The 55,878-nt window shown below is 75.5% G+C and carries 47 protein-coding genes (2 of these 47 running past the window's edge); 18 read left to right on the top strand and 29 right to left on the bottom strand.

Annotation, left to right across the window (positions count from 1 at the left end):
* Positions 1-1,463 carry the 5' portion of a TROVE domain-containing protein gene (locus ACFVVA_RS08760; protein WP_387687158.1) on the bottom strand. It extends 304 nt beyond the left edge of the window, so 1,463 of the gene's 1,767 nt are visible here — the first part of the coding sequence; its start codon is at positions 1,461-1,463; its stop codon lies off the left edge, out of view.
* A 374-nt stretch (positions 1,464-1,837) separates the two neighbouring features.
* Between ACFVVA_RS08760 and ACFVVA_RS08755 the strand changes: the two genes are divergently transcribed.
* From ACFVVA_RS08755 to ACFVVA_RS08745, 3 genes are read left to right on the top strand one after another with little or no spacing between them, the layout of a single operon-like run.
* Positions 1,838-1,999 carry a hypothetical protein gene (locus ACFVVA_RS08755; RefSeq protein ID WP_359900935.1) on the top strand — a complete coding sequence of 54 codons (162 nt, stop codon included), beginning with the start codon at positions 1,838-1,840 and terminating at the stop codon, positions 1,997-1,999.
* Positions 1,996-4,233, top strand: coding sequence for a heavy metal translocating P-type ATPase (locus ACFVVA_RS08750; protein WP_387687155.1), 2,238 nt, complete (start codon positions 1,996-1,998; stop codon positions 4,231-4,233). Before ACFVVA_RS08755 ends, ACFVVA_RS08750 begins: the two co-directional genes overlap by 4 nt.
* A gap of 50 nt (positions 4,234-4,283) precedes the next feature.
* A complete protein-coding gene (locus tag ACFVVA_RS08745; RefSeq protein WP_387687153.1) occupies positions 4,284-4,796 on the top strand; it encodes a copper chaperone PCu(A)C in 513 nt (170 codons plus the stop codon).
* A 103-nt stretch (positions 4,797-4,899) separates the two neighbouring features.
* Here ACFVVA_RS08745 and ACFVVA_RS08740 read toward each other — a convergent pair whose 3' ends face one another.
* The 3 genes from ACFVVA_RS08740 to ACFVVA_RS08730 all read right to left on the bottom strand — a co-directional run bounded on the left by ACFVVA_RS08740 (position 4,900) and on the right by ACFVVA_RS08730 (position 8,496).
* Positions 4,900-5,907, bottom strand: a complete 1,008-nt coding sequence (locus ACFVVA_RS08740; protein ID WP_387687151.1) for an Acg family FMN-binding oxidoreductase — start codon at positions 5,905-5,907, stop codon at positions 4,900-4,902.
* A gap of 237 nt (positions 5,908-6,144) precedes the next feature.
* Positions 6,145-6,996 (bottom strand): universal stress protein, encoded by an 852-nt coding sequence (locus ACFVVA_RS08735; RefSeq protein ID WP_387687148.1) that lies wholly within the window; start codon positions 6,994-6,996, stop codon positions 6,145-6,147.
* Positions 6,997-7,284: 288 nt separating this feature from the next.
* Positions 7,285-8,496, bottom strand: a complete 1,212-nt coding sequence (locus ACFVVA_RS08730; protein WP_387687145.1) for an RNA-guided endonuclease InsQ/TnpB family protein — start codon at positions 8,494-8,496, stop codon at positions 7,285-7,287.
* 308 nt (positions 8,497-8,804) lie between these two features.
* Here ACFVVA_RS08730 and ACFVVA_RS08725 point away from each other — a divergent pair, with 308 nt between their 5' ends.
* On the top strand, positions 8,805-10,502 hold the full coding sequence (locus ACFVVA_RS08725; protein ID WP_387687399.1) for a GAF domain-containing protein: 1,698 nt from the start codon (positions 8,805-8,807) through the stop codon (positions 10,500-10,502).
* A 62-nt stretch (positions 10,503-10,564) separates the two neighbouring features.
* On the opposite strand, the gene ACFVVA_RS08720 is transcribed toward ACFVVA_RS08725, so the two are convergent.
* Positions 10,565-11,422, bottom strand: coding sequence for an alpha/beta fold hydrolase (locus ACFVVA_RS08720; protein WP_387687143.1), 858 nt, complete (start codon positions 11,420-11,422; stop codon positions 10,565-10,567).
* 38 nt (positions 11,423-11,460) lie between these two features.
* On the opposite strand from ACFVVA_RS08720, the gene ACFVVA_RS08715 reads away from it, so the two are divergent.
* Both ACFVVA_RS08715 and ACFVVA_RS08710 read left to right on the top strand, forming a co-directional pair.
* Entirely contained in the window at positions 11,461-12,609 is a 1,149-nt protein-coding gene (locus ACFVVA_RS08715) for a saccharopine dehydrogenase (RefSeq protein WP_387687141.1), read from the top strand.
* Positions 12,606-13,187, top strand: coding sequence for a TetR/AcrR family transcriptional regulator (locus ACFVVA_RS08710; RefSeq protein ID WP_387687139.1), 582 nt, complete (start codon positions 12,606-12,608; stop codon positions 13,185-13,187). Before ACFVVA_RS08715 ends, ACFVVA_RS08710 begins: the two co-directional genes overlap by 4 nt.
* Positions 13,188-13,208: 21 nt before the next feature.
* Here ACFVVA_RS08710 and ACFVVA_RS08705 read toward each other — a convergent pair whose 3' ends face one another.
* From ACFVVA_RS08705 to ctaD, 4 genes are all read right to left on the bottom strand, one after another.
* Positions 13,209-13,718, bottom strand: a complete 510-nt coding sequence (locus ACFVVA_RS08705; protein WP_387687137.1) for a pyridoxamine 5'-phosphate oxidase family protein — start codon at positions 13,716-13,718, stop codon at positions 13,209-13,211.
* A gap of 193 nt (positions 13,719-13,911) precedes the next feature.
* Positions 13,912-14,631, bottom strand: a complete 720-nt coding sequence (locus ACFVVA_RS08700) for a response regulator (protein ID WP_387687134.1) — start codon at positions 14,629-14,631, stop codon at positions 13,912-13,914.
* Between the two features lie 218 nt (positions 14,632-14,849).
* Positions 14,850-15,383 carry a hypothetical protein gene (locus ACFVVA_RS08695; protein WP_387687131.1) on the bottom strand — a complete coding sequence of 178 codons (534 nt, stop codon included), beginning with the start codon at positions 15,381-15,383 and terminating at the stop codon, positions 14,850-14,852.
* Positions 15,384-15,498: 115 nt separating this feature from the next.
* The gene (gene ctaD, locus ACFVVA_RS08690) at positions 15,499-17,334 is read right to left on the bottom strand and encodes a cytochrome c oxidase subunit I (RefSeq protein ID WP_387687129.1); all 1,836 of its coding nucleotides are present in this window, start codon (positions 17,332-17,334) and stop codon (positions 15,499-15,501) included.
* 679 nt (positions 17,335-18,013) lie between these two features.
* Between ctaD and ACFVVA_RS08685 the strand changes: the two genes are divergently transcribed.
* Entirely contained in the window at positions 18,014-19,924 is a 1,911-nt protein-coding gene (locus ACFVVA_RS08685) for a BTAD domain-containing putative transcriptional regulator (protein ID WP_387687127.1), read from the top strand.
* Positions 19,925-19,940: 16 nt separating this feature from the next.
* Here the strand turns inward: ACFVVA_RS08685 and lanKC are convergent, their stop codons facing one another.
* The 3 genes from lanKC to ACFVVA_RS08670 form a co-directional block, all read right to left on the bottom strand.
* Entirely contained in the window at positions 19,941-22,499 is a 2,559-nt protein-coding gene (lanKC, locus tag ACFVVA_RS08680; protein ID WP_387687124.1) for a class III lanthionine synthetase LanKC, read from the bottom strand.
* Positions 22,500-22,539: 40 nt separating this feature from the next.
* Positions 22,540-23,760 (bottom strand): MFS transporter, encoded by a 1,221-nt coding sequence (locus ACFVVA_RS08675; RefSeq protein WP_387687121.1) that lies wholly within the window; start codon positions 23,758-23,760, stop codon positions 22,540-22,542.
* A 146-nt stretch (positions 23,761-23,906) separates the two neighbouring features.
* Positions 23,907-24,083: a hypothetical protein gene (locus ACFVVA_RS08670; protein WP_380636940.1), complete on the bottom strand. Its 177-nt coding sequence runs from the start codon at positions 24,081-24,083 to the stop codon at positions 23,907-23,909.
* A gap of 335 nt (positions 24,084-24,418) precedes the next feature.
* Between ACFVVA_RS08670 and ACFVVA_RS08665 the strand changes: the two genes are divergently transcribed.
* Genes ACFVVA_RS08665 through ACFVVA_RS08655 form a run of 3 tightly spaced genes read left to right on the top strand, consistent with a single transcriptional unit; the run spans position 24,419 to position 28,936 of the window.
* The gene (locus tag ACFVVA_RS08665) at positions 24,419-27,535 is read left to right on the top strand and encodes an adenylate/guanylate cyclase domain-containing protein (RefSeq protein WP_387687117.1); all 3,117 of its coding nucleotides are present in this window, start codon (positions 24,419-24,421) and stop codon (positions 27,533-27,535) included.
* Positions 27,532-28,392 carry a S8 family serine peptidase gene (locus ACFVVA_RS08660; RefSeq protein WP_387687113.1) on the top strand — a complete coding sequence of 287 codons (861 nt, stop codon included), beginning with the start codon at positions 27,532-27,534 and terminating at the stop codon, positions 28,390-28,392. Before ACFVVA_RS08665 ends, ACFVVA_RS08660 begins: the two co-directional genes overlap by 4 nt.
* The gene (locus tag ACFVVA_RS08655) at positions 28,376-28,936 is read left to right on the top strand and encodes a GAF domain-containing protein (RefSeq protein ID WP_387687111.1); all 561 of its coding nucleotides are present in this window, start codon (positions 28,376-28,378) and stop codon (positions 28,934-28,936) included. The genes ACFVVA_RS08660 and ACFVVA_RS08655 overlap by 17 nt, the downstream gene beginning before the upstream one ends.
* Here the strand turns inward: ACFVVA_RS08655 and ACFVVA_RS08650 are convergent.
* The 7 genes from ACFVVA_RS08650 to ACFVVA_RS08620 form a co-directional block, all read right to left on the bottom strand.
* The gene (locus ACFVVA_RS08650; protein ID WP_387687108.1) at positions 28,927-29,835 is read right to left on the bottom strand and encodes a virginiamycin B lyase; all 909 of its coding nucleotides are present in this window, start codon (positions 29,833-29,835) and stop codon (positions 28,927-28,929) included. The genes ACFVVA_RS08655 and ACFVVA_RS08650 overlap by 10 nt on opposite strands.
* Before the next feature lie 107 nt (positions 29,836-29,942).
* Complete coding sequence (locus ACFVVA_RS08645) at positions 29,943-31,043, bottom strand: AI-2E family transporter (RefSeq protein ID WP_387687106.1); 1,101 nt, start codon at positions 31,041-31,043, stop codon at positions 29,943-29,945.
* 98 nt (positions 31,044-31,141) lie between these two features.
* Positions 31,142-32,239, bottom strand: a complete 1,098-nt coding sequence (locus ACFVVA_RS08640) for a winged helix DNA-binding domain-containing protein (protein ID WP_387687103.1) — start codon at positions 32,237-32,239, stop codon at positions 31,142-31,144.
* Entirely contained in the window at positions 32,236-32,931 is a 696-nt protein-coding gene (locus ACFVVA_RS08635) for a glycerophosphodiester phosphodiesterase (protein ID WP_387687101.1), read from the bottom strand. The genes ACFVVA_RS08640 and ACFVVA_RS08635 overlap by 4 nt, the downstream gene beginning before the upstream one ends.
* Before the next feature lie 5 nt (positions 32,932-32,936).
* On the bottom strand, positions 32,937-33,392 hold the full coding sequence (locus tag ACFVVA_RS08630) for a hypothetical protein (protein ID WP_387687099.1): 456 nt from the start codon (positions 33,390-33,392) through the stop codon (positions 32,937-32,939).
* An 86-nt stretch (positions 33,393-33,478) separates the two neighbouring features.
* Complete coding sequence (locus ACFVVA_RS08625; RefSeq protein ID WP_359913640.1) at positions 33,479-33,895, bottom strand: TOBE domain-containing protein; 417 nt, start codon at positions 33,893-33,895, stop codon at positions 33,479-33,481.
* Positions 33,896-33,986: 91 nt separating this feature from the next.
* Complete coding sequence (locus ACFVVA_RS08620) at positions 33,987-35,171, bottom strand: ROK family transcriptional regulator (protein WP_387687095.1); 1,185 nt, start codon at positions 35,169-35,171, stop codon at positions 33,987-33,989.
* A 109-nt stretch (positions 35,172-35,280) separates the two neighbouring features.
* Here ACFVVA_RS08620 and ACFVVA_RS08615 point away from each other — a divergent pair, with 109 nt between their 5' ends.
* The 7 genes from ACFVVA_RS08615 (at position 35,281) to ACFVVA_RS08585 (ending at position 41,805) form a co-directional block, all read left to right on the top strand.
* Positions 35,281-36,525 (top strand): MFS transporter, encoded by a 1,245-nt coding sequence (locus ACFVVA_RS08615; RefSeq protein ID WP_387687093.1) that lies wholly within the window; start codon positions 35,281-35,283, stop codon positions 36,523-36,525.
* 95 nt (positions 36,526-36,620) lie between these two features.
* Entirely contained in the window at positions 36,621-37,391 is a 771-nt protein-coding gene (locus ACFVVA_RS08610; protein ID WP_387687091.1) for a dienelactone hydrolase family protein, read from the top strand.
* Between the two features lie 69 nt (positions 37,392-37,460).
* Entirely contained in the window at positions 37,461-38,177 is a 717-nt protein-coding gene (locus ACFVVA_RS08605; protein WP_387687089.1) for a TVP38/TMEM64 family protein, read from the top strand.
* 79 nt (positions 38,178-38,256) lie between these two features.
* Positions 38,257-38,769: a DinB family protein gene (locus ACFVVA_RS08600; RefSeq protein ID WP_387687087.1), complete on the top strand. Its 513-nt coding sequence runs from the start codon at positions 38,257-38,259 to the stop codon at positions 38,767-38,769.
* Positions 38,770-39,051: 282 nt separating this feature from the next.
* Positions 39,052-39,444 (top strand): cell division protein SepF, encoded by a 393-nt coding sequence (locus tag ACFVVA_RS08595; RefSeq protein ID WP_387687085.1) that lies wholly within the window; start codon positions 39,052-39,054, stop codon positions 39,442-39,444.
* A 145-nt stretch (positions 39,445-39,589) separates the two neighbouring features.
* Positions 39,590-40,237, top strand: coding sequence for a TetR/AcrR family transcriptional regulator (locus ACFVVA_RS08590; RefSeq protein WP_387687083.1), 648 nt, complete (start codon positions 39,590-39,592; stop codon positions 40,235-40,237).
* Positions 40,234-41,805, top strand: coding sequence for an MFS transporter (locus tag ACFVVA_RS08585; protein WP_387687081.1), 1,572 nt, complete (start codon positions 40,234-40,236; stop codon positions 41,803-41,805). The genes ACFVVA_RS08590 and ACFVVA_RS08585 overlap by 4 nt, the downstream gene beginning before the upstream one ends.
* Before the next feature lie 76 nt (positions 41,806-41,881).
* Here the strand turns inward: ACFVVA_RS08585 and ACFVVA_RS08580 are convergent, their stop codons facing one another.
* From ACFVVA_RS08580 to ACFVVA_RS08540, 9 genes are all read right to left on the bottom strand, one after another.
* On the bottom strand, positions 41,882-44,359 hold the full coding sequence (locus tag ACFVVA_RS08580; RefSeq protein ID WP_387687078.1) for a SpoIIE family protein phosphatase: 2,478 nt from the start codon (positions 44,357-44,359) through the stop codon (positions 41,882-41,884).
* Positions 44,360-44,505: 146 nt separating this feature from the next.
* Positions 44,506-45,126: a TetR/AcrR family transcriptional regulator gene (locus ACFVVA_RS08575; RefSeq protein ID WP_359913666.1), complete on the bottom strand. Its 621-nt coding sequence runs from the start codon at positions 45,124-45,126 to the stop codon at positions 44,506-44,508.
* A gap of 113 nt (positions 45,127-45,239) precedes the next feature.
* Positions 45,240-46,838, bottom strand: a complete 1,599-nt coding sequence (locus tag ACFVVA_RS08570; protein WP_387687076.1) for a 4-coumarate--CoA ligase family protein — start codon at positions 46,836-46,838, stop codon at positions 45,240-45,242.
* 345 nt (positions 46,839-47,183) lie between these two features.
* Positions 47,184-48,356 (bottom strand): acyl-CoA dehydrogenase family protein, encoded by a 1,173-nt coding sequence (locus ACFVVA_RS08565; protein WP_387687074.1) that lies wholly within the window; start codon positions 48,354-48,356, stop codon positions 47,184-47,186.
* A 12-nt stretch (positions 48,357-48,368) separates the two neighbouring features.
* On the bottom strand, positions 48,369-50,363 hold the full coding sequence (locus ACFVVA_RS08560) for an acetyl/propionyl/methylcrotonyl-CoA carboxylase subunit alpha (RefSeq protein WP_387687072.1): 1,995 nt from the start codon (positions 50,361-50,363) through the stop codon (positions 48,369-48,371).
* Positions 50,364-50,378: 15 nt separating this feature from the next.
* A complete protein-coding gene (locus ACFVVA_RS08555) occupies positions 50,379-51,977 on the bottom strand; it encodes an acyl-CoA carboxylase subunit beta (protein WP_387687070.1) in 1,599 nt (532 codons plus the stop codon).
* Entirely contained in the window at positions 51,974-53,650 is a 1,677-nt protein-coding gene (locus ACFVVA_RS08550) for an acyclic terpene utilization AtuA family protein (RefSeq protein ID WP_387687397.1), read from the bottom strand. The genes ACFVVA_RS08555 and ACFVVA_RS08550 overlap by 4 nt, the downstream gene beginning before the upstream one ends.
* Positions 53,651-53,972: 322 nt before the next feature.
* Positions 53,973-54,308 (bottom strand): branched-chain amino acid transporter permease, encoded by a 336-nt coding sequence (locus ACFVVA_RS08545; protein WP_387687068.1) that lies wholly within the window; start codon positions 54,306-54,308, stop codon positions 53,973-53,975.
* Entirely contained in the window at positions 54,301-54,990 is a 690-nt protein-coding gene (locus ACFVVA_RS08540; protein ID WP_387687394.1) for an AzlC family ABC transporter permease, read from the bottom strand. The genes ACFVVA_RS08545 and ACFVVA_RS08540 overlap by 8 nt, the downstream gene beginning before the upstream one ends.
* 218 nt (positions 54,991-55,208) lie before the next feature.
* Between ACFVVA_RS08540 and ACFVVA_RS08535 the strand changes: the two genes are divergently transcribed.
* Positions 55,209-55,652: an Lrp/AsnC family transcriptional regulator gene (locus ACFVVA_RS08535; protein WP_387687066.1), complete on the top strand. Its 444-nt coding sequence runs from the start codon at positions 55,209-55,211 to the stop codon at positions 55,650-55,652.
* Between the two features lie 68 nt (positions 55,653-55,720).
* Here the strand turns inward: ACFVVA_RS08535 and ACFVVA_RS08530 are convergent, their stop codons facing one another.
* Positions 55,721-55,878 carry the 3' end of a helix-turn-helix transcriptional regulator gene (locus tag ACFVVA_RS08530; protein WP_387687064.1) on the bottom strand. The gene runs 799 nt beyond the window's last position, so only the last 158 of its 957 coding nucleotides appear in the window; its start codon lies off the right edge, out of view; it ends in the stop codon at positions 55,721-55,723.

The following is a 55,878-nucleotide window of genomic DNA, read 5'->3' as shown; positions in this document are numbered from 1 at the left end:
TGCCGGCGGACCGCGCCCGCCGTGTCGGTGCCGCCCAGGTTGCGGAAGAGCCCCAGGGTCCGCAGCACCGAGGGTTCCGGTTCGACCGCCCGGCTGCCGGTGCCGAACTGGACCAGGTCGGCCCGCTCGGCCCGCAGGGCCAGCGCGGTGCCGAAGACGGCGGCGGTGTCCGCCCGGTTCAGCCGGGTCCGGGCCGACGGCAGGTCGAACATCGAGGACGAGCGGTCCACCAGCACCAGGGTGCGGCCGGGCAGCGCGGGCACCCCGGCCAGCGAGTGCCCGAGGGCGGTCTCCAGGGGCTCGGACCAGCGTGACGAGCCGGTGGCGCGGTGGGCGGCGAGGAAGCGGAACGGGAACTGCCGGGAGCGCCGGACCTCCTCCGGGTCGGCGATCCGGTCGGCCGCCCGCGCCGCCGGCTCGTCGCCGACCCCGGCCTGGTCGAAGTTGCGGAGGTTGCGCACCAGCGCCATCGGGCCCATCGAGGGGATGACGGCCTCCCAGGCGGCGGCGTCCAGCGGGCCCTGCAGCCAGCCGGCCAGGGCCTCCCAGGTCATCCCGGCCTCGACGAGGCGCTGCGCGCCGCCGGGCTCGGTGACCAGCGCCCTGCGGTCGGCCGGCGGGACGCCGAGCAGCGCGTGGTGGGCGCTCAGCAGCCGCTGGTCGGCGGGCGGCAGGGCGCGGTCCGGGCGGTGGCGGCGGTCCAGGGCGTACCGGAACAGCGCGCCCTGCCAGGGCTTGTCCGGGTCGGGCGCGGGGTGGGTGAGCTCCAGGACGTCACCGAAGCGGAAGGCGCGCGAAGGCGTGTCGTACTTCAGCAGCGCGGGGCCGGTGTAGAGCCGGCGGACCGCGTCGCCGATGCCGCGGCGCAGCGGCTGGGGCAGCCGACGGCCGTACCGGCCGGTCCAGCGCGCCAGCAACTCGCCCGGCTCGTCGGGGCGTTGGAGCACCGCGTCGACGGCCTGCCGGGAGTACCCGGCGGCGCCGGCCGCCGACCGGGCGTGGACGAACTCGACGGCCCCGACCAGGGCGGCCGTCCGGACGCGGAACCCGGTGCGCAGCCAGCGCAGCAGCCCGAGGGTCCACTCGGGGTCGCTCACGGCGTGCTCGCGGATCAGCCGCACGTACCGCTCGTCGCGTTCGACGGCCGACTCGTAGAAGCTCTCCTGGCCGAACAGGTGGGAGACCGCGAGGAGGAACAGCTCCTCCTTCGGCTCCCGGAGGTAGCCGGTGCCGCCCTGGTGGTTGGTGACGGCCGTCCCCGGGGCGGCCGTCCCTCCCGGGGTGGCCGCGGTGCGCCGGACGACCGGCGGCGGCGCCGAGCGCAGGTGCCGGACCTCCGGGATCGGCCACTGGCCGTGGGTGGAGAGCGGGGAGGGCACCCCCCGTGCGGTGAGTCCCGGTAGTTCTCGCTGGATCTCGGCCCTGGTGGCGGCCTTGGTCCGTTGGCGGTTGAACCGGGTCATGCAGAGGTCCCCCTGGTGGGTGGTCGGGCCGGAGCGGGAGGGAAGGACGAGGCGGGAGGGGAAGGGCGAGACGGGGCACGCGGGGACGGGCGCGGGCCGAAACCGGCGCGTACCGGCACGGGCACGGGCACACCGAGCGCGGGCCGGGACGGGCGCCTCCCGGGATCAGAATCGGCACCGGTGTCACTTGATGGTTTTCGAAAAGGAAGTAACCGGGGCCAGGCGCATCGGGAGGCGCCGTCCCGGACGCTACCCGGTCGGGCCGCGGCTCGTCATCCGATTATTCGCGCCTCTGTTTCGGACCGTACGGGAACCGTTCCGCGGTCGTGTCCGACTGCTGGGAGGTGAGTGCGAAGTCGCCGGGTGTCCGGCCGTTGAGTGTGCTGGCGGGGTTCCTCCTGCTGCTGGTGGTGGTGTTCGTGGTGGCCTACGGGGTGGGCCGGCAGGTGGGGCCGGTGGCGCCCGGGCTGCGGCCGAGCGGCGGGGGCGGGGCGTCGCCCGGAATGGGCGGGCACGACATGGGCGGGATGCGGTGAGCGCCGTCGCCGAGCCCGTGGTCGCCACCGATCTGGCGGTCGGCGGGATGACCTGCGCCGCCTGCGTGGGCCGGGTGGAGAAGCGGCTGGCCCGGATCGACGGGGTGACGGCCGGGGTGAACCTGGCGACCGGGCGGGCCCGGGTGCTGCACCCGGCCGGGATCCCGGTCGCGGAACTGGTGGCGGCGGTCGAACGGGCGGGCTACACCGCCGAGCCGCTGCCCGCGGGGGCTCCGGTCGGGATGGCGGCCGAGGAGCCGGACGAGCGGTGGCGGCTGCTGGTCACCGCCCTGCTGGCCGTCCCGGTGCTGGTGCTGTCGATGGTGCCGTCGGCGCAGTTCACCGCCTGGCAGTGGGTCTGCTTCGCGCTCGCCGTCCCGGTGGTGACCTGGGGGTCGGCCGGTTTCCACGGCCGGGCGCTGCGGGGGCTGCGGCACGCGGCGGCGACCATGGACACCCTGGTCAGTCTGGGTGTGGTGGCCTCCTTCGGCTGGTCGGCGTACGCGCTGTTCCTCGGCGGGGCCGGCGATCCGGACATGCGGATGCCGTTCTCGCTGACCGCCGACGGCGGCGGCACCGCGCACGTGTACCTGGAGGCGGCGGTCGGCGTACCGCTGTTCGTGCTGGCCGGGCGACTGCTGGAGGGCCGGGTGCGCCGGCGCAGCGGGTCCGCGCTGCGGGCGCTGGCCGAGCTGGGCGCCAAGCAGGTGTGCCTGCGCGGGGCGGACGGCGAGGAGCGCCTGGTGCCGATCGAACTGCTGCTGCCCGGGCAGGAGTTCGTGGTGCGGCCGGGCGAGCGGGTGGCCACCGACGGGGTGGTGGTCGAAGGGGGTTCGGCGCTCGACCTGAGCCTGCTGACCGGGGAGAGCGTGCCGGTCGAGGTCGGCCCGGGCGCCGTGGTGGCGGGTGCGACGGTCAACGTGGGCGGCGCCCTGGTGGTCCGGGCCACGGCCGTCGGCGCGGACACCCAACTGGCCCGGATCACCGCGCTGGTGGCGCAGGCCCAGGCCGGCAAGGCGCGGGCGCAGCGGCTGGCGGACGCGGTGGCCGGGGTGTTCGTGCCCTGCGTGCTGGCGATCGCGGCGAGCGTGCTGGGCTTCTGGCTGGGCGCGGGCGCGGCCCCGCAGGCGGCGGTGACGGCGGCGGTCGCGGTGCTCGTGGTGGCCTGCCCGTGCGCGCTCGGGCTGGCCACGCCGACGGCGCTGCTGGCGGCGACCGGGCGGGGCGCGGAACTGGGCGTGCTGGTGCGCGGCCCGGAGGTGCTGGAGAGCCTGCGCCGGGTGGACACCGTGGTGATGGACAAGACCGGGACACTGACCACCGGACGGATGGAGCTGGCGGCCGTCACCACCGCCGACGGCCTCGCCCAGGACGAGGCCCTGCGGCTGGCCGGCGCGGTCGAGCACCGCTCCGAGCACCCGATCGGCCGGGCCGTCGCGGCGGCGGCCCGGGAGCGCTGCGGGCCGCCGGCGGCCGTGGACGGCTTCGCGGCCACCACCGGGCTCGGGGTGTCCGGGACGGTCGAGGGCCGGGCCGTGCGGGTGGTGCGGCCGGACGACTCCGTCCTGCCGCCGGCCCTGGCCGAGGCGGCCGCGCAGGCTGCGGAGGAGGGCCGTACGGCCGTCGCGGTCGAGCTGGACGGGCGGCCGGCGGCCGTCCTGGTGGTCGGCGACACCCTGCGATCGGGCAGCTGGCGGGCGCTCCACCGGCTGCGCGGGCTGGGCCTGGAGACCGTCCTGCTGACCGGGGACGGCCCGGGCGCCGCGCGGGCGGTGGCGGCAGAGCTGGGCATCGAGCGGGTGCACGCCTCGGCCTCCCCCGAGCGCAAGGCCGAGGTGGTGGCCGAACTGCGCGCCGCCGGACGGACGGTGGCGGTGGTCGGCGACGGCGTCAACGACGCGGTGGCCCTGGCCTCGGCGGACCTCGGGGTGGCGCTGGCCTCCGGCAGCGACGCCGCGATCGGCGCGGCCGGGCTGACCCTGGTGCGCGGCGACATCGAGGCGGTGGTGGACGCCGTACGGCTGGCGCGGCAGACCCTGGCGACCATCCGGGCCAACCTGCTCTGGGCCTTCGGCTACAACCTGGTGCTGATCCCGCTGGCGGCGGTCGGGCTGCTCAACCCGATGCTGGCGGCGGTCGCGATGTCGCTCAGCTCGCTGCTCGTGGTGGGCAACAGCCTGCGGCTGCGCACCTGGGAGCCGGGGCGGGGACAGCGCCGGGGAGGACGGCGGTGAGGGGCGCGAAGAACAGAACGGGTGCGAAGGGCGTGACAGGTATGACAGGTGTGACAGGTGCGAGGGGGAGGACGGCGGCGAGGGCCGCCGGGCGTCTCGCGGTGGCCGGCCCGCCGGTCGGCGCGGCGGCCCTGGCCCTGGTCCTGCTCACCGGGTGGACGGCGGTCGGCGGGGCCGGCCGCGCCCTCCCGGTGACGGCCGAACCGGGCTGGGTGCTGCTGCCCGCGGCGGGTGCGGCCTCCGCCACGGCGGCCTTCTTCACGGTCCGCAATCCGGGCGATGTTCCCGACGAACTGACCGGCGCCTCCTGGGAGTTCGGCGGCCGGATCACGTTGAAGCGGCACCTGCACCAGGGCGCGGCGGGCCGCTGGGAGCCGGCCTCGGCGCTGCCGGTGCCGGGCCGCGGCGAACTGCGGATGACCCCGGAGGACGCGGACCTGATGATCGCCGAGCCGCCGCCGCTGCGGGCCGGCCAGTGGGTGGAGTTCACCCTCACCTTCCGGCACAGTCCGTCGCTGCGGCTCGCCGCCCAGGTGCTGCCCGCGGCCGAACGGCCGCGCTGACCGTCCCCGAAGGCCCCTGGGCCTCGAAGCCCGACGGCTTCGAGCCCCAGGGGCCGGGGGAGACACTCCGGGAAGGACGCTCGGCTCAGGCAGGACGCTCGGCTCAGGCGGGACGCTCCCCGAGCGTCTCCTCCACCGTCCGCCGCGGGGTCGCCGCCCCGGGCGGACCGTAGCCGGCCCGCAGCACCAGCTGGACGTGGCCCGGCCCGGCGGCCGGGTCGCGCAGCGCCCAGCGAATGTCCGGCCACTCGATCGCCTGGTGCCAAATGGTGAGCCGGACGCCGTGCACCGTGGCCAGCAGCCAGACCCGCTCCAGCGCCTGCCCGGTGCGCAGCCAGTCCAGCGGGCCGTCGCCGGGGGTGGTGAGGGTGCACAGCTGGGGCAGCGCCTCGAACCGCCGGGAGGGCTGCGCGGGCGCCTCCGGCGGGCGGCCGGCGAACTCGCGCATCGGCACCCGGGCGTCGTGGTCCTGCGGGCCGAGCGCGGCCTGCGGGATGCCGTCCTCGGCGGTGCCGTCGTCGGACCGCAGCCAGGAGCGGGACTCGGCGACGCGGGCCGGGTCGGCGGCGATGCGGCGCTCGGCCTCGGCGGTCAGCGCCTGCACCCGCCGTACGCCGTCCTCCTCCAGTGCGGCGAGTGCGACGCCCTCCTCGCGGGCGGCGGCCATCAGCTCGCCGATCACCGCCTCGGGGACGTCGCGCTGGGTGAAGGGCTCGCGGCTGGAGTGCCGGGCGGCGATCGCGGGGTAGAGGTCGCGGCCGAAGGGCGCCTCCTCGACGGCCGGCCGGGAGAGGTCGAGCACGGCGAGCAGGCCGGGCTCGGCGGCCTCCGGCAGCAGCCGGACCTGCGGTTCCCGGTCCAGCCGGCCGGCCGCCACCCGCAGGTTGAACACGGCCGCGCCGACCGCGATGTGCACCGCGGCGCCGACCGGGTCGGCCAGCGGTACGGAACGCCCGGTGTCGGCGTGCACGGCGAGCCCGCGCCCGTCCGGGGTCGGCGCGAAGCGCCAGGGCTGGCTGTTGTGCAGCGAGGGCGCCGCGCCGCCGGCCGCCGCGAGCAGGCGCAGGTCGGCCGTACTGAGCATCTGGGTGAGAGCCGGGTCGAGCGTCATGGCGATCCACTCCTTCAACCGCGAGGCTTCGGCTTCAACCGCGGGGTTCGGCTGCACGGGGCCCGCGGGTCCCGCTGCTTTCGAGCGTGCGCGCCCCGACCGGTCCGGGGACAGGGCCCTTGGGCCCGTCCTCGCGGCCGCCGGGCCGGGGCCTCCCGCTCGGGAGGCCCGGGCGGGAGGCGGTCGGGCCCGTCCGGTGGATCGGGACGGGGGCGGATCCACCGGACGGGCCGTCCATCACCCGTGCGGGACGACCGCGACGGGGGCCTCGGCGTGGTGCAGGACGGCGTGCGCGACCCGGCCGAGCCGGGGCCCGAACTCGACCGGGCGGCGGCCCCGGCCGACCACGACCAGCGCGGCGCCGGCGGAGACCTCGACCAGGGCGCGGGCGGCGCCGATCTGCACGTCCTCGACCACCTCCACCTCCGGGTGCTGCTCGCGCGGACCGGCCAGGGCGAGCGAGAGCAGCTTGGCCTCCAGCGCCTCCAGCTGGGCGAGCTCGGCCGCCGGGACGGCGCCGCCCGCGTAGCCGAACACCGGCGGCAGCTCCCAGCCGTGCACCGCCCGGACCCGGGCGCCGCGCAGGGCCGCCTCGCGGAAGGCGAAGTCGAGCACCTCGGTCTCGGGGGTGTGGGCGTCGACGCCGACCACCACCTCGCCCGCGCCGGCCTCGCCCTCCTCGCGCACCACGACCAGCGGCACGGTGCTGCGCCCGGCCACCGACATGCTGACCGAGCCCAGCAGCAGGCCGGTGAAGCCGCCGCGGCCGCGCGAGCCGAGCACCAGCAGCTCCGCCTCCGCGGCGGCGGCCAGCAGGCCGTCCACCGGTGCGTCCAGGACGGCGTCGGTCTCCACGGCCAGGTCGGGGTGCAGGCCGCGGATGTCCTCGGCGGCCCCGGCGAGGGTGCGGCGGACGGCCTCAGGCAGGTCGTCCTCCTCGGCGAAGGAGGACACGCCGTCGGTCAGCCACGGCCAGGCGTGCACCAGGCGCAGCGAGGCGCCCCGGCGCACCGCCTCGGCGGCGGCCCAGTGGGCGGCCGCGGCGCTCTGCGGCGATCCGTCGACCCCGGCCAGCACGGTTGACGTCATGACTGTTCCTCCACACTGTCGACAGGTCGTCGACGCTCGGCGGTTCGGTGCGGGCCGCGGTGCGCTCTGACGCCCCGTCCGCTCCTCCCCCACCCTGGCAGCTACGCGCGGCCCGGCGGCAGAGGCCGCAGGACCCTGCGCGGCGGGACGAAAGGCCCGCCCGACGGAGCCTACGGCCGACCCCGCCGTCCCCACCACCGACACCGGGGCACTACCTTGACCGCTCCCCTCCCTGGTGACGGAGCCGTCGTCGGGCAGGGGATTCCTGACTCGTGCCGCGCGGCTGTCCTACGGACCGCCGCGTCCTACGCATTCAACGCCAGCCGGGTCCAGACCTGCCCGGTTCAGCATCACGCGGGCGGAGTTCTTGTCCCTCGCACAAGAGAAACCGCACGCCGTACAAGTGAAGGTGCGTAGGGACAGCGGCAAGCGGTGCTTGGCTCTCGCCCCGCAGTACCCGCAGTCCATCGTGGTGTACGCCGGGTTGACCAGGTACACCGTCCGGCCGTGCTTCCGGGCCATCTCGACCAACGCCGCCTTGGCGCTACCGATCGCGGCGTCGGCCGCCTTGCTCGCCATGGTCGTCTCGGCCAGGAACCGCGGTCGGAAATCCTCCACCGCAATCCGGTCGTGATCCCGAACGACGTTCTTCGCCCACTTCCGGCCGGTGTCCTGACGCTGCCGAGCGACCTTCTTGTGCGCCTTGGCACGCAGACGCACGGCTTCGCGGTAACCCTTCGATCCGGGCTGGCCCTTCTTCGGCCTGCGCCTGGCCATCATCCGGTCGTAGCGGGACATCGTCTTCTGCGCCCGCTTGCCGTGCTCGGCGTGGGGGAGGTCATGAGCTTCGCTCGTGGTCGTGGCCGTGACCGTCACACCCCAGTCGATGCCGATCGCCGATCCTACCGGGGGAAGCCTCTCGACACTGGCGGGGACGACGAAACTCGCGTACCAGTGCCCGAGCGCGTCCTGGTAGACACGCACCGACGACGGATCGGCAGGAAGCTCTCGGGACCACACCACCGCCAGCACAATGCCGCCGGCGAGGTGCAATCGCCCCTCCCTGATCCGGAAACCCCGACGGGTGTAGTTCAAGGATGGACGGCTGTCCTTGAGCTTCTTGTGCTTCGGCATTCCCGCCCGCCGCCGCGCGGGTACCCGCTCGCGCAGGTCCTTCTGCGCCTTTGTCCGGGACTTCCCGAAGTCCCGGACAGTCTGCTGCTGCGGAACACTGGCTCCCGCACGCAGCCACGGGTTGACGGCACGGGCCCCGGTCAGCATCCGGTCCAATTGCGCCGGGCCGCAGGTCAACCGTCCGCCCTCCGGACGGTCACGGTTACGGTCGTGGACCTGCTTGGATTTCGCGACGCACTCGTTCCACACCCACCGGCATCTGCCCCACTCGGCGTGGAGGTGAGCCAGCGCACCGGACGACACGCGCAGCCGGTAGGTGAAACGGGCGAGTCCCGCGCTCTCCATGGCTTCCTGCCCCGTCGTCATCACCTCACCGTGGCTCCGTTCCGTCCTGTCATCAACGGAAGCCTTGCACACGCCACTGACACCGCAGCCCCTCCGGAGCGGTCACCGAACCCCTCCCCGGCCCGGAGCGGGACAGAGCGGGCGGTCTATCGTGTCATCCGGACAATCCCGCTGGTCGGACGGCACCCGAGTCGGGTCGGGCGGTGGGGGCGGCCGTCCGCGGGGCGGACGGGGCGCGTCCGGACGGTGGACGGGCCGGTCAGGGCAGCACGACGAGGAGGACAGCGGTGGGCGGAGCGGACGGCAGCGCGGCGGGTGGCGGCGCGCGGATGCCACGGCTGCGCCTGGACGAGCTGCTGGAGGAGCTCCAGTGGCGGATCGACGCGGCGCGCGGCACCCAGAACCGGGTGCACAGCCTGTTGGAGGCGGTGCTGGCGGTCGGGCGGGAGCTGGACCTGGCGCAGGCGCTGCACCGGATCGTGGAGGCCGCCGCCGATCTGGTGGACGCCCGGTACGGGGCGCTCGGGGTGATCGGGCCGGACGGGCACACGCTGTCGCAGTTCCTGACGGTGGGCCTGACGGAGGAGGAGATCGCCGAGATCGGCCCGCCGCCGTCGGGACGGGGCATCCTGGGCGAGCTGATCCGCGAGCCGCGGCCGCTGCGCTGCCCGGTGCTGTCCGACCACCCGGCCTCGGTGGGCTTCCCGTCGAACCATCCGCCGATGCACACCTTCCTGGGGGTGCCGGTGCGGGTGCACGGCGAGGTGTTCGGCAACCTCTACCTGACGGACAAGCGCGGCGGGCTGGACTTCGACGAGGACGACGAGGCGGTGATCTCCACCCTGGCGGTCGCGGCCGGTGTGGCGATCGACAACGCCCGGCTGTACGAGGAGGCGCAGCTGCGTCAGCGCTGGCTGCGGGCGAGCACCGAGATCACCCGCAGTCTGCTGTCGGGGGCGCCGCGGCTGGAGGTGGTCGAGCTGATCGCCCGTCGGGCGCGGGAGATCTCGGGCGCCGAGCTGGCGGACGTCTCGGTGGCGCTGGCCGGTCCGGAGGAGCGGGCCGAGGAGTTGACGGTGGAGGTCGCGCTGGGTGGCACACCGTCGGCGCGGCTGGGGGTGACGGTGCCGGTGGACGGCACGCTGTCGGGCGCCGCGTACGCCTCCGGCTCGCCGGCCACCAGTGACGAGCTGGCCTGCGACACCCGTTTCCCGGCCGGTCCGGCGGGCCGCTTCGACGGGCTGGGCGCGGCGGTGGCGGTGCCGCTGGGTACGGGTGCCGGGTACGGGCGGGGCGTGCTGCTGCTGGCCCGGGCGCAGGGTCAGCCGGCGTTCGGGCCGGAGGAGACGGGCCCGCTGCTGGGCTTCGCCGACCAGGCGGCGCTGGCCCTGGAGCTGGCCGAACGGCGGCGTGACGCCGAGCAGTTGAACCTGCTGGAGGACCGCGACCGGATCGCCCGGGACCTGCACGACCTGGCGATCCAGCGGCTGTTCGCGACCGGGATGACGCTGCAGAGCGCGGGCCGGCTGATCGAGAGCCGGGCCGCGGCGGACCGGGTGGCCCGGGCGGTGGCCGACCTGGACGAGACCATCAAGATCATTCGCTCGACCATCTTCGGTCTGCGCGCCCACAGCGAGCCCGACCGCGGCCTGCGCGCCCGCGCCACCCGGGTGGTCACCGACGCCCAGGGCACGCTCGGCTTCCCGCCCCGGCTGAGCATGGAGGGCCTGCTGGACACCGACGTGCCGCAGGAGCTGGCCGGGCACGTGGTCGCGGTCCTCGCCGAGGCGCTCAGCAACGCCGCCCGGCACGCCAAGGCATCCCGGGTCGAGGTGACTCTGCGCGCCCTGGCCGGGCGGGTGGCGCTGAGCGTGACGGACGACGGCGTCGGCGTGCCCGAGGGCGGGCGGCGCAGCGGGCTGCGCAACCTGGCCGAGCGCGCCGACCGGGCCGGCGGCTCCTTCACCGTCGACCCGGCCGAGGGCGGCGGCACCCGGCTGGTCTGGGAGGCCCCGATCGGGTCCTGAGGCCCTCCCGCCTCCCGCCACCTCCCGCCTCCCGTCAGCCGTCAGCCGTCAGCCGTCAGCCGTCAGCCGCGCAGGGTAGGCAGGGCAGGCAGGGTGCGCAGGAAGCCGAGGAGGTGGCTGTTGAACTCCTCCGGCCGTTCCATGTTGGGGTAGTGCCCGGTGCCCTCGACGATCACCGCGCGGCCTTCGACGACGGTGCGCACGACCCGTTCGGCCAGGTTGATGTGGTCCACGGAGTCGATGCCGCCGTTGATCGCCAGCAGCGGGACGGTGATCCCGGTGAGCCGCTTCCAGGTGTCGGTCACCGGCACCAGGTACTGGGGCTCGTCGGGGGTGTGCTTGGCGACGGTGCTCCGGGTCATCTCCTTGAGCCGGCGCACCACCTCCGGGTCGACCTCGTCCAGGCGGCGGTGCGGCCCGGACGCGAGGCTGGTGAAGGAGTCGAGCCAGGCCTCGGCGTCGCCCTCGGCGAGCGCGGCGGTCTGGTGGGCGGCGAGTTCGCCGAGCCACGGGTCGGTGAACTCGGATTCGCTGGTGCCGTTGCCGCTGATCACCAGTGCGCGGACCAGCTCGGGGTGTTCGAGGGCGAGGTCGAGGGCGATCGTCCCGCCCATGGAGAGCCCGATCACGGTCACCGGGCCCAGGCCGAGGTGGCGCAGCAGGTCCGCCAGGTCGTCGGCGGGGCGGAAGGGCCGGCCGGCGTTGTCGGAGGCGCCGTGGCCGCGGGTGTCCGGGGCGATCACCCGGTATTCGGGCAGCAGGGCGGGGAGTTGGTCGGCCCAGCTCCGGCGGTCCAGCAGGCCGCCGTGCAGCAGCACCAGGGGTTCGCCCGTACCGGCGTCGAGGTAGGCGAGGCGGCCGTGGCCGCTGTCGAAGGAACGCAGGTCAAAGGTCTGTTCGGAGGAATCGGAGTACGTCATGACGAAAATTTTAGGTCGGCTGACCTATATTTGTCTCCATGAGCCCCACATCCGTCACAGATCTCTCCGCACACCCCACCTTCCCCTCGGACCGCCTCAGCCACAACCCCGACGGCCCCGTCCTGCTGGTCGGCGGCTACGGCACCGTCGGCGCCGAACTCGCCCGACTCGCCTCCCCCACCTGGCCGTTGCTGCTCACCGGCCGTTCCGAGCAGCGCGGCGCCGCCCTCGCCGCCGAACTGGACGACACCACCGTCCGCCGCTGGGACCTCGCCGACCCCGAGCCGTTCACCGCCGCCGTCCGGGCCGTGGTCGGGGTGGTCAACGACCCGGACGACCGGGTGCTGCGGGCCGCCGTCCGCGCGGGCGTCCCGTACGTGGACGTCACCCGCTGGACCGCCCGGCTCCAGCGTGCGGCCACGCTCGCCGCCCTGCTGCGCCCGACCGCCCCGGTGCTGCTCTCCTCGGCCTGGATGGGCGGGGTGACCAGCCTGGTCGCCGCCGCCCTGGCGGACCGGCTGGGCGGGGCCGAGCGGATCGAGACCGCCATCCGCTGGGACCTCGCGGACCGGGCCGGCGCCGACTCGGTGGAGTTCATGGACCGCCTGGGACTCGACTACGAGGTGATCCAGGACGGCCGACGCCGCTCCGTCGCCCCGCTCAGCCGCCCGCGGACCGTCCGCATCGGCGACACCCCGACCCTGGTCGCCGGGATCGACACCCCCGAGCAGTTCACCCTCCCGCTCACGCTGGGCACCACCACCGCCGCCACCCGGATCGGCTTCAGCTCCCGCTCCTCCACCACCGCCCTGCTCGCGGCCCGGCACGCCGGCTTCTTCCGCTGGGGCCGCGGCGACCGCTGGGAGCCGGCCCGCCGCGCCCTGCTCCACTCCCCCGGCGAGGGCGGCACCGCCCTGCTGCGCACCGACGTCGCCTCCGGCGGACGCGCCCTCACCGCCACCGTCGAGGACCGGGGCGGCCAGGCCCGGCTCACCGCCGTCGGCGCCCTGCTGGCGCTGCGCCGGGCGCTCGGCACGGACGGCGCCCCGCCGCCCGCCGGGGTGGCCTTCCCCGAGCAGACCCCGCGCCCCGGGCAGGTCCTGGAGGACCTGGCGGCCCTGGGCGTCACCGTCACCGTCACGGCCACCGCGGCCGACCAGCGGCGCGGCACGGCGGCGGCGGCATGAGCAGCGTCCGGGGCCTGAGCGGCAAGGGCGCCCAGCGGCGGGAGGAACTGCTGGACACCGCGGAGGAGTTGCTCGTCACCGCGGGCGGCACCGAACTGTCCATGCGGGCGGTGGCCGCCGCCGCGGGCGTCCGCCTCGGCCACCTCCAGCACTACTTCCCGACCCACGCCGAGCTGGTGGCCGCCGTGCTGGAGCGCGTCCTCGCCCGCTCGGTGGAACGGCTCGCGCCGCTGCTCGACCCGGGCCGCGACGAGGACGCCCTGCTCCGCGAACTGCTCGCCGAGCAGCAGGACGTGCGCCTGGTCCGCCTGTTCGCCGAGCTGTGGGCGCTGGCCGCCCGCGACCCCTCGGTGGCCGCCACCGTCCGGGCCTTCTACGACCGCTACCGGGAGCTGGTCGCCTGCTTCCTCGCCGAACGCCAACCGGCCCTGACCGAGGAGGAACGGCACGCCCGCGCCCAGGTGTTCGTCATGCTGATCGAGGGCGCCTCGCTCTTCCGCTCCGGCCTGGCCGGCACCGCGGACGCCGCGGCGGACGCCGAACTCCTGCGCACCGCCCTGGCGTTGCTGGGGCCGTGAGGACGCCTCGGGGCCGCCGGCTCAGGCCAGGCACCGGCCGATGACCAGTTCCGGGCGGATGCGGATGCGGACCGTGCCGCCCGGATCGGCCGCCCTGATCGCCGGGCGGACCTGCGCGCGGCCGAGGACGGTGACGAACCAGCCGGAGCCGTCCCGGCCGTCCACCTCGTCGGCCTCGAAGGCGATCACCGCGCCGTCCACCGCCCGGGCCAGTTCGGAGCCGGCCGGTGCCGAGAGCAGCACACCGCCGGGGGCCAGCCGGAACGGCACCGGCAGGACGGCCGGGAGGGCGTCGACCGTGTAGACCACCCGGCCGACCTCGGCCCGGGCCAGCAGCTCCAGCGACCGCTTCCGGTCGAGTTCGCGCAGTTCCGGCAGGTCGGGCCGGTCCTGCGGAACAGGGCGGCCGGACGGACCGGGCCGATCGAACGGAGCGGGGCCGTCGTACGCGACGGCCGGAGCGGGCGGGGCGTACGGGACGGGCGGGTCGTACGGAACGGGCCGGGGGGACGGGACGTGGTCGCGGTTCATGCGAGCGATGCTCGCCCGGGCCCGGGCCGGGCCGCGAGGGCCGATGGTCCCGGCCGGGCCCGGCGAGAGCCCCGCCCGGCGGGCCGTCGGCCCCGGGTCCCAGGCCCGGGGGCGAAGGGCCGTTCGGCCCCGAACGGCACCGAATCGCACCGAACGGCCGCAACCGGTGCCGAACGGCCGCGAACGGCCGGGCTCAGCCCCGGCCGGTGCGCAGCACGGAGGGCTGCGCGGCCGCGGAGGCCTGGCGCAGCTCGGTGGCGATCAGGGCGGCCTGCACCCGCCGCTCGACGCCGAGCTTGGCGAGCAGCCGCGACACATGGTTCTTGACGGTCTTCTCGGCGAGGTAGAGCCGCTCGCCGATCTGCCGGTTGGTCAGGCCCTCGCCGATGAGTTCGAGGACCTCCTGCTCGCGCGCGGTCAGGCCCGGTCCGGTGGTGACCGGCTGGGCGGGCTCGGCGTCGCTGCGCAGGCGGTTCAGGAGGCGGGTCGCGGCGCCGGGGTCGAGCATCGAGCGGCCGGAGGCGACGGTGCGGACGGCGGCGACCAGGTCGGTCCCGCTGATCTGCTTGAGCACGTACCCGGCGGCGCCCGCCATCACGGCGTCCAGCAGCGCCTCCTCGTCGTCGAAGGAGGTCAGCATCAGGCAGGCCAGCCCGGGCATCCGCGAGCGCAGCTCACGGCAGACCGAGACACCGTCACCGTCGCCCAGCCGGACGTCCAGCACGGCCACGTCGGGCCGCAGCGCGGGCACCCGGACGAGCGCCTGCTCGGCCGTCGCCGCCTCCCCGACCACTTCCAGGTCCGGCTCGCAGTCCAGCAGGTCGTGCACCCCGCGGCGCACCACCTCGTGGTCGTCCAGCAGGAACACCCGGACCGGTGCCGGGGCCCCGGTACCCTCCGTCTTGGTCGCCATCACGCGGCTCCACCTTCGTCGCACCCCCGCACACTCCCAGCGGGGCCCAGGGCATCATCCCCCGGACCCGGCCGCGGGCCCAGGGCCCAACGGCCCCATTCCGGCCGGGCCACACGGCCCGGGCCGGGCCGGGGCCGGTCCTGCGGTTCTCTTCAGGTCTCATCAGGTCTCTTCAGGGTCCGCCGGGCCGCTCGGGAGGCGCGCCGGCCCAAGCGTCCTCAGCGCCCCTGCCGCCGTACGTTCCCGAGCCCCATCAGCAGGAAGGCGAGCGCGATGCCCGCGCCGCTGACCGCCGCGAGCACCACCCGGGGCACGACCTCGCCGCCGCCGGACACCAGGATGGCGACCGCCCCGAGCGAGGCGACGGCCGCGCCGACCACCAGCCACCCGGCCAGGGCCAGAGCCGGCGGCCGGTGGGAGCGCGGGGCGGGCCCGGCGTCCAGGGCGGCCCAGCGGGCCGCAGTCTCCTTCACCTCCCGGCGGCGGTCCCACAGGGCCCGCAGCCGCAGCGCCGTGCCGCCGACCAGTCCGGCGAGCGCGATCTGTGCGGCGGGCCGCCAGTCCGGCACGACGAGCAGCAGCCCGCCCGCGAGCGCGAGCCCGGCCCACCACAGCACGCAGGCCGCGGCGGCCGTACGGGTGGAGCGGGGCCGGTCGGCGCCGGCCTGGAGGTCGGCGATGGCGGGCAGGTACCAGACACAGCCGCTCGCGGTGAGGGCGGCGGTGCCGATGGCGAGAACGGTGTGGTTCACGACCCGGCCTTCCTGGTCACGAAGGGGAGGGGAGAAGGGGAGAAGGGGAGAAGGGGGCCGTCCCCGCCCGCCCGGGGGCAGCGACGCGGGCGGGGACGGCGTTCGAGGGGCGGGCTCAGCCGCCCGAGGAGGGTGACTCGGTGGACGCGGCGGCCTCGGAGGGCGGGGCCTTGACCGCGACGGCGGCGGCCGCCCGGTCCGCCCGGCTCAGCGGCCGGTCGTACTTCGTCGGCTCCACGTCGCCCAGGTGCGTGGCGGGCTTGCCGCTGTGCGCCAGGACGTCCATGGCCGCGATGTCCGGGTGGTGGAGGTCGAAGGCCGGGGATTCGGAGCGGATCCGCGGCAGCTTGACGAAGTTGTGCCGCGGCGGCGGGCAGGAGGTGGCCCACTCCAGCGAGCGGCCCCAGCCCCACGGGTCGTCCTCGGTGACCTTCTCGCCGTACTTGGCGGTCTTCCAGACGTTGTAGAGGAACGGCAGGATCGACAGGCCGAGCAGGAACGAACCGATGGTGGAGAAGGTGTTCAGGGTGGTGAAGCCGTCCGAGGCCAGGTAGTCCGCGTACCGGCGCGGCATGCCCTCGGCACCCAGCCAGTGCTGGACCAGGAAGGTCGCGTGGAAGCCGACCGTCAGGGTCCAGAAGGTGATCCGGCCGAGCCGCTCGTCGAGCTTCTTGCCGGTCATCTTCGGCCACCAGAAGTGGAAGCCGGCGAACATCGCGTAGACCACGGTGCCGAACAGCGTGTAGTGGAAGTGGGCGACCACGAAGTACGAGTCGGAGACGTGGAAGTCGATCGGCGGGGCCGCGAGCAGCACGCCGGTCAGGCCGCCGAACAGGAAGGTGACCAGGAAGCCGACCGTCCAGAGCATCGGTGTCTCGAAGCTCAGCGAGCCCCGCCACATGGTGCCGACCCAGTTGAAGAACTTCACCCCGGTCGGGACGGCGATCAGGAAGGTCATGAAGGAGAAGAACGGCAGCAGCACCTGCCCTGTGACGTACATGTGGTGCGCCCACACCGTCACCGACAGGCCCGCGATGGCCACCGTCGCGGCGATCAGGCCGGAGTAGCCGAACATCGGCTTTCGGCTGAACACCGGGATGACCTCGGAGACGATCCCGAAGAACGGCAGCGCCAGGATGTACACCTCGGGATGCCCGAAGAACCAGAACAGGTGTTGCCAGAGCATCGCCCCGCCGTTGGCCGGGTCGAAGACGTGGGAGCCGAACTTGCGGTCGCACTCCAGCGCCAGCAGCGCGGCGGCCAGCACCGGGAAGACCAGCAGCACCAGCACCGAGGTGAGCAGCACGTTCCAGCAGAAGATGGACATCCGGAACATGGTCATGCCCGGAGCGCGCATGCAGATGATGGTGGTGATGAAGTTGACGGCGCCGAAGATGCTGCCGAAGCCGGACAGCGTCACGCCCATGATCCACATGTCGGCGCCGACGCCGGGCGAGTGGATCGCGTCGGACAGCGGCGCGTAGAGGAACCAGCCGAAGTCGGCGGCGCCCCCCGGGGTCGCGAAGCCGGCCGCGGCGATCAGCGAGCCGAACATGAACAGCCAGTAGGACAGCATGTTCAGGCGTGGGAAGGCGACGTCCGGCGCGCCGATCTGGAGCGGCATGATCCAGTTGGCGAAGCCGGTGAACAGCGGCATGGCGAACAGCAGCAGCATCACCGAGCCGTGCATGGTGAAGGCCTGGTTGAACTGCTCGTTGGAGAGGATCTGCGTTCCGGGCCGGGCGAGTTCGGCGCGCATGACCAGGGCGAGGATGCCGCCGATCAGGAAGAACGCGAACGACGACACCAGGTACATGGTGCCGATCGTCTTGTGGTCGGTGGTGGTCAGCAGTCTGACCAGGGCCGAACCGGGCCTCCTGGCCCTGGCCGTCCCTGCGGGGAGGGCCGTTGGCGGTGAGGTGGGGTCGCCCTGTGCCTGGGTGGCGCTCAAGGACGCACTCCTTCGGAACGTCGTGCGAATGGATGGCGCTCCATGATCCGAACAGGTGCCCTCCGCACCCCAGGGCCCTTCGGCCCGCCCGCCCGGGGCCGCTGGGCCCGAGTTCCCGGGCCCCGACCGGGACCTCCCGACTGCGTACCCGGGACCTCCCGACCGGCCGGCCAACACCTCCCGGCCGCCCGCCCGGCACGTCCTGACCGGCCGTCGGGCGGCCACGTGCCCGGATCGCCGCCCGCTCGGGCCGCGCTCACCGCGGCGCGGAGCCCCGGTCGAGAACCGCCGGAACGCGCCCTTCCCCACGGTCCCGTACGCCCGCCCGGCGGCGCCCCGCGGGCCGCCCGTCGACCCGGCCCGACCGGTCCCCGCCACCCCGGCCGACCTGCCGGAACGGCGACCGCGCAGCCGTACGGACCCCGCCGTCGACCCCCCGCCGCGGGGCCCCGGTCATGGGCCCGGGGGGAGCCGAGCCGACCGCTTCCGCGGCCTTCAGTGCCGATCGGCCGTCAAGTAGCCTGCGCCCACACCGCACCGCCGCACCCGCACCCGCACCACGGCCGCCCCGCCGCCGGCAGCCCCACGACCTGCCACCTGCCACCTGCCACACCGTTGCCGCGAACGCCCAGGCCCACGCCCGCACCCACGCGCACGCCCACGCCCCGGAGGTACGCCGATGCCCCTGGCCCAGCCCGCCACCCCCGCCCGGCTGCGCTTCGCCGTTCTCGGCCCGCTCACCGGGGAGGCCGACGGCCGCCCGCTGGCCCTCGGGCCGCTGAAGCAGCGGCTGGTGCTGGCCGTCCTGCTGAGCCGCGCCAACACCGCCGTCCCGGTCGACCTGCTCACCGACGCGGTGTGGCCCGAGGAGCCGCCGCGCACCGCCCGCAAGAACCTCCAGGTCTACATCTGCACCCTGCGCACCCTGCTCGGCCGCGGGGACGGGCCCGACCGGCTGGTGCACTCGGCCGCCGGCTACCTGCTGCGGGTCGCCGAGCCCGAGTTGGACCTGCTGCGGTTCCGCGCCCTGGCCCGGGCCGGCCGGGCCGCCGCCGACGGCGGAGCCCTCGCCCCCGCCGCCCGGCTGCTGCGCCAGGCCCTCGACCTCTGGCAGGGCCCGCCGCTCGCCGATCTGCGCCGCTCGCCGGCCGTCGAGGCGGAGGCGGGCCGGCTGGAGGCCCGTTGCCTGGGTGTCCACGAGGACTGGGCGGAGACCGAGTTGGAGCTCGGCAACCCCGGGGCCGTCGCCGAGGACCTCGCCGAGCTCGCCGAGCGCCACCCGCTGCGCGAGCGCCTCCAGGCGGCCCGGATGAACGCCCTGCACCTGTCCGGCCGCCAGGCCGAGGCGCTCGCCGTCTACGACACCCACCGCCAGCTGCTCGCCCGGGAGTTGGGGCTGGAGCCGAGCCCCGCGCTGACCGCCCGCTACCGGGAGCTGCTCGCCCGCGGCCGCTCCCTTCCCACCGCCGCCCGCCCGGAGCGCGGCGCCGGGCCGAACGGCGCCGCGCTGCTGCCCGCCGACACCGCCGACTTCACTGGGCGAACCGACGAACTGTGCTGTCTCGTCGACGAGTTGGGCGAGGGCGGCGGGCGCGTCGCGGTGCTCTCCGGCCCGGCCGGCTGCGGCAAGACCGCGCTCGCCGTGCACGCCGGCCACCTGCTCGCCGACCGCTTCCCGGACGGCCGGGTGCTGGTCCGGCTGCGCACCGAGGACGGCACCGCCCGCCCGCTGCCCGAGGTGCTCGCCGAACTCGCCGTCCTCACCGGCCGCCCGGGCGCCGCACCCGCCGCACCCGTCGGAGCCGTTCGGCTCGCCCCCGCCCAAGGCCCCGACCACTCCTCCGACCACGCCCCCGGCCCCGGCGACACGGCCCGGGCCGCCGCCCTCTGGCGCGCCTCGCTCGCCGGGCGCCGGCTGCTGCTGATCCTGGACGACGCCCCGGGCGAGGCCGTGGTCCGCGAGCTGCTGCCGGGCTTCGGTCCGAGCGCCGTGCTGGTCACCTCCCGCAGCCAGCTGGCCGGCCTCGCCTCGGTGCGCCGCGTCGCCGTCCCGCCGCTCGCCCCCACCGAGGCCCTGGACCTGCTCGGCCGGATCGTCGGCACCGGCCGGACCGGCGCCGACCGCGCCGCGGCCGCCCGGATCGTGGCCGCCTGCGGGCTGCTGCCGCTCGCCGTCCGGGTCGCGGGCACCCGGCTGGCCGTGCTGCGCCACCTCCCGCTCGCCGAGTACGCGGCCCGGCTGGAGGACCCGGCGGGCGCCCTGGACGAACTGGTCGCCGGGGACGTCACCGTCCGCGCCCGGCTGGACTCCGGCTGGCACGACCTCACCGACCGGGGACGGCTCGCCCTGGCCCGGCTCGCCGCCCTGCCGCTCGCCCTGCTCTTCACCCTCCCCGAGGCCGCCGCCGCCCTCGGCCGGCCCGAGCGGCTCGCCCTGCGCACCCTGGAGGCGCTCACCGACACCGGGGCGGTGACCTCCCCCACCGGTGAGGTCACCGCCCACGCCGCCCTGTACGCCCTGCCGCGGCTCACCCATCTGCACGCCCGCGAACGCGCGGTGGAGGCCGTTCGGGCACCGGTGCCGACGTGACGGCCGCGCGGTTCGCTCACCCCAGGGTCAGCAGGTCCAGCACGTCCGCCCGCGGCTCCCCGGGCCTCTCCTCCAGCCCGCTCAGCGCCAGCAGCACCCCCGCCGCGCCCGTGTGCAGATCGGCCGAGAAGCGCCTCAGCCGCATCCCCGGCACCAGCAGCCCCTCCGGCCGGGCCACCAGGTGCCACTGGAGCTTGCGCACCTGCCCGAGCACGGCCTCCCGCGCGGGCGCCCCGCCCAGCCGGTCCAGCGCCAGCGTCAGCCCGACCCGCCCGCGGAACAGGCCCGGCTCCCGAATGAACCCGGGCGCGCAGACCTTGCGCACGTCCGCCAGGAAGGCCTCCCCGCCCGGCAGCTCCGCGTGCTCCAGGAACTCCCGTACCACCAGCGCGATCCCGCTGCTGCCCCGGTCCAGGTAGGCCAGCCGGCGCCCGGCCTCCAGCACCTGCACCGACCCGTCGGGCACCCGGACGCACCCGGCCACGGCCCGTTCCAGCGCGGTCCGCCCGGAGTCGAGCAGCCACCGCTCGCCGGTCCGCCGGTAGAGCCGCAGCTGGAGCAGCGCGATCCCCGCCAGCCCGTACAGCAGCCCGGCGGCCGCCGGCTCGTCCAGCCCGGGCACCGGCTCGCCGCGCAGCACCGCGGCCAACTCCCGTGCGTCGTCCAGCGCGTGGGCCAGTTCCCGGGGGCGGTCCAGCGCCTGCGCCAGTCGCAGCCGGGCGAGCGCCGCGCCGGCCCGGCCGCCGAACAGGCCCGCCTCCCGGGCCGGGCGGGCGGTGCGGACGCGCCCGAGCAGCTCCTCCGCCTCCTCCGTCCGGCCGATCCGGGCCAGCACCAGCGCGATGCCGAGCGGCCCGTCGTACAGTCCGCCGGTGCCGGGGCGGTCGGCCCGCCGGCGCACCGCGGCGACCAGCCAGTCCGCGTACTCCTGCGGCCGGTCGGCCCCGGCGCGGTGCAGCGCGTACAGCACCCCCGCCGCGCCGTGCGACACGCCCGTGCCGCCGTCGGCGAACCCGGCCACGTCCCCGGGGAAGAGCCGGTCCGGCCGGTCCGGGGTGGCGCCCGCGTGCAGGCCCGCGACCAGCTCCCGGCGCACCGGGTCCAGCGAGGGCCCGGCCAGCAGCTCCCGCCCGCGCCGCTCGCTCGCCGACTCCACCAGGGCCACCGCTCCAGGGCGCACCGGCCCCTCCTCCGTCCCGAGTCCGAACCACGCGCGCGCCCGCCGCTCCAGCGCCGGGAGCTTGCCCGGGTCGAGGTCGGCCAGTTCCAGCACCGGCATCAGCAGCATCAGCCAGGTGGCCCAGAGCAGCCAGCGGTCGGCCTCGGCGCCGGTCAGTCCGGGCGGGACGTGCTGTCCGGCCGCGCCGGCCACCGGCACCCGCCGGTCGTCCAGCGCGGCCGCGTACTCGAAGTCCACCAGCACCACCGACCCGTCCGGCCGGAGCACCACGTTGGCCGGGTGGAGGTCCCCGAACCGCACGCCCCGCCCGTGCAGGGCGGCGAGCGCCTGCTCCAGCCCCGCCACCACCCGGCCCACCCACCGCGCGTACCGGGCGCGCTGCTCCGGCGTGCAGTCCTGGTGCACCAGCGGATAGCGCCGGATCGCCTCGGTGAACAGCTGGACGCCCTCGACGTGCTCCTGCACCAGGAAGGTGTGCTCCCACACCGTGCGCACCTCGTGCAGCCGCGGCACGCACGCCAGCCCGGCCAGCCGCTCCAGCGCCCACTGCTCGCGCCGCAGCCGGGTCAGGGCGTCCGCCCCGGCGCCGTCCAGCCCGGTGTGCGGGCGGGCCTCGCGCAGCACCACCCGCTCCCCCGTGCCGTGCCGCTCGGCGAGGTAGATCCCGCCGGCGTTGGAGAACCGGAGCACCTCGACGATCCGGTACGGCAGGTACCCGCGGGCCGCCGCCCGGGCGGCCAGGTGCGGGCGCAGCGCGGCCGGCGGCTCGACCCACCCGGGCAGCCGGAAGGCCGGCTCGCGAGGGTCGGGGACGAGCGCGCCGGAGGGGTCGCGCAAGGCCGGGACGACCCGCCCGGCCGCGTCCTGGCACCACAGTTCGACGAAGGCCCCGTAGCGCGCGAACACCGGGGCGTCGCCGATCCGCAGGTCGGTGAGCACGTACGGCCCGGGGAAGCCGTCCAGCGCCCTCGCCAGCTCCTCGGCCAGGGTGAGGAACTCGCCCTCCGTGGCCGGGTAGACGGTGATGAACTTGCCGCTGCTGCCGCGCCCCGCGAACTTGCCGTTCGTCACCGCCAGCGCCGCCGGGCCGCGCAGGAACTTGAACGCGACCCGGCGGTCGAGGCAGATCCGGGCGACGGCCTCCAGCGTCCGCTCGGCGCTCTCCCGCACCGCCGACACGTGCAGCTTCCAGCCCTGCTCCGGCAGCCGGGCGTCGGCCGACCGGACCTCGGGCCGCAGCACCGTCCACAGTCCGCGCTGCTCCCGCCGCCAGCCCGCGGGCGGCTCGCCGAGGCCCGGCGGGTAGCGGTCCGCCCCGTCCCGCAGCCGTCCGGGGGTGTCGTAGTACATCGGATCGGCGAGGCAGTACAGCTGGGTCTCGTGGGCGCCGGCCATGGGGTCTCCTGTTCCGAAGTCCTGCGGGAGCGGGCGGTGTTCAGAGGGCCGGGCGCGGCTGCGGTCCGCGCCGGACCGGCGGCGCCCAGGTGACCGCGGCCGCGCAGAGCGCGATGGCGAGGGCCAGCAGGGCGAAGGTCCGGGTGCCGCCGAGCGAGCCGAGCAGGGTGCCGGCGGCCAGCGGGCCGAACGGCTGGACCAGGGTGGACAGGAAGCCGGCCGCGCTCTGCACCCGGCCGATCCGGTCGGGCGGCGCCGCGATCAGCATGCCGGAGACGAAGCCGATGCTGGCGACGGTGGACAGGCACATGCAGGCCGCGCAGAGCAGTCCGATCAGCAGCGGCATCCGGGTGAGCACCAGGACCCCGGCGGTGAGCGCGCAGGCCCAGCAGGCGAGCGCGACCAGGCTGCCGTCCCGGACCCGGGTGCCGAGCCGGGGAGCCAGCAGCGCGCCGGCCAGGGCGCCGGCCGCGGTGCAGGAGACGACCGTGCCGCCGCCGACGCCGGAGCGGCCGCCGTCGGAGGCGACGGCCAGGGTGGCGAACATCAGTGCGCTGAACGCGAAGTTCATCCCGAGGCCGAAGATCAGCAGCAGGGTGCGCAGATAGGGCCGGTGCCAGATGAAGGCCAGTCCGGCGGTCAGCTCGGCCCGGCCGAGCACCGGTCCGTTCCTCGCGGCGGGCAGCGAGCGGGTCCGCATCAGCGCCACGCAGACGGTGGACAGCAGCAGTCCGAGGCCCTCGGCGAGGAACGGCAGCACCGGGTGCCAGGCGAACAGCGCCCCGCCGCCGAGCGGTCCGATCAGCCGGGCGGCCGCGCCGCGCGCCTGCATCCGGGAGGAGGCCTCGCGGGCCTGCCCGGCGGGCACCACCGCGCGCAGCAGCCCGCCCGCGGCGGGCCCGTAGACGCCGGTGATCAGCGCCCCGGCGGCGGCGACCAGCAGGACCAGCGGCAGCGGGGTGTGCCCGCGCAGCACGGCGACGACCAGGGCGCCGACCGCGAGCAGGCCGAGGACGTCGCAGATCCGCATCAGCCGGCGCCGCTCGATCCGGTCGGCTAGCACCCCGCCGGGCAGCATGGTGAGCAGCAGCGCGCCGACCGAGACGGTGCCGACGGCGCCCGCCCGGGCGGCCGATCCGGTCTCCCGCAGGACCAGCAGCGGCAGGGCGATCGAGGCGAGTTGGGAGCCGAGCGAGGCCAGCAGGCCGCCGGCCCAGAGCAGCCGGAAGTCCCGGTTGCGGGCGAGCGGGGTGGGCTCCATGGCCGTCCTCCGTGGTCGGGCGGGGGCGTGCGGATCGGGCCGGTGCGGTCCCGTCCCGGCGGGACCGCCCCGGAGGCCTTCGGCGGCCGGCGGCCGGGGGCGGCGGTGCGTCCGCCCCCGTGCCCGGCCCGGCGCGCGGACTCCGGTCAGGCGGAGGTCTCGGCGCCGGCGACGTAGCTGATCAGGCTGAAGCAGTTGCCGTCGGAGGCCTCGCTCAGGACCTTCATCGACTGGAGGTCCAGGATGTTGGCCACGTGTGCCTCGACCTCCGGGCCCTCCTCGCCGCTCTCGCCGACGTTCTGCTGCTCCATGTTCTCGGCCATGGTCGAACTCCCTTCCGCGTGGGGGGTGGTGACGGCGACGGCGGGCGGCCGCCCGCCGTCGCCCACCATGCTGGGCGGGACCGGCTGCGCCCGGCTTCGGGGCCGGTCGGGATCCGGTATGTCCGCAGGTCGGCGCGGCCCGGCGCGGCCGCGCGGGCCGCACCGGGCCCGGCCGGCCGGCCCCCGCACCCCGCCCGGCCTGCGGCCATACCGCTCGCCAGGCGTTCCCGAACCGGGCCCGAAGCCGCGCCCGCGACCCTGGCCGGGAACGCCCGCGCACACCCGCTCCGCCGCGCACGCCCCGCACAGCGAAGGACGACCGAAGGACGGCCACCATGCCCTGCCCACTCTGCGCCCAGCCCGTCGGCACCAACGACCAGTTCTGCCCCTCCTGCGGTGCCGCCCGGGGCGCCGCCCTCGACCTGGCCGCCGAGGAGCGCAAGCTGGTCACGGTGGTCTTCTGCGACCTGGTCGACTCCACCGCCCTGTCCGGCGCGCTCGATCCGGAGACCCTGCGCGAGGTGATCCTGCGCTACTTCGAGCGGATGCACCGCCGGATCGAGGCGCACGGCGGCACCCTGGAGAAGTTCATCGGGGACGCCGTGATGGCCGTCTTCGGCGTCCCGGTGATCCGCGAGGACGACGCCCACCGGGCGCTGGCCGCCGCCCTCGCCATGCTGGAGGACCTGGAGGACCTCAACACCGAGCTGGACGCCACCCTCGGGGTCCGCCTGGACGTCCGGATCGGTGTCAACACCGGCCAGGTGGTGGCGGGTTCGGACGCCTCGGCGCGCCAGGCGCTGATCTCCGGCGAGACCGTGAACATCGCCGCCCGGCTGCAGACCCGGGCCGCCCCCGGCCAGGTGCTGATCGGCCCGCAGACGCTGCGCGCGGCCGGTCCGGCCGCCCAGGTGGACGAGGTCGGCCCGCTGCACCTCAAGGGCAAGGCCGAGCCGGTCACCGCCTACCGCCTGGTCGCCCTGGACGAGGACGACCCGGAGCTGCTGCGCCGCTTCGACGTCCCGCTGGTCGGCCGGGATCGCGAACTGGCGCAGCTGGACGCCGCGTTGGCGCGGGTGGCGGGCGGCTCGGGGGCCGAGCTGCTGCTGGTCGCCGGCGAGGCCGGCATCGGCAAGACCCGGCTGGTGCGCGAGTGGCGCGAGCGGGTCGGCCGGCGCACCGCGCGCTGCGGCACCGCCCGCTGCCGCAGCTTCGGCGAGCAGGGCACGCTGGCGCCGATCGCCGAGGCGGTCCGGACCCTGCTGGACGAGCCCGGAGGCGCCGCTCCGGCCGAGGCGCTGGCCCGGCTGGACGAGGCGACCGCGCCGGGCCTCGACACCCGCCGCTCGCTGGAACTGCTGGCCGCGATCCTGCGGGGCCGCACCGTCGAGCGCCCGGCCGTCCTGGTCCTGGACGACTGCCAGTGGGCCGGCCCGGCGCTGGTGGACGCCGCCGGGTGGCTGACGGCCGAGCTCGGCGCGGCCCCCGTGCTGCTGCTCTGCCTGACCCGCCCCGAGCTCCCGGCCGCCCGCCCGGAGCTGCCGGCACTGCCGGTCGGCGGCCTGTCCTGGGACGAATCCGCCCTGCTGGCCGCCCAGTTGACCGAACTGAGCGCCCACCAGGACGCGGTTCCCACCCGGCTGCTGGAGCGCGCCGAGGGCAACCCGCTGCACCTGGAGGAGCTGCTGGCCGCCCTCACCGAGACCGAGGGCCCCGTCCTGACCGACGAACTGCCGCCCACCGGACGGGCCCTGCTCAGCGCCCGGATCGACGGGCTGGAGCGCGACGAGCGCGCCACCCTCGACCTCGCCGCCGTCCTCGGCCGCGCCTTCACCGCCACCGAACTCGCCGAACTCGCCCACGGCGGCAGCGACCAGGACGCCTTCGCCGACCCGGAGGACGACGTCTTCACCGGCCCGATCGACGGGCTGCCGGCCGGCCCGTCCGCCGGGGGCGACGACACCCCGCCGCGGCTGCACGCCGCGCTGGCCCGGCTGGCCGAGCTGCGGCTGGTCGAACCGGCCGGCGCCGGCTACCGGTTCAGCAGCGGCCTGGTCCAGGAGTCCGTCTACCAGTCGATGTCCAAGCGGGCCCGCGCCGAGCGCCACGAGCGCGCCGCCGACCTGCCGGCCGTCCGCTCCACCGGGGACGCCGCCGTCGGCGGCCACCTGGAACGCGCCCACCGCTACCGGCTCGAACTCGGCCTGCTGGACACCCGCACCGACGTGCTGCGCACCCGCGCGGCCGCCGCCCTCGGCGCCGCCGGGGCCGGCGCGCTGGCCCGCGCCGACCTGCCCGCCGCCACCGACCTGCTGGAGCGCGCCGTCCGGCTGCACTACCCGGGAGAGCGCGCCGCGGGCCCCGCGCTGCGCCGCCTCGGCGAGGCCCGGCTGGCGCTCGGCCGCGCCGAGGAGGCCCTGCCCGTCCTCGCCCAGGTGCGGGACGCGGCCGCCGACCCGCTGGACGCCGCGCACGCCCGGCTCGCGCTGGCCGCCCGCGGCCTGCCGCCCGGCCCGGACCAGCCCGCCGCGACCGCCCGCGCCGTCCTGCCGCTGTTCACCGACACCGGGGACGACCTCGGCCGGGCCCGGGCCGGGCTGCGGCTGGCCGAGGAGCAGCTGCTGGCCGGCCGGCACACCGAGGCCGAGCTGCTGCTGGACCAGGCCCTCGACCGGGTCTGCCGCACCGACGCCGAGCTGGACCGGGCCGCCGTGCTGGCCGCACTGGCCGCCTCCCTGCTGGCCGGCCCCGAGCCCGTCCCCAACGCGACCTTCCGGCTGCGCGCCCTGCTCGGCGAGCACGGCACCGGCCGGCGGACCGTGCGGATCGCGCTGAACGGCCCGCTGGCCGTCCTGCTGGCCCTGCGCGAGCGCCCCGAGGAGGCCGAGCTGCTGCTCGCCGAGGCCAACAGCCTCGCCGGGGAGCTGTCGCTGGCCGAGGCGATGGTGGCGCTGCCCGCGCTGACCGCCCAGGCGGCGGCCGCCCTCGGCCAGAGCGGCCAGGCGCTGGACCTGCTCGCCGACGCCGCCGAGATCGCCCGCCACCAGGGCAGCCCCGCCCCGCTGCCGCGCCTCGCCCTGACCACCGCCCGGGTCCTGCTGGACACCGACCGCCCGGCCCAGGCCGCCCGGCACCTGGACAGCGCGGACGCCCTCGCCGCGCTGCCGCCGGTGCTCGCGATCGAACTGGACGCGCTGCGCGGCCGGCTCGCCGCCGCCCGGGGCGAGGCCGCGCCGGCCCTGGACCTGACCGCCGCCGCCCTGGCCGCCGCTGAGGCCACCGAGTCGCTGCTGCTGCAGGCGCTGACCGCGCTCGACCGGGCGCACGCCCTGCTGCTGCTCGACCGCCCCGCCGAGGCCGCGGCGGCCGCCGCCACCGCCCGGGACCGGTTCGCCGCCAAGGGCCACCTGCCGGGCGTGCGGCGCGCCGAGCGGCTCGGGGGCACCCGGTGAGCGGCCCGGCCGGCCTCACCTGGAGCCTGCGCGACCGCACCCCCGCCGACCTGCCGGTGCTCGCCGACGCCGTCGCCCCCGACGGCGAGGAGAGCGGCGGGGGCGGGGGCACCGGCAAGGGCGTACGGGTCTGCGTGGTCGACTCCGGGGTCGAGCCCGACCACCCGCTGGTCGGGCCGGTGCAGGGCTCCTGGGCGGTGGCCAGGGACCCGGCCACCAGGGAGCTGGTCGTCCGCCCGGACTCCGCCGGCGACACCTGCGGGCACGGCACCGCCTGCGCCGGCATCATCCGCCGCACCGCCCCGGACTGCGAGCTCTACAGCGTCCGGGTCCTCGGCGAGCGCTTCACCGGCACCGGCGACATGCTGATCGCCGGGCTGCGCTGGGCCGTCGGGCAGCGCTTCGACGTGATCAACCTCAGCCTCTCCACCACCCGGACCCGCTTCCTGGACGAGCTGCACGCGATCGCCGACGACGCCTTCTTCGCCCGCACCGCGATCGTCGCCTCCGCCCACAACACCCCGGTGGAGAGCTACCCGTGGCGGTTCTCCTCGGTCATCTCGGTGGGCAGCCACCAGGAGGACGACCCGCGGCTGCACCTGTACAACCCGGCCCCGCCGGTGGAGTTCTTCGCGCCCGGCCAGAACGTCCGGGTGCCCTGGCTCGGCGGCGCCACCATCCGCACCACCGGCAACAGCTTCGCGACCCCGTACGTGGCCGGGCTCTGCGCCCGCATCCTGTCCCGGCGGCCGAGGCTGACCACCTTCCAGCTGAAGAGCGCGCTCTACCTCACCGCGGCCAATGTCCAGGTCCCTTCCACCCCCACCCCGGAGGCGCCCGATGACCCTCAGCACTGACCCCGCCGTCGACCCGCTGGCCCGCGAGCTGCTCCAGTCCGTGGTGGACGTCGCCCGGGCGATCTTCGGCGCCCGGGCGGGCTCGGTGTGCCTGCTCGACGAGGCGGCCGGGGAGCTGGTCTTCCAGGCCGTCTCCGGGCGCGGCGAGGAGTCGCTGGTGGGCCGCCGTTTCCCGGCCGGCCGGGGGATCGCCGGCTGGGTGGCCGCCTCGGGCGAGCCGATGGTGGTGGACGACCTGGGCGCCAACCGCACCTTCGACCGGGACTTCGCCGAGTCCACCGCGTACGTCCCGACCGCCCTGATGGCCGCGCCGCTCACCCACGGCAGCCGGGTGCTCGGCGTCCTGGAGGTGCTGGACCCGGCCCCGCAGGCCCGCGCCAGCCTGCCGGAGCTGGACCTGCTGGCGATGTTCGCCCGCCAGGCCGCGGCCGCCCTGCGGGTGATCGCCGAGCGCTCCCCCGCCCCGGCGGCGCCGGCCCCCGACCGCGCCGCCGCCCTCGGCCTGCTCGCCGACCTGGAGGAGCTGCTGCGCCGTCAGCCCTGAGCGCCCCGGGCACCCCGGGCGTCCCGGGCCGGGGTCAGCCGGGCGATCTGCCCGCGCTCCAGCGCCGCGTACACCGTGCCGTCCGGGGCGACGGCGATGCCGTGCGGCTCGGCGCCCGCGCCCGGGACGGGGTGGCCGTCGAGCCGCCCGTCCGGGGTGAGCACCCCGATCCGGCCGGCGCCCCACTCGGTGAACCAGAGCGCCCCGTCCGGTCCGGCCGCGACGGCGTGCGGCCTGGCCGAGCGGTCGGCCAGCGGATGCTCGGTGACCTTCCCGTCCACGGTGATCCGCCCGACCAGCCCGCCGCCGATGCCGACGTACCAGAGCGCACCGTCCGTCCCGGCGGTGATCCCGACCGGCGCGGTGCCCTCGGTGGGCAGTCGGTGGACGGTCACCGCGCCGTCGGTGCCGACCCTCGCCACCGCGTCCGCCTGGTTGAGCGTGCACCACAGTGCCCCGTCCGGCCCGGCCGTGATCAGCGACGGGAAGGCCCCGTCGACCGGCAGCGGGTACCGCGTCACCTCGCCGTCCACGGTGATCCGCCCGACCCGGTTCGCGTTCAGCTCGGTGAACCAGAGCGCCCCGTCCGGCCCCGCGGCGATCCCGTACGGGCCGGGGTCCTCGCCCGGCAGCTCGAACGAGCCGGCCCGCCCGTGGACGTCGATCCGCCCGATCCGGTGGTCCCGCATCCGGCTGAACCAGAGCGCCCCGTCCGGCCCCGCCGTGATCACCGCGGGCCCGCAGCCCGGCGCCCCGAGGCCGTACCGCCGCACCGTCCCGTCCGGGTCCAGCCGCCCGATCTCCCCGCTGTGCACCAGCGTGAACCAGACACCCCCGTCGGGCCCCACGGCGATCCCGTACGGCCCGGCCCCCGCCTCGGCCACCTCGAACAGTTCCATGCGACCCCTCCCGAAGCACTATTGCGACCCTTGTCGCATTAGCAATGCTCACATGATCCCCCGACCGACGGCAACCCGCTTTCCGCTCCGCCCGGCCGGCCGGCCGCTCAGCGGTCCGGCGCCGCCGACCGGTCCGGATCCCCGCGCAGCACCGAGATGACACCCATGCCGGCCGCGCAGACCGGGACGGCCAGCAGGGCGCCGATGATGCCGGCGATACCGGCGCCGGCCACCACGGCGACCATGATGGTGGCCGGGTGCAGCTCCACCGTGCGGCTCTGGATCACCGGCTGGAGGATGTTGCCCTCGATCATCTGCACCGTGAGCACCACGCCGAGCGCCCACAGCGCCGTGCCGATGCCGCCGTCGGCGAGGGCGACCAGGACCGCCGCCGTGCCGGACAGGAAGGCACCGACGAAGGGGATGTAGGCCCCCATGAAGACCAGCGCGCCCAGCCCCGGCGCGCCCGGCACACCGAGGGCCAGCAGGCCGATGGTGATGAAGCTCGCGTCGATCAGGGCGATCAGGGTGGTGCCGCGCATGAACCCGGCCATCGCGTCGAAGGCCCGCCCGGCGCAGGCGATCACGGTGGTGGCGCTGCGCTCGGGCAGGAAGGAGCGGATGGCGTCGCCGGTGCGGTGGCCGTCCCGCAGGAAGAAGAACACCAGGGCGAGCGCCAGCACCCCGCCGGTGATCAGCTGGGTGAGCAGGCCGAGCCCGGAGAGCACGCCGTTGGTGAGGGTGGACACCAGCGAGTTGGTCTCGCCCTTGGCGTTGCTCAGCGCGTGCTGGATCTTCGACCCGAAGGGGCCGAGCCAGCCGGCCAGCCGCCGCCCGGCCTCCGGGAGCGAGGCGGCGATCTGCGGGGCGCTGTGCACCAGGGAGTTGACCAGCAGGGCGATCACCCCGCCGACCGCCGTGACCAGCACCGTGCAGGTCAGCCCGGCGGCCAGGCCCCGCCCGACACCCCGGCGCACCAGCCAGGGCACCACCGGGTAGAGCAGCGAGGTCCCGAGCAGCGCCAGCAGGAACGGCACGGTCGCGGCCCGCAGTTCGACCAGCGCGAAGACCACCAGCGAGGCGACGGCGATCAGCAGGATCACCGCCAGCGACCAGGCGGCCGCCTGCCGCAGCGCGGGCGGCAGCATCAGGTACGGCCTGCGGTGGTCCGGCCGCCGCTCCTCGCCGGGCGCGCGCTCCACGGACACGGTCGCCTCCGCCGGGGTCTCGACGATTCCGGACCGCCCCAGCTCAGCAGAGGTTCCGACGGCCCGCGCGGCGGACCGGCCGGGAGCACCCGAACGAGCTACCCGGGGGCCTCGAACCGCACCGCGCCGTCCTCGCCCGCCCCCGCGAAGACCAGTACCCGCTGCGCCTCGGCCTCGGCGGCCCGCCGGTCGGCCGGGCGCAGCGGGGCGAACGGGGCGACGGTCACCTCCCGGTCGCCGGTCAGCCGCCAGGTCCCGGCGACCAGCCCGTCCACCAGGAGGGTTCCGTGCACGATGCCGTTGCGGGTCATCACCCGGCCCCGGTGCTCCTCGGGCAGCACCCGGGTGCGGTCCGCGTGCGAGAGCAGCAGGTTGTCGAACGGGGCGAGCAGCCGGACCGGCGCGGGGGTGTCCTCGTCGGGGCGGGGCGCCTCGGGCAGGTCGTACAGCTGCCGGCCCTGTTCGTCCCGGAAGGCCCGCAGGCTCGGTGCGAGCCGCCGCAGCACCGGGGCGAGGCCGGCCAGGCCGCACCACTGGCGCAGGTCGGCCGCGGAGGCGGGGCCGAACGCGGCGAGGTAGCGCAGCACCAGGCCGTCCGGGCCGGGTGACGGGTCGAGCGGGCGGCCGAGCCAGGCCTCGGCGGTGGTGTGGGCGGCCGGTCCGCCGCGCCCCCACAGCCCGCGCGGCGGGACCTGCACCAGCGGCAGCCGGCAGCGGGCGGCCTGGGCGAGGGCGGCCGGGTCGCGGTCCGGGCGGCTCCCGGCGAGCAGCGCGCCGAGCTGCTGGAAGGTGCGCGGCCGCTCCTCGACCAGGGTGCGGGCCTCGGCGGCGAGCGCGTCCAGGTCCAGGCCGGTCAGCTGCTTGCCGAAGGTGGTGCGCATCGCCTGGTCCAGCATCGGCTGGAGGAGCGGGCGCAGCGTCAGGCAGTCCTCGGCGGTGACGAGGTGGATGGTGCCGCGCTGGAGGGCGGTCCGGACCACCGCCCGCTGCTCGATCAGGGTGCTGAGCCGCTCGGGCGTGAAGCCGTCGAGCCGGGCCAGCAGTCCGAGGTAGGGCGGCTGGGGTGCGGCCTGGGCCTGGAGGCCGCCGAGGTGGTGGATCAGTGCGGCGGGCTGCTGGTCGGTGCGGGCGAGCAGGTGCTGACGGGCCAGCAGGGCCCGGCCGAGCGCCCGTCGGCTCAGGAGCGGTCCGGTCACCGGCGGCCGTCCAGCACGGAGCGCAGGACGCCGATCCGGTTGGAGGTGATGGAGGCGACGCCGCTCTCGCGCAGCCGGCGCATGGTGCGGCGCAGGTCGGCGGTCCAGGTGGAGACGGCGAGCCCCTGCTCCGCCGCGGCGGCGATGAACGCGGGGGTGACCAGGCCGAACGGCGGGTTGAGGTAGCGCGGGCGCAGGTCGTCCAGCAGGGCGCGCACGGGCATCCCGGGCTGCTTCCAGGTGAGCGCGATCTCGGCGTCCGGGATCAGTTCGCGCACCGCGAGCATGGCGGCGGTGGGACCGCAGAAGGCGACCGCGCGTTCGGCGCCGAGCCCGGTGACCACCGACCAGGCGGCCGCGGCCGGTCCGGCGTCGTCCAGGTCGATCAGCAGCCTGCGGCCGTCGACGGCGAAGACCGCCTTGATCGCCTCGGCGAGGGTGGGGACGGTGAGCGGGCCCTGCCGCAGCTCCTCCAGCTGGTCGGCGGTGACCCGGTCGATCGACCGCGGGTCGCGCCAGAGCCGCTCCAGGGTGGGGTCGTGCAGCAGTACGGGCACCCGGTCGCGGGTGAGCCGGACGTCCACCTCGACGGCGTCGGCCCCGGCGGCGAGCGCGGACTCGACGGAGGGCAGGGTGTTCTCGCGGTGGCGGTAGGGGTCGCCGCGGTGGGCGACGGCGAGCGGCTTGGCCATGGCGTTCAACGGATCCTTCCGGCGAGCCAGGGGGTGAGGTCGTGGACGCCGATGGCCTCGCGGTGGCTCGGCTCCCCCGGGACGGTGACGATCAGCGTGGTGGACGGCGGGAAGGTGCGCGCCTTGACGTGCACCAGGTCGGACCAGAGGGCGTTCAGGAAGCCGGGGACGCGGTCGCGGTCGACGTCGAAGGCGATGCCCTCGACGGTCACGGTGACCTCGTCGTGGGTGAACAGCCGGACGGTGACGGCGGGGCGGCCGTCGAACTCCAGCAGTGCCTCGTGCGGGACGGCGTCCAGTTCCCCGTCCGGACCGCCCGGACCGCCCGGGCCGACCAGCCCGGCGAAGGTCCGGTCGCGGCCGATGTCGTGCTGGGCGCGGACGGTGCGGCCGTGCCGGTCGGCCACGGTCCCGATCGCGAGCACGGCGCTCTGGGTGGTCGGCAGGTGCGGGGGTGGCATCCGGGCCTCTCCTTCGGTTCCGGGACTCGTGGGGCCGGGGCGGCCGGGGCGGCCGGGGCGGCCCGGGCTCGGGCGACGGGCCCCGACTAGCGCCGTTCGACCATCACATTGGTGGACTTGATGACCGCCGTGGCGGGTGCGCCGGGGACCAGGTTCAACTCCTCCGCCGACTCCCGGCTGATCAGGGACACCACCCGGAACGGCCCGGCCTGGATCTCCACCTGCGCGGCCACGTCGCCGAGCACCACGTGGGTGACGATCCCCGGGAAGCGGTTGCGCGCCGAGGACGGCCGGCCCTCCGCCTCGGAGTTCTCCGGCCGGGCCAGCTCCCGGGCGAAGGCGGCGAGCTCGGCCCCCGGGATGATCCGGTGCCCGTGCTCGTCCCGCGCGGCGGCGACCCGCCCGGCGTCCACCCAGCGCCGCATGGTGTCGGCGCTGACGCCGAGCAGCGCCGCGGCCTCGCCGATGCGGTACGGGTTGGCCGGCACCTCGGGCTGGCCCATGAGCGTCTCCTGACGGTGGTTCGGGTTCCCGGGGCGAGTGCCCCTGCGCCATCCTGCCGTACGGACGGCGCGGATGATCACGCGAGGGCGGTCACGGCTCGCCGAAGAGGTCGCGCCGCACCGCGTCCCCGGCGGTGAGCACCGCCCCGGCGAGCACCGCGCCGCCGCCCGCCGTGCCGGCCCGCACCTCGGTGCTCAGTGGGGAGAGCCGGGCCAGCCGCCGCTCGACCCGCCCGGCCAGCTCCGGCCCACCGGCCCGGCCGACCTCGCCGCCGAGCACCACGCAGCCGGGGTCCAGCACCACGCAGACGCTCGCCGCACCGATCGCGATCCGCTCGGCCAGCTCGTCCAGGAAGACCTCGCTCGCCGCGCCCGCCGCCAGGGCGGCCCGTACGGCGGCCTCGGCGGCGGGGGCGTCCCCGGCCGGGCCGGCGGGCAGCCCGTGGGCGCGGGCCAGCGCGCAGATCGCGGCGCTGCCGACCAGGCTGTGGAAGCCGCCCTCGCAGCTGTCGGCGCTGGGCAGGGCGACGGTGCCGGGAACGGGCAGGAAGCAGATCTCGCCGGTGCCGCCGGAGAAGCCCCGGCGCAGCCGCCCGTCCAGGATCACGGCGGCGCCGACGCTGTGGCCGAGCCACAGCAGCACGAAGGTGTCGCGGTCGCGCGCGGCACCGACCCGGTACTCGGCCCGCCCGGCCAGGTTGACCTCGTTCTCCAGAATCACCTCGGTGCCGGGCAGCTCGCGCAGCGCGGCGAGGAGTTCGGCGTGCCAGGCGGGGAGCTTGCCGGTGCTCTGCAGCCGGCCGGTGGCCTGGTCGACCAGTCCGGGGGCGCCGACCGCGACGGTGTGCAGCCGTTCGACGCCGACGCCGCGCGCGGTGTCCAGCAGGGCGGCGACGATGGTCCCGGCGGTGTCCGGCCCGCCGTCGCCCTCGACCGGGACCTCGGCGGTGGCCAGGCCGCGCCCGGCCAGGTCGGCGACGACCAGGCTGACGCCGCCGGAGCGGACGTCGAAGGCGGCGAGGTGGGCCCGGGAGGCGACCAGCGCGTAGAGCCGGGCGTTGGGGCCGCGCCGCTGTTCGCCGCGCTCGCCGACGACGGCCACCAGTCCGGTGCGCTGGAGGCGTTCGAGCAGGTCGGCGACGGTCGGCCGGGACAGGCCGGTGAGGTCGCGCAGCTCGGTCGCGGTCAGGGGGCCCTGTTCGAGCAGGAGGTTGAGCGCCAACCGGTCGTTGATCGCCCGGGCGGTGCTCGGCGTGGCCGTACGCGCGGTGGTCATGGCAGCTCATCCTTCCAGAGCATTTCTATCAGGGTCCCTTCCTGATAATTTAGCGACCGTCACAGGGCACTGTCGCGCCCCTCACCGCGCGACCGGGAGGGAAGAACCCATGAGCGGAACCACCGCACCACCGCCGCCGGAGCCGTTGGCCGCGCCCCGCCGGGCCCGGAGGAGCATCGCCCTGACCTTCCTGGTACACGGGGCCGTCGCCGGCAGCTTCGTCACCCGCATCCCCTGGATCCAGCACCACCTCGACCTCTCGGCCGGCCAGCTCGGCCTGGCCCTGGTCATGCCCGCCGTCGGCTCCTCCCTCGCCATGCCGCTGGCCGGCCGCTTCGTGCACCGCTACGGCGGCCGGGCCGCGGTGCGCGGGCTGATCTCGCTCTGGTGCCTGTCCCTCGCCCTGCCCGCACTCGCCCCCTCGCTGCCGGTGCTGTGCGCGGCGCTGCTGGTGTACGGCGCCACCTCCGGGATGGCCGACGTCGCGATGAACGCCCAGGGCGTGGAGATCGAGGAGCGGCTCGGCCGCTCGATCATGTCCGGGCTGCACGGGATGTGGAGCGCGGGCGGCCTGCTGGCCTCCCCCTTCGGCATCCTCGCCGCCCACCTGGACCTCGACGCCCGGATCCAGCTGGCCGTCACCGCGCTGGTCCTGCTCGCGCTCGCCCAGCCCGTCTGCCGCGGCCTGCCCGACCTCCGGGCGCACGAGGGCGCGGAGGAGCCGCCGCGGTTCGCGCTGCCGCCGCGCAGCTCGCTGGTGATCGGACTGGTCGGCTTCTGCGCGGTCTTCGCCGAGGGCGCCTCGATGGACTGGAGCGGCGTCTACCTGCGGGACGTCACCGGCGCCTCGGCCACCGTCGCCGCCGCCTCGTACACCGCCTTCTCGCTCACCATGGCGGTCAGCCGGCTCGCCGGGGACGCGGCGATCCGCCGCCTCGGCGCCGTCCGCACCACCCGCATCGGCGGCGCCGTCGCCACCGCCGGCGGCCTGCTGGTGGTCGCCGCGGACAGCCCGGCACTGGCCATCCCCGGCTTCGCCCTCATCGGCATCGGCATCGCGGTGATCGTCCCGCTCGCCTTCGCCGCGGCCGGCCGGATCGGCACCAACCCCAGCCAGGCCATCGCGGGCGTCGCCACCGTCACCTACACCTCCGGCCTGATCGCCCCCGCGGTCATCGGCGCCCTCGCCCAGGCCACCTCGCTGACCGTCTCCTTCGGCCTGGTCACCGCGCTCGCCTGCGCCCTGCTGCTGAGCGCCGGGGCGCTGCGGCTGGCCGAACGGAATTCCGGCGGCGAGAACGTGACCGCAATGTCACCGGAAAAGCCTTCCGGAAAAGATCTCTCCGCGATATGATGATGAATTCCTGAGGGAATTTCCCGCTAAGGTCTCGAACCGCCGGGCGCACACCGCGCCCGGCGGTTTTCGTGCTCCCCGAGAGGAATTCCCCCGTGTGCTGCGACCCGGACGCCGCCCCGCCCGCCCTCGGCCCCGCCCCGTGGCCCCTGGCCGAGGCCGCCCCACTCACTCTGACCTCGGCCGACGGCACCCGGTTCGGCGCCTTCCTGGCCCGGCCGGAGACCGCCACCGGGCCCGGGGTGCTCGTCCTGCCGGACAACAGGGGCCTCTCCCCGTTCTACCGCCGGACCGCCGCCCGGCTCGCCGGACACGGCCACCCGGCCCTCGTCCTCGACTATTACGGCCGCACCGCCGGAGCCGCCCCGGAAAAGCGCCCGGCGGAATTCGGCGAAATGCCGAACCTGCTCCCCCACCTGCTCGCGCTCACCCCCGGAGGACTGGACGCCGACATCACCGCCGCACTGGAACGGCTGCGCGCCGCCGGGCCCGCCGAGGTGGTCGCGCTCGGCTTCTGCTTCGGCGGCCGGCAGGCCTTCCGCACCGCCGCCCCGCGCTTCGGCCTGGCCGGCGCGGTCGGCTACTACGGCTACCCGGACACCCTCAACGGCGCCCCCGGGCCCACCCAACTGGCCGGGGGGCTGACCGCCCCCGTGCTCGCCTTCTGGGGCGGCGCCGACGAGCACATCCCGGCCGCCGCCGTCGAGGCCTTCGACGCGGCACTCACCGCGGCCGGCTGCCCCCACGAGTTCGTCAGCTATCCGGGGGCACCCCACAACTTCTTCGAGCTCGCCGCCGTCGAACACGCCGACGCGGCCCGCGACTCGTGGCAGCGCCTGCTGGGGTTCCTCTCCCGACCGGCCTGAGGGCCGGCCCGCGGGTCGGCCCGGCGCCCGGGGCGCCGGCGGGGCCCGGGCACCGGTTAGGCTCGGGCGGTGTTCGAGCCCGATGCCGTTCCCGTGCCGCCCGCCGTGCCGCGGGCGCCCGCCGTCGCACCGCGTTCCCCGTGGTGGCGGTTCGCGCTGCTGGTGGTGGTGCTCGCCGCGACGGCCGGGTCGCTGCTGCTGTGGAGCCCGACGGAGCTGCTGTCCGGCGGGCTGGCGGACCGGATGCCGGGGTACTGGTTCGGCCCGCTGTTCGCCCTGGTCTACGCGGTAGGGACGCTCGCCTTCGTGCCCCGGCCGGCGCTGAACGCGGTGGCCGGTCTGCTGCTCGGCATCCAGCAGGGCGTGCTGCTGGCGGTGCTCGGCACCACCGTGGGCGCGGCCCTGGCCTTCGGGCTCGGCCGGGGCCTCGGCCGGGAGGCGCTGCGCCCGTATCTGCGCGGGAAGGTGCTGGGGGCGCTGGACCGGCGGTTCACCGAGCAGGGCTTCCGCAGTGTGCTGGTGCTGCGGCTGCTGCCCGGCATGCCGTTCCAGGCGGCCAACTACGGCGCCGCGTTCTCCGGGGTCCGCTTCCTGCCCTTCGTACTGGGCACCGCGATCGGCGTGGTGCCGACCACCGCGGTGTACGTCACGGCGGCGGCCAGCGCGGGCCGCCCGGGCTCGGCGGCCTTCCTGCTGTCGGCGGGGGTGATCGCCCTGCTGGTGCTGGGCAGCGTGGTGGGCCTCTGGCGGACGGTCCGGACCCGCCGCCGGGCGACGGCCGGCTGAGCCGCTCCACGGGGCCGGCGGCAGAGCCGGGAGCAAAATCGCTCGCGCCCGCGCGCGGCCGGACGCCAGGATGGCGCGCATGACCGAACCGAACCCGCGGGTGGACCCGCCGATGACGGCCGACGAGGCCGCCAGCCTGACCGCCTTCCTCGACTACCACCGCCGCACCCTCGCCCTCAAGTGCGAGGATCTGACCGACGACCAGCTGCGGCTGCGCTCGATCCCGCCGTCGAGCCTCTCGCTGCTGGGCCTGGTCCGGCACATGGCCGAGGTGGAGCTGTACTGGTTCCAGTCCGTCCTGCTCGGCCGGGAGATCACCGGGCACTTCTGGACCGAGGAGCACGAGGACGCCGACTTCGACGACGTCGACACCGCCGACGTCGCGGCCGACTTCGCCGTCTGGCGCACCGAGGTCGAGGCCGCCCGCCTCGCCGTCGCCGGCCTGCCGCTGGACACCGTCGCCAAGAACCTGCGCCGGGGACAGCCGGTGACGCTCCGGTGGATCCTCACCCACATGATCGAGGAGTACGCGCGACACAACGGCCACGCGGATCTTCTGCGCGAATTGATCGACGGCGCGACCGGCGAGTGACGCGACGGGTGAAATCGTTTCCTCATTGTTGACAGAAGGTCAATTAAGCCGTGACCGCGACCGATAAGGTCAACGCGCGCAACCGTACGGTGCCGCGCCGCGTCACTGGAAGTGCCCGGGTTCGCCCGGGTTTCCGGCGCGGCACGACTCGTACGGGGGTTGCGAGCGGGCACGGGACCGGTGAACAGTGCGATACTCGGACAGTTCCGACGAGTGGATGACGTGTCAAGAACGGCACGCGACCCCGGGGGACCAGGACGGGACGAGGCAGGGAGGCGCGGCATGGGAGCACTTCGCGACGAGCACCACAACGGGTGGCTGATGCCCTCGGGGAACTACCCGGCCGCGGTGTACGACGACGAGTGGGTGGATCAGGAGACGGTTCCGGCCGCCCCCGCGCCCACGAAGATCGTCTCCCTGCGGCCGACGGGCTTCGAGGCGGCCCGGACGGTCGGTGAGCACATCCGGGCGAGCATCCCGGTGGTCATGGACCTCACCGAGATGAACGAGGCCGAGGCCAAGCGCATGGTCGACTTCGCCTCCGGGCTGATCTTCGGCACCAGGGGCGGCATCGAGCGGATCGCCCGGAGGGTCTTCCTGCTCACCCCGGCCGACGTCGAGGTCATGGTGATCGACCGCCCGCTGGACGAGACCGGCTTCTACAACCAGAGCTGAGGCCGCACGGCGGCACCCCGGACCGGGGACGGTACACCCACCGTCCCCGGTTTTTTGCTGCCCGGCCACCGAGAACCGACGCCTCACCTGAGAGCTCGAACAAAAGAATGAGACATCCACGTCTCACGTGAACTAGACTCGCTGCATGGCCACCGATCGCGACACCGTCCTGGAAGCCGCCGTCGGCGTCCTCTCCCGCCGCCCGACCGCCCACCTGGACGAGATCGCGCGCGCCGCCGGCATCAGCCGTGCCACGCTGCACCGGGTCTTCCCCGGGCGCGACGCTCTGATCCGCGAGATCGGCCTGCTCGGGCTGCGCCGCTTCGCCTCCGCGCTGGACACCGCCGACGTCGAGCGGGGCGACGCCGAGGCCGCGCTGCGCCGCCTGGTGGACTCCTCCGTCCCGGACGCCATGCTCTGCGCCTTCCTGGCCGGCGAGAACCAGCTCTACGAGCACGAGGACATCAACGACCTCTGGGAGGTCCAGATCGCCCGGCTGCACGCGCTCTTCCTGCGCGGCCAGCAGCAGGGCGTGTTCCGCATCGAACTGAGCGCCGCCTGGCTGAGCGAGGCCTTCTTCGACCTGGTGGCCGGCGTCGGCTGGTCCATCCAGGACGGCCGGCTCGCCCCGCGCGACGCCGCCTTCTCGCTCGCCGAGCTGTTCCTCGGCGGCGCGCTGCGCAGACCCGACACCCGCACCCCCGCCGGCGCCACCGCCGGCAGCACCGCCCACAGCACCACCACCCCTGTCCACAGCACTTCCGACCACAGGCCGGACACCGATAAACCATGAACACCCTGACCGCCCGCCAGCGCTGGACCGGCCTCGCCGTCCTCGTCCTGGCCGTGACCGTGGTCGCCCTGGACGCGACCGTCCTCTCCCTCGCCATCCCGTCGATCAGCGAGACGCTGCGCCCCAGCGGCACCCAGCTGCTCTGGATCGGCGACTCCTACTCCTTCGTGCTGGCCGGCCTGCTGGTCAGCATGGGCGCCCTGAGCGACCGGATCGGCCGCAAGAAGCTGCTGCTGGCCGGGTCCGCGGCCTTCGGCGCCGCCTCGCTGCTGGCCGCCTACGCGCCGAGCGCCGGCTGGCTGATCCTGGCCCGCGCGCTGCTCGGCGTGGCCGGGGCCACGATCATGCCGTCCACGCTCTCGCTGATCCGCAGCCTCTTCCCGGACGACCGGGAGCGGGCCACCGCGATCGGCATCTGGGGCGCGGCCGCCACCGCCGGCGCCGCCCTCGGGCCGGTGGTCGGCGGGGTGCTGCTGGAGCACTTCTGGTGGGGTTCGGTGTTCCTGCTGAACATCCCGGTGCTGATCCTGCTGCTGGTGTCCGGCGCCTGGCTGCTGCCGGAGTCCAAGGACCCGAAGCCGGGCCGCTGGGACGTGCTGAGCGTGCTGCTGTCGATGGCCGGTGTGATCGGCACGGTGTACGCGATCAAGGAGGCCGCCGCGCACGGCGTGGACCGCTGGGACGTGCCGGTCACCTTCGTCCTCGGCGCCACCGCGCTGTTCCTCTTCGTCCGCCGCCAGCTGCGGCTGGAGACCCCGCTGCTCGACGTCCGGCTGTTCCGCGACCGGCGGTTCACGGCGGCCGTCTCGGCCTCGCTGATCTCCCTGGTCGGGCTCTCCGGCGTGATCTTCGTGGTCTCGCAGTACCTCCAGCTGGTCCGCGGCTACCAGCCGCTCCAGGCGGGCCTGGCCGAGCTGCCGGCCTTCGCGGGTTCGGTGGCCGGCGGTCTGCTCACCGCCGCGATCGCCCGGCGCTTCGGCGCCCGCAAGGCGCTGACGGCCTGCCTGCTGGCGATGGGACTGGGCGTGGGCGCGCTCGGCTGGCTGTCGCAGGACACCACCTACCTGCTGCTGGCCGCCTCCTTCCTGCTGGTCGGGACGGCCGAGGGCGTGGTCTACACGCTCGGCGCCGACCTGGTGCTGACCGCCGCGCCCGCCGACAAGGCCGGGGCCGCCTCGGCGGTCTCGGAGACGGCGTACGAGCTGGGCACCGCGCTCGGCATCGCCCTGGTGGGCTCGGTGGTCGGCTCGATCTACGCGAGCGGGCTGGCGGTCCCGGCCGGGACGGACCCGGCGGCCGCCGCCCGGGCCGGCGAATCGCTGGGCTCGGCCGTCGAGACGGCGCAGGGCCTGTCGCCGGAGCTCGCCCGGCCGCTGCTGGCGAGCGCCCGGGAGTCCTTCGTCAACGGCATGAACAGCGCCGGGCTGCTGGCCGCCGCGCTGCTGGTCGGCGCGGCCGTGATGGCCTGGCGGCTGCTGCGCGGGCTGTCCGAGCCGAAGCCTGGGGCGGCGACCGGTTCGCAGGACGCGGTCGACGCACCGGCCGAGCAGCCGAAGGTCACCGCGTAGCAATGCCCTGGAACGGCCGTTTCCCCCGGGGGAACGGCCGTTCCCGTCTGCCGGAGCGGGGGTCTGAGGACAGGCCCTAGGAAGCCCCGAAGGGCAGCTCCAGCTCCGCCCAGACCACCTTGCCGTCCCGGGTCAGCCGGCTGCCCCAGCGCTGGGCCAGCTCGCTGACCAGGAACATCCCGCGTCCGCCCTCGTCCTGCTCGGCGAACGGGCGCAGCTGGGGGGTCTGGCCGCCCGCGTCGGCGACCTCCAGGGTGAGCACCCGGTCGCGGAACAGCCGCAGCCGGCGCGGGGCGTCGGCGTGCAGCAGGGCGTTCGTGACCAGCTCGCTGACCAGCAGCTCGGCGTAGTCGGTGAGCGCCGACAGGCCCCAGGCCTCCAGGGTGGCGCGGGTGAAGCGGCGGGCCTTGCCGGGCACCCGTCCCCCGCCGGACAGCGGCAGGGTCGCGATCCGGTCGGCGGGCAGCGGCAGCACCCGGGCCATGATCATCGCGATGTCGTCCTCGGTGCCGTCGGTGACCAGCGCCGCGAGGACGGCGTCGCAGTTCTCCTCCAGGGTCCGGCCGGGGCCGGACAGGGTGCGGGCGAGCAGGTCGATGCCGGCGTCCAGGTCCTGGCCGCGCCGCTCGACCAGGCCGTCGGTGTAGAGCGCGACCATGCCGCCCTCGGGAATGTCGAACTCGATCGACTCGAAGGCCACCCCGCCGACGCCCAGCGGCACCCCGGGCGGCACGTCCACCCGGGCGGCGGTGCCGTCGGGGCCCACCCGGACCGGCGGCAGGTGCCCGGCCGCGGCGATCTGGACGGTGCGCTCCAGCGGGTCGTACACCGCGCAGATACAGGTCGCGAACTGGCCCTCGCCGATCCCCGTGGCGGTCTCGTCCAGCCGGGTGAGGACCTGCTCGGGCGGCATGTCGAGGGTGGCGAGGGTCCGGGCGACGGTGCGCAGCTGGCCCATCGTGGCGGCGGCGCGGATGCCGTGGCCCATCACGTCGCCGACCACCAGGGCGACCCGTCCGCAGGACAGCGGCACCACGTCGAACCAGTCGCCGCCGACCTCGCTGACCACGCTGCTGGGCAGGTAGCGGTAGGCGATCTCCAGGCCGAGGGTGCGGTGCACCTCCTGCGGCAGCAGGCTCCGCTGGAGGGTGAGCGCGGTCTCCCGCTCGCGGCGGTAGAGCCGGGCGTTGTCGAGCGCCAGCGCGGTGCGGGCGACCAGTTCCTCGGCGAGGGCGACGTCGGCGGCGGTGAACGGCTCGGGGTTGCGCATCCGGATGAACTCGGAGCCGCCGAGCACCATGCCCCGGGCGGTGATCGGCACCATCAGGTACGAGTGGATGCCCGCCGCTATGCCGGGGGCCACCCGGTCCTCGCTGGCCACCAGGCCGCGCAGCGCCTCCTCGTCCACGTGCGAGCGCAGCAGCGGCTTCCCGCTGCGCAGGCACTGGACGTAGCTGCGGTCCGGGGAGTACTCGGAGGTCTCGCCGACCACGTCCACGGCGTGCGCGAGGCCGCTCTCGTAGGACTCCCCGACGGCGACGGCGCGCAGCGTGATGTTCCGGTCGGAGGGGATCACGGTGGGCTCGGAGCCGCGCAGCACCGGCTCCAGCAGGTCGACGGTGGCGAAGTCGGCGAACCGGGGGACGACCGCCTCGATCAGCTCCTCTGCGGTGCGCTGGAGGTCGAGGGTGGTGCCGATCCGGGCGGTCGCCTCGGCGATGGTGGCGAGCCGTTCCTGGGCGCGGGCGGCGCGGGCCTCGGCCTGGAAGCGCTCGGTGACGTCGATGATCGATGAGCAGACCCCGAAGATCCGGCCGGTGGAGTCCTCCAGCCGGAAGTAGGAGGCGGACCAGGCGTGGTCCCGCTTGGGGTCGCCGGGGACCCTTCCGTGCGAGCGGGCGTCCACCACGGGTTTGCCGGTCCTCAGCACCTGACGCATGATCTGCTCGATCTCGGCGCTGTTGATGCCGGGCAGCACGGCGGATATCCGGCGGCCGAGGTGGGCGGCGACCGGCACCCCGTTCATCCGGGCCAGCGCCTCGTTGATCCGGATGTAGCGCAGTTCGGTGTCGTAGACGGCCATGCCGATCGGCGAGCGGTCGAAGACGCCGTCCAGCACCGCGAGGTCGGCCTCGACGGCGTGCAGGGCGCGGGTGTCGGAGGCGGTGGCGAGCAGCAGCAGGGTGCCGCCGGGGACGGCGATCGGGTAGGTGCGGAACTCCAGGTCGACCTTGTGGCCGTCGCGGTGGCGCACCGGGAAGACGCCGGACCAGCCGCTGCCGCCCATGATCCGCTGGAAGAGGCCGAGCACCTCGGAGCGGTCGGACTCGTCGGTGAGCAGTTGGGCGGCGTAGCTGCCGACGGCCTCCTCGGAGGAGTAGCCGAGCAGGGCCTCGGCGTCCTCGCTCCAGTGCAGGATCAGTCCGTCGTCCTGGAGCAGCACCGTGGCGAGCGGGACGAGCCGATGGCCTTCGGGGTACGTGCCGTCGGAACGTCCGGGATTGCCGCCCGGTGCCGGGGCGGCGTCGGTCGCGTCCCACTCGTGTCCGTGCATGATCAGGCAGCACCCCGGTTCGGCTCGTGCCCGGCCGGGGGCCTCGCGGTCCGTGCCGGCCGGGATTCTTCTCCAGACTGCACGGACATCGGCCGCCCGGCGACCCCTTGGTCAGGGGGCGTCCGGCCGCTCCGGCTGTACGGGCGTCATGGGCGTACCGGCCGCAGCGTACTCTCCAGAACGCCCGCCCACTGCCGGATCACTCCGGAACGTCGGTGGCTGTCGTCGGTGAGCAGGTTGGCGAGGCCCAGTCCGCGGGCGAGGTCCAGTGTGGCCTGCACGGATTCGCGCACGCCGGGGCGGCTCTCGTCGGCGTCCAGGAACTCCACCGCGGCCCGGTGGGCCTCCCGGCCGACGCGGCCCTCCAGGGCGATGATCCGCTCACGCAGCACCTCCTCGGTGGCGGCGGCGGTCCACAGGTGCAGGGCGGCGCGGAACAGCGGGCCGGTGTAGAGGCGCACGATCATGTCGACCACGGCCCCGGTGCGGTCCGGCCCGGCGGCCGGCAGTTCGTCCGCGTGGGCGCGGACGGCTGCCAGCCGCTCGGCGGTGACGTGCTCGACGGCCGCGGTGAAGAGGTCCTCGCGGGTCGGGAAGTGGTGCTGGGCCGCGCCCCGGGAGACCCCGGCCCGCTCGGCGACGACGGTGACGGTCGAGCCGTGCCAGCCGAGTTCGGCCAGGCATTCCACGGCCGCCGCGAGCAGCCGGGCCCGGGTGGCTCGGCTGCGGTCCTGCTGCGGGGCGCGGGCGGCGGGGTGGCTGGTCATGGCGGCGGGCGGTTCCTGTTCCGATCGGGGCGCGGCGGGTCCCGGTCGGGGCGCGGCAGGAAGATCCTCACAGACGGGCGCCGGTCTTCGGCCGCCGGGGCGGCCCGGTCCGGTCAGTGGACGCCGGCGCGACCGGCCTCGCGGGCACGCAGTTCGCGGCGGAGGATCTTGCCGGCCGCGGACTTGGGGACGGCGTCCACGAACTCCACCGCGCGGACCTTCTTGTACGGGGCGACCTGCCCGGCGACGTACCCGGTGACCTCCTCCTCGGTCAGGGCGCTGCCCGGGGCGCGGACCACGAAGGCCTTGGGGCACTCGGTGCCCTCGGCGTCCGGGACCCCGATCACGGCGGCGTCGGTGATCTGCGGGTGGCCGAGCAGGACGGCCTCCAGCTCGGCGGGGGCGACCTGGTAGCCCTTGTACTTGATCAGTTCCTTGACCCGGTCGACGATGTGCAGGTAGCCGCGCTCGTCCACGAAGCCGACGTCGCCGGTGTGCAGCCAGCCCTCGGCGTCGACCACCGCGGCGGTCTCGGAGGGCCGGCCGAGGTAGCCCTTCATCACCTGCGGGCCGCGGATCAGCAGCTCGCCGCGCTCGCCGGGCCCGAGGTCGCCGTCGGAGCCGTCCAGGGCGGCGATCCGCAGCTCGGTGGAGGGGACCATCCGGCCGACCGAGCCGGGCGAGGGGGCGCCCTCGCCCGGGGAGACGACGTGGGTGACCGGGGAGAGCTCGGTCATGCCGTAGCCCTGGAGCAGGTGCGGCAGGCCCAGGCGCCGGGCGCAGGCGTCGGCGAGTTCGTGGTCCAGCGGGGCGGCGGCGCACAGCAGGTACTCGACGGAGGAGAGGTCGTACTGGTCCACGATCGGGTGCCGGGCCAGTGCGAGGGCGATCGGCGGGGCGACCACCAGGGCCTGCACCCGGTGGTCCTGGACGGTGCGGCAGAACTGCTCCAGGTCGAAGCGGGGCAGCACGACCACGGTGGCTCCGCAGCGCAGCGGCTGGTTGAGCAGCGCGGCCAGCCCGTAGATGTGGAAGAAGGGCAGGACGGCGAGCACCCGTTCGCCCTCGGCGGGGCGGTAGAGGGCGTCGCACTGGGCGAGGTTGGTGGCGATCGAGCGGTGGGTGAGCATCACGCCCTTGGGCAGGCCGGTGGTGCCGCTGGAGTACGGCAGCACGGCGATGTCCTCGCCCGGGTCGATGGCGACCTCGGGGGCGGGGCCGGTGGCGGCCAGCAGGTCGGCGAGCGAGCGGTGGCCCTCGGCGCCGTCCAGGACGACGGTCCCGGCCAGCGGGTGGCCCTGTTCGGCGAGGAGTTCGGCGGCCGCACGGGCGGTCGACAGGAAGGCGGAGACGGTGACCAGCCAGCGGGCGCCGCTGTCGCGCAGCTGGCCGGCCAGGTCGGCGGGCTTGGCGAAGGAGGAGACCGTGGTGACGGTGGCGCCGGCCCTGGTCGCGCCGTAGAAGGCCATCGGGTAGGCGGTCGAGTTGGGGCTGAAGAGGGCGACGACGTCACCGCGGCGCACGCCTGTCTCGGCCAGCCCGGCGGCCACCCGCTCGACGGCGGCGGCGAGTTGGGCGTAGCTGGTGCTCTCGCCGGTGACGCCGTCGATCAGGGCCGGGCGGTCGCCGTACCTGTGCGCGGCGCCGAGTACCGCCTCGTGGATCGGCTGGTCGACCGCGGAGACGTCGGGGAACTCGCTGCGGAACACCAAGGTGAGCCTCCAGTAAGGAAGTTGACGTAGCAACAAAACCGGCGAGCAGTTCCGTGCGGGGCGCGTTCAGGAGCATACGGACAGTCGGGGGTCCGGCTCGGCCATTGCGGGGAACCCGTGACGGTCCGTGCGTGGCGCGGTTGCTCCCGGGGGGCGCCCGACGGGACGGTGTGCACCACGGGCTCGAATGGACCGTCCGGGTGAGCACCGCCGCCCGCCGCGCCGCTCACCCGGGATCCGGCTCCCCCCGCTCGCGCCCGACGCCCTGGCGACCGCCCTCGGGCCGACCGCCGCGCACCGGGGACACCATCGGCGCGTTCGCACACCTGGGCGAGATCTCGTGCATCAGTACGACTTCGGCAGCCCGAGGGTGTGCTGGGCCACGTAGTTGAGCACCATCTCCCGGCTGACCGGGGCGACCCGGCCGACCCGGGTGGCGGCCAGCAGCGCGCCCAGCCCGTACTCCTGGGTCAGGCCGTTGCCGCCGAGGGTCTGCACCGCCTGGTCGACGGTACGGGCGGCGGCCTCGCCGGCCGCGTACTTGGCCATGTTGGCGGCCTCCCCGGCGGCGAGGTCCTCCCCCGCGTCGTAGAGCAGCCCGGCCTTCTGGGTCATCAGCCGGGCCAGCTCGATCTCCACCGCGCACTGGGCGAGCGGATGGGCCAGGCCCTGGTGGGCGCCGATCGGGGTGGACCAGACCGTACGGGTCTTCGCGTACTCGACCGCCTTGCCGAGGGCCTGGCGGGCGAGGCCGAGCGAGAAGGCCGCGGTGAGGACGCGCTCGGGGTTGAGGCCGGCGAACAGCTGGAGCAGGCCCGCGTTCTCGTCGCCGACCAGGGCGTCGGCAGGCAGCCGGACGTCGTCCAGGAAGACCTGGAACTGCTTCTCCGGGGCGACGAGCTCCATCGGGATCGCCCGGAACTCGAAGCCGGGGGTCTCGCGCGGGACGACGAACAGGCAGGGCTTCAGCTTGCCCGTACTGGCGTCCTCGGTGCGGGCCACGAACAGCACCGCGTCACAGTGGTCGATGCCGGAGACGAACACCTTGCGGCCGGTCAGCAGCCAGTCCTCGCCGTCCCGGCGGGCCACCGTGGAGATCCGGTGGGAGTTCGATCCGGCGTCCGGTTCGGTGATGCCGAAGGCCATCCGGCGGCTGCCGTCGGCCAGGCCCGGCAGCCAGCGGCGCTTCTGCTCCTCGGTGCCGTAGCGGGCTATCACGGTGCCGCAGATCGCCGGGGAGACGATGAGCAGCAGCAGCGGACAGCCGGCGGTGCCGAGCTCCTCCAGGACGATGGCGAGGTCGGTGATGCCGCCGCCCCCGCCGCCGTACTCGACGGGCAGGTTGACGCCGAGGTATCCGGCCTTGCCGGCGTCCGCCCACAGCTCGTCGGCGGGTTCGCCGGCCCGGGCCTTGGCGAGGTAGTAGGCGGAGCCGTAGCGGCGGCCGAGGTCGCCGACGGCCCGGCGCAGGGCCTGGCGTTCGGGGGTCTCCAGGAGCTGACTGCCGATGGTGGACATGCGGGTCCTTCCTCAGGCTTCGATGGGCTGGACGACGGCCAGCAGGGTGCCGGTTTCGACCTGCCGGCCGGGGGTGGCGCGCAGTTCGACGAGGGTGCCGTCGGACGGGGCGGCGACGCGGTGCTCCATCTTCATCGCCTCCAGCACCAGCAGCGGCTGGCCGGCGGCGACGGTGTCCCCGACGGCGGCGACGACCCGGACGACGGTGCCGGGCATCGGGGCGAGCAGCGCACCGGGCTCGGTGCGGACGGTGGGGTCGGGGAAGCGCGGCAGGGCGGTGAGCACGGTGCCGCCGGCCGGGGTGTCGACGTGCACCCGGTCGCCGTAGCGGGCGACCCGGTAGGTGCGTCGCAGCCCGTCCTCGGACAGCACCACCCGGTCCGGCGCGGCCTCGACGAGCTCGACGCCCGGGTGGTCCTCGGCCAGCAGACCTGAGCGGGTCAGCCGGTAGCGGACGGCCGACTCGGTGCCGTCCTCGGCCCGGTAGCGCTTGAGCTGCGGCTGCGAGGGCAGGTTGCGCCAGCCGGAGGGCAGGGCGCCGCGGCGGCCCGCGGCGTCGGCGAGGGCGGCGGCCAGCGCGGCGTGGTCGACGCCCTTGCTGTCCGGGGCGGTGAGTTCGGCCGCGTGCTCGGCCAGGAAACCGGTGTGCAGCTCCGCGGCCAGGAAGGCCGGGTGGCGCAGGGCGCGCACCAGCAGGTCCCGGTTGGTGGCCGGGCCGTGGATGCGGGCGCGGGCGAGCGCGTCGGCGAGCCGGCGGGCGGCGGCCGCGCGGGTGGGCGCCCAGGCGATCACCTTGGCGAGCATCGCGTCGTAGTGCGGGGTGATCTCGCTGCCGGCCTCCACTCCGGAGTCCAGCCGCAGTCCGGTGCCCCTGCCTGTCCCTGTGCCTGCGCCCGCGCCCGCACCTGCACCTGCACCTGCTCCGGCTCCGGCTCCGGCTCCGGTGAACTCCTGGTACGGGAGCGTGAGTTCGAGCCGGTGCAGGGTCCCGGTCGCGGGCCGCCAGTCCTTGGCCGGGTCCTCGGCGTAGAGCCGGGCCTCGATCGCATGGCCGCCGGGGGCCGGGGGCTCGGGCGCCAGCGCCTCCCCCTCGGCGACGGCGAGCTGCAGCGCCACCAGGTCCAGCCCGGTGACGGCCTCGGTGACCGGGTGTTCGACCTGCAGGCGGGTGTTCATCTCCAGGAAGTAGAACCGGCCGTCCCCGGTGAGCAGGAACTCCGCGGTGCCGGCGCCCGTGTAGCCGATCGCCCCGGCCGCGTCGCGGGCCGCCGCGTGCAGGCCGGCGCGCACCTCCGCGGGCAGGCCGGGGGCCGGGGCCTCCTCGATCACCTTCTGGTGCCGCCGCTGCAGCGAGCAGTCGCGGTCGCCGACCGCCCAGACGGTGCCGTGGGCGTCGGCCAGCAGCTGGACCTCGACGTGCCGTCCGGCGGGCAGGTAGCGCTCGCAGAACACCTCGTCCGAGCCGAAGGCCTTGGCCGCCTCGGCGCGGGCGGCCGCCAGTTCGCCGGGGAGGTCCGCCAGGCTCCGGACGACCCGCATGCCGCGCCCGCCGCCGCCCGCCGCGGCCTTGACCAGCAGGGGCAGGTCGGCCTCGGTGGGCTCGGTCAGCGCGCCGAGCACCGGCACCCCGGCCGCGGCCATCAGCTCCTTGGCGGCGGTCTTGGAGCCCATCGCGGCGATCGCGGCCGGCGGCGGGCCGATCCAGAGCAGTCCCGCGTCCAGCACGGCCCGCGCGAAGTCCGCGCTCTCGGACAGGAATCCGTAGCCGGGGTGGACGGCGTCGGCCCCGGCGGCGAGCGCGGCCCGGACGATCAGGTCGGCCCGCAGGTAGGTGTCGGCGGGCGCGGCGCCGGGCAGCCGGACGGCCGCGTCGGCCTCGCGCACATGCGGGGCGCCGGCGTCCGGGTCGGAGTGGACGGCGGTGGTCGCGATGCCGAGCTCCCGGCAGGTGCGGAAGACCCGGCGGGCGATCTCACCCCGGTTGGCGACCAGCAGATTGGTGATCATCGTCTCGGGGGTCCTTTACAGTCGGAAGACGCCGTAGCCGCGCGCGCCCTCGACCGGCGCGTTGTGGATCGCGGACAGGCACAGGCCGAGCACCGTCCGGGTGTCGCGCGGGTCGATCACGCCGTCGTCGTAGAGCCGGCCGGAGAGGAACACCGGCAGCGACTCGGCCTCGATCTGCTGCTCGACCATCGCCCGGATCGCCGCGTCCGCGTCCTCGTCGTAGGGCTGTCCCTTCGCCGCGGCGGACTGCCGGGCGACGATCGACAGCACGCCGGCGAGCTGCTGCGGGCCCATCACCGCGGACTTGGCGCTCGGCCAGGCGAACAGGAACCGCGGCTCGAAGGCCCGCCCGCACATGCCGTAGTGGCCGGCCCCGTACGAGGCGCCCATCAGGACCGACAGGTGCGGGACCTTCGAGTTGGCGACCGCGTTGATCATCATCGCGCCGTGCTTGATGATGCCGCCCTGCTCGTAGTCCCTGCCGACCATGTAGCCGGTGGTGTTGTGCAGGAAGAGCAGCGGGGTGTCCCGCTGGTTGGCCAGCTGGATGAACTGGGCGGCCTTCTGGGACTCCTGGCTGAACAGCACGCCCTGGGCGTTGGCCAGGACGCCGACCGGGTAGCCGTGGAGGCGGGCCCAGCCGGTGGCCAGGCTGGTGCCGTAGAGCGGCTTGAACTCGTCGAAGTCGGAGCCGTCGACGATCCGGGCGATCACCTCGCGCGGGTCGAAGGGCACCTTGAGGTCGCCGGGGACGATCCCGAGCAGCTCCTCCTCGTCGTACGCGGGCGGTTCGGCGAGCCGGTCCGGGCCGGGGCCGGGCTTGCGGTGGTCGAGCCGGGCGACGATCCGGCGGGCGATCCGCAGCGCGTCCGCCTCGTCCACCGCGAAGTGGTCGGCCAGGCCGGAGACGCGGGCGTGCATCTCGGCGCCGCCCAGCGACTCGTCGTCGGCCTCCTCGCCGGTGGCCATCCTCACCAGCGGCGGGCCGCCGAGGAACACCTTGGCGCGCTCCTTGACCAGCACGGTGTGGTCGGACATGCCCGGCACGTAGGCGCCGCCGGCCGTCGAATTGCCGAACACCACCGCCACGGTGGGGATTCCGGCGGCGGACAGCCGGGTGAGGTCGCGGAAGAGGGCGCCGCCGGGGATGAAGATCTCCTTCTGGCTGGGCAGGTCGGCGCCGCCCGACTCGACCAGGTTGACCAGCGGGAGGCGGTTGTTCAGCGCGATCTCGTTGGCCCGCAGGGCCTTTCGCAGGGTCCAGGGGTTGCTGGCGCCGCCGCGCACCGTCGGGTCGTTGGCGGTGATCACGCACTCCACGCCCTCGATCGTGCCGATCCCTGTGACCAGGGCCGCGCCCACCGGGTAGTCGCTGCCCCACGCGGCCAGCGGGGACAGCTCCAGGAACGGGGAGTCCGGGTCGATCAGCAGCTCGATCCGCTCGCGGACCGGCAGCTTGCCGCGCTTGCGGTGGCGTTCCACGTACCTGGGGCCGCCGCCCGCCAGCGCCTTGGCGTGCTCGGCGTCGAGTTCGGCGAGCTTGGCGACCATCGCGGCGCGGTGCTCGGCGTGATCGGGCCCGGCCGGGTCGACACGGGTGGTCAGGACGGTCACAGCGGGGCCTCCGGGCTGTCCAGGAGCAGGGTCGGGATGTCGAGGTGGCGCGAGCGCAGCCACTCCCCGAGGGCCTTGGCCTGCGGGTCGAAGCGGTGCCGGGCGGCGACGCCCTCGCCGAGCAGACCGGTGAGGGTGAAGTTGACCGCGCGCAGGTTCGGCAGAACGTGCCGGGTGACGCTCAACCCGGCTGTCTCCGGCAGGAGTTCGCGCAGCCGCTCGACGGTGAGGGCGTGCGCCAGCCAGCGCCAGCCGTCCGCGGAGCGGGCCCAGACACCGAGGTTGGCGTCCCCGCCCTTGTCGCCGCTGCGGGCGCCGGCCACCAGGCCGAGCGGGGCCTGCCGGGTGGGGCCGGCCGGCAGCGGTTCGGGCAGCTCGTCCTCCACCGGGCGGGTCTGGTGGGGCTGTTGGGCCCCGGTGGTGACGGGCGCCGGCGGTACGGCGATCCGGCGGCCGTCCGGCAGCACGGCGGTGTGCTCGACGGCCTTCGCGTCGACGTGCGCGGCACTGAACACGCCGTACGGCGCGCCCGGTCCGGGCGGGGCGGTGAGGTGGAAGCCCGGGTACCCGGCGAGACCCAACTCGACGGCCGCCTTGCCGAGTTCGCGTCCGACCTTGGCCGGGTCCGGGTCGCGGGCGGCCAGCCGCAGCAGGGCGGAGGCGCCCTCCTCGGTCGGGGCGTCCGGGTGGTCGGTGCGGGCCAGGGTCCAGCGCAGTTCGGCGGGCCGGGCGCCGGGCGGCAGGGCGTCGGCGAACTGCCTCCGCACCAGGTCGGCCTTGGCCTCGATGTCCAGGCCGGTGAGGACGAACACCACCTCGTTGAGGTGGCCGCCGAGCCGGTTGAGGCCCGCCTTCAGGGTGGGCGGCGGGGCCTCGCCGCGCACGCCGTCGATCCGGACCCGGTCCGGGCCCTCCCTGGTGAGCCGCACGCTGTCCAGCCGGGCCGTGACGTCCGGGCCGAGGTAGCGCGGTCCGCCGGTCTCGTACAGGAGTTGGGCGGTGACGGTGCCGGTGGTGACGGCGCCGCCGGTGCCCGGGTGCTTGGTGATCACGCTGGAGCCGTCGGCGCGCAGTTCGGCGAGCGGGAAGCCGGGCCGGGTGACGTCGTGCTCGCGGAAGAAGGCGTAGTTGCCGCCGGTCGCCTGGGCGCCGCACTCCAGGACGTGCCCGGCCACCACGGCGCCGGCCAGGGCGTCCAGGTCCTCCGGGGTCCAGCCGAAGTGGGCGATCCCGGGGCCGGCGACCAGTGCCGCGTCCGTCACCCGGCCGGTCACCACCACGTCGGCGCCGGCGGCCAGGCAGGCGGCGATGCCGAACCCGCCGAGGTAGGCGTTGGCGGCCAGCAGACCGTCCGGCAGGCCGAGTTCGGCCCGGCGCGGAAGCAGGTCGTCGCCCTCGACATGGCCGACGGCCGTCTCGACCCCGAGCCGCCCCGCCAGCGCCCGCAGCTCCTCGGCGAGCCGGGCCGGGTTGAGGCCGCCCGCGTTGACCACGATCTTCACGCCGCGTTCGCGGGCCAGGCCTAGGCACTCCTCCATCTGGCGCAGGAAGGTCCGGGCGTAGCCGAGCGACGGGTCCTTCAGCCGGTCCCGGGCGAGGATCAGCATCGTCAGCTCGGCCAGGTAGTCCCCGGTGAGCACGTCCAGCGGCCCGCCGGTGAGCATCTCCCGCATCGCGGCGAAGCGGTCCCCGTAGAACCCCGAGGCGTTGCCGATCCGCAGTACCGTGCCGTCGCGCACCAAGGCGCCTCCCCTGCCGGTGAGTTGGGCGCGCCCTCGGTCGGGCGCCACCGGGCAGCAGCGTGGCACCGTCGACAGAAAAAAGCAATCATGCTTGCTTGTTTTCTGGGAATGTGCTCGCCACGACGGGGCACACCTGCCGGCCGGACCGCCCTGGTCGAGCCCGACCGGTTCCGCCCCGGCACCCGCTCCCCCGCCCGCCCCCTCGCCCGCCGCGAACACTCCTACGGCGGGTGCGGCCGGGGTGCGGCCGTGCTCAGGGGTGGGCGAAGACCGTGCTGGCGAGGGCGACGTGGACGGCGGTGCCGCCCAGGATGCTCAGGACGGCGTTGCGCCGCCACAGGTGCAGACCGAGAGTGGCGGCCAGGGCGAGGACGGTGGGGGCGGCCCGCGGCGGGCTGGCGAGGGGGAGGTCGCGCAGGGCGTAGACGGTGAGGATCACCATCACGCCGACCGGCATCCGCTCGCTCAGGTGGCGCAGCACGGCGCTGGCCCGCAGCGGGGCGAGGGCGGCGAATGGCAGCGCGCGCAGGCCCCAGGTGACGGCGGCCGACACGCCGATGGCGGCGAGCAGGTAGGGCGCGTCAGGCACCGGTCGGCTCCTTCGGGGCGGGGGTGCGGGGCCGGGTGAGGGCGCGCCGGGCCAGCAGCCCGGCGGTGAACAGCGCGGTGGCGGCGAGCAGCATCTGGCCGGGGAACAGGAAGCGCGCGGCGAGTGCGCAGACCAGGGCCAGCGCGGGGGTGGGGACGTCGCGCCGGGCCCGGTAGGCATCGACGGCGAGCACGACGAACAGCGCGGTGAGCGCGAAGTCCAGGCCGACCAGCCGGGCGGGCACCAGCGCCCCGAACAGCGCGCCGGCGGTGGCGCCGCCGACCCAGTAGAGCTGGCAGAGCACCTGGAGCCAGATGATGCGCCGCCCGCTCCAGGAGCGCGCCTGCCGCCCGGTGGTCAGGGCGTAGGCCTCGTCCGTCATGGCGAAGGTGCTGTACGCCCGGCCGAACCGGCCGCGGACCCGGTGCAGCGGGAAGGACAGGGCGTAGAAGACGTGCCGGAAATTCACCAGGAACGCCGTCAGGGCGATCTGCGCGAGCGGGGCGACCGCGACGACGAGCCCGATCAGCAGGAACTCCAGCGACCCGGCGTAGACCAGCGCGGTGAAGGCGGTGGCCCACCACCAGCTCAGTCCCGCGTGGACGACGAGCACGCCGAACGCGATGCCGAGCGGGAACAGGCCCAGGCCGACGGAGCCGGAGTCCCGGAGCGCGGCTGCCAGGTCGTTCCGGGCGGTCGGCGCGGCGGGGTTCGTTTCGGCGGCGTTCGTTTCGGCGGGGTTCGTTTCGGCGGGGTTCGTTTCGGCGGCAAGCGCGGGGGGCGGAACGGGACGGGCGAGCGTCCCGCCGGGGGCGGAATTCATGGGGCAATTCTAGGCCGGATTCCCGGTAATATGGTTTCCAATTATTGCCCTGGAGTCGCACTGTGAGTAATAAAGAAATGCTGGATTCCATCGATCGTGAAATTTTGTTCCACCTGCGCCAGGACGGTCGGCTGACCAACGTCGAACTGGCCAGACGGGTCGGCCTCACGCCGCCGCCCTGCCTTCGCCGGGTCAAGCGGTTGGAAGAGGCCGGGGTCATCGCCGGATACCGCGCCCGGATCGACCCGGCGGCCGCCGGCCGGGGGTTCGAGGTGGTGGTCGCGGTCGAGATCGGCGTCAACGACCTGCAGACGGTGGAGGAGTTCGAGTCGACGGTGGCCTCCTACGAGGAGGTGGTCGAGTTCCGTCGGCTCTTCGGCCGCCCCGACTACTTCATCCGCGTCGCGGTCGCCGACCACGCCACCTACGAGGGCTTCCTCACGGCCCGGCTCATGGGGCTGCCGGCCGTCGCCCGGGTCGACTCGCACCTGACCATGAAGATCATCAAGAACGACGGCTGAACGGACGCCCGTCGGCCGCGGTCACGGTCGGCCACGGCCGGCCGGGCGCTTCCCCGGGGGGCGGCCGGTCAGGTGTAGAGGGCGGCGGCGCGGCGGGTGGCCTCGGCGAGGCGGGCGCGGAATTCGGGTGGCTGGAGGACCTCGGCCTCCGGGCCGAGGCGGAGGAGTTCCAAGCAGCCGATGTCCCAGCTCTCGACCGGCAGGGTCACGGTGACCCAGCCGTCGG

The sequence above is a fragment of the Kitasatospora sp. NPDC058048 genome (genome assembly GCF_042885555.1).
In the GTDB taxonomy this organism is placed as follows: domain Bacteria; phylum Actinomycetota; class Actinomycetes; order Streptomycetales; family Streptomycetaceae; genus Kitasatospora; species Kitasatospora lactacystinica.
Note: the sequence above shows the minus strand (reverse complement) of the source record. Positions and strands in the feature narration are given on the sequence as shown.

What these genes read in the sequence shown, in the direction of transcription:
- ACFVVA_RS08740 (WP_387687151.1), bottom strand. Translation starts at nt 5,907, where the DNA reads ATGACGCTCGACCCGGCTCTCACCCAGATGCTCAGTACGGCCGACCTG.
- ACFVVA_RS08735 (WP_387687148.1), bottom strand. Translation starts at nt 6,996, where the DNA reads ATGACGTCAACCGTGCTGGCCGGGGTCGACGGATCGCCGCAGAGCGCC.
- ACFVVA_RS08730 (WP_387687145.1), bottom strand. Translation starts at nt 8,496, where the DNA reads ATGACGACGGGGCAGGAAGCCATGGAGAGCGCGGGACTCGCCCGTTTC.
- ACFVVA_RS08725 (WP_387687399.1), top strand. Translation starts at nt 8,805, where the DNA reads ATGCCACGGCTGCGCCTGGACGAGCTGCTGGAGGAGCTCCAGTGGCGG.
- ACFVVA_RS08720 (WP_387687143.1), bottom strand. Translation starts at nt 11,422, where the DNA reads ATGACGTACTCCGATTCCTCCGAACAGACCTTTGACCTGCGTTCCTTC.
- ACFVVA_RS08715 (WP_387687141.1), top strand. Translation starts at nt 11,461, where the DNA reads ATGAGCCCCACATCCGTCACAGATCTCTCCGCACACCCCACCTTCCCC.
- ACFVVA_RS08710 (WP_387687139.1), top strand. Translation starts at nt 12,606, where the DNA reads ATGAGCAGCGTCCGGGGCCTGAGCGGCAAGGGCGCCCAGCGGCGGGAG.
- ACFVVA_RS08705 (WP_387687137.1), bottom strand. Translation starts at nt 13,718, where the DNA reads ATGAACCGCGACCACGTCCCGTCCCCCCGGCCCGTTCCGTACGACCCG.
- ACFVVA_RS08700 (WP_387687134.1), bottom strand. Translation starts at nt 14,631, where the DNA reads ATGGCGACCAAGACGGAGGGTACCGGGGCCCCGGCACCGGTCCGGGTG.
- ACFVVA_RS08685 (WP_387687127.1), top strand. Translation starts at nt 18,014, where the DNA reads ATGCCCCTGGCCCAGCCCGCCACCCCCGCCCGGCTGCGCTTCGCCGTT.
- lanKC (WP_387687124.1), bottom strand. Translation starts at nt 22,499, where the DNA reads ATGGCCGGCGCCCACGAGACCCAGCTGTACTGCCTCGCCGATCCGATG.
- ACFVVA_RS08675 (WP_387687121.1), bottom strand. Translation starts at nt 23,760, where the DNA reads ATGGAGCCCACCCCGCTCGCCCGCAACCGGGACTTCCGGCTGCTCTGG.
- ACFVVA_RS08670 (WP_380636940.1), bottom strand. Translation starts at nt 24,083, where the DNA reads ATGGCCGAGAACATGGAGCAGCAGAACGTCGGCGAGAGCGGCGAGGAG.
- ACFVVA_RS08665 (WP_387687117.1), top strand. Translation starts at nt 24,419, where the DNA reads ATGCCCTGCCCACTCTGCGCCCAGCCCGTCGGCACCAACGACCAGTTC.
- ACFVVA_RS08655 (WP_387687111.1), top strand. Translation starts at nt 28,376, where the DNA reads ATGACCCTCAGCACTGACCCCGCCGTCGACCCGCTGGCCCGCGAGCTG.
- ACFVVA_RS08650 (WP_387687108.1), bottom strand. Translation starts at nt 29,835, where the DNA reads ATGGAACTGTTCGAGGTGGCCGAGGCGGGGGCCGGGCCGTACGGGATC.
- ACFVVA_RS08635 (WP_387687101.1), bottom strand. Translation starts at nt 32,931, where the DNA reads ATGGCCAAGCCGCTCGCCGTCGCCCACCGCGGCGACCCCTACCGCCAC.
- ACFVVA_RS08630 (WP_387687099.1), bottom strand. Translation starts at nt 33,392, where the DNA reads ATGCCACCCCCGCACCTGCCGACCACCCAGAGCGCCGTGCTCGCGATC.
- ACFVVA_RS08625 (WP_359913640.1), bottom strand. Translation starts at nt 33,895, where the DNA reads ATGGGCCAGCCCGAGGTGCCGGCCAACCCGTACCGCATCGGCGAGGCC.
- ACFVVA_RS08620 (WP_387687095.1), bottom strand. Translation starts at nt 35,171, where the DNA reads ATGACCACCGCGCGTACGGCCACGCCGAGCACCGCCCGGGCGATCAAC.
- ACFVVA_RS08615 (WP_387687093.1), top strand. Translation starts at nt 35,281, where the DNA reads ATGAGCGGAACCACCGCACCACCGCCGCCGGAGCCGTTGGCCGCGCCC.
- ACFVVA_RS08600 (WP_387687087.1), top strand. Translation starts at nt 38,257, where the DNA reads ATGACCGAACCGAACCCGCGGGTGGACCCGCCGATGACGGCCGACGAG.
- ACFVVA_RS08595 (WP_387687085.1), top strand. Translation starts at nt 39,052, where the DNA reads ATGGGAGCACTTCGCGACGAGCACCACAACGGGTGGCTGATGCCCTCG.
- ACFVVA_RS08590 (WP_387687083.1), top strand. Translation starts at nt 39,590, where the DNA reads ATGGCCACCGATCGCGACACCGTCCTGGAAGCCGCCGTCGGCGTCCTC.
- ACFVVA_RS08585 (WP_387687081.1), top strand. Translation starts at nt 40,234, where the DNA reads ATGAACACCCTGACCGCCCGCCAGCGCTGGACCGGCCTCGCCGTCCTC.
- ACFVVA_RS08580 (WP_387687078.1), bottom strand. Translation starts at nt 44,359, where the DNA reads ATGCACGGACACGAGTGGGACGCGACCGACGCCGCCCCGGCACCGGGC.
- ACFVVA_RS08575 (WP_359913666.1), bottom strand. Translation starts at nt 45,126, where the DNA reads ATGACCAGCCACCCCGCCGCCCGCGCCCCGCAGCAGGACCGCAGCCGA.
- ACFVVA_RS08565 (WP_387687074.1), bottom strand. Translation starts at nt 48,356, where the DNA reads ATGTCCACCATCGGCAGTCAGCTCCTGGAGACCCCCGAACGCCAGGCC.
- ACFVVA_RS08560 (WP_387687072.1), bottom strand. Translation starts at nt 50,363, where the DNA reads ATGATCACCAATCTGCTGGTCGCCAACCGGGGTGAGATCGCCCGCCGG.
- ACFVVA_RS08550 (WP_387687397.1), bottom strand. Translation starts at nt 53,650, where the DNA reads ATGCGGGAGATGCTCACCGGCGGGCCGCTGGACGTGCTCACCGGGGAC.
- ACFVVA_RS08535 (WP_387687066.1), top strand. Translation starts at nt 55,209, where the DNA reads ATGCTGGATTCCATCGATCGTGAAATTTTGTTCCACCTGCGCCAGGAC.